Source organism: Cryptosporangium sp. NPDC051539 (genome assembly GCF_044454545.1).
Lineage (GTDB): Bacteria > Actinomycetota > Actinomycetes > Mycobacteriales > Cryptosporangiaceae > Cryptosporangium.
This window is the reverse complement of record NZ_JBITDV010000025.1, coordinates 1-40496: the sequence shown is the minus strand read 5'-3', so window position 1 is coordinate 40496 and position 40496 is coordinate 1. Positions and strand designations below refer to the sequence as shown.

The 40496-nt window shown below is 71.0% G+C and carries 36 protein-coding genes and 2 pseudogenes; 20 read left to right on the top strand and 18 right to left on the bottom strand.

Features of this window, described 5'->3' with window-relative positions:
• Positions 1-214: pseudogene (locus ACIBZJ_RS42540) on the top strand (hypothetical protein); the annotation flags it as partial.
• 103 nt (positions 215-317) lie between these two features.
• Here ACIBZJ_RS42540 and ACIBZJ_RS42535 read toward each other — a convergent pair.
• Positions 318-1154 carry an alpha/beta hydrolase gene (locus tag ACIBZJ_RS42535; protein WP_395939308.1) on the bottom strand — a complete coding sequence of 279 codons (837 nt, stop codon included), beginning with the start codon at positions 1152-1154 and terminating at the stop codon, positions 318-320.
• A gap of 69 nt (positions 1155-1223) precedes the next feature.
• Between ACIBZJ_RS42535 and ACIBZJ_RS42530 the strand changes: the two genes are divergently transcribed.
• Both ACIBZJ_RS42530 and ACIBZJ_RS42525 read left to right on the top strand, forming a co-directional pair.
• Positions 1224-1550 (top strand): winged helix-turn-helix transcriptional regulator, encoded by a 327-nt coding sequence (locus ACIBZJ_RS42530; RefSeq protein ID WP_395939307.1) that lies wholly within the window; start codon positions 1224-1226, stop codon positions 1548-1550.
• Entirely contained in the window at positions 1547-2713 is a 1167-nt protein-coding gene (locus ACIBZJ_RS42525; protein WP_395939306.1) for an alpha/beta hydrolase family protein, read from the top strand. Before ACIBZJ_RS42530 ends, ACIBZJ_RS42525 begins: the two co-directional genes overlap by 4 nt.
• A gap of 29 nt (positions 2714-2742) precedes the next feature.
• On the opposite strand, the gene ACIBZJ_RS42520 is transcribed toward ACIBZJ_RS42525, so the two are convergent.
• Positions 2743-3201, bottom strand: a complete 459-nt coding sequence (locus tag ACIBZJ_RS42520) for a MarR family winged helix-turn-helix transcriptional regulator (RefSeq protein WP_395939320.1) — start codon at positions 3199-3201, stop codon at positions 2743-2745.
• Between the two features lie 59 nt (positions 3202-3260).
• On the opposite strand from ACIBZJ_RS42520, the gene ACIBZJ_RS42515 reads away from it, so the two are divergent.
• Both ACIBZJ_RS42515 and ACIBZJ_RS42510 read left to right on the top strand, forming a co-directional pair.
• The gene (locus tag ACIBZJ_RS42515; protein WP_395939305.1) at positions 3261-4289 is read left to right on the top strand and encodes an LLM class flavin-dependent oxidoreductase; all 1029 of its coding nucleotides are present in this window, start codon (positions 3261-3263) and stop codon (positions 4287-4289) included.
• On the top strand, positions 4286-4960 hold the full coding sequence (locus ACIBZJ_RS42510) for an NADPH-dependent F420 reductase (RefSeq protein ID WP_395939304.1): 675 nt from the start codon (positions 4286-4288) through the stop codon (positions 4958-4960). Before ACIBZJ_RS42515 ends, ACIBZJ_RS42510 begins: the two co-directional genes overlap by 4 nt.
• Here ACIBZJ_RS42510 and ACIBZJ_RS42505 read toward each other — a convergent pair.
• Positions 4946-5362, bottom strand: coding sequence for a glutaredoxin domain-containing protein (locus ACIBZJ_RS42505; protein WP_395939303.1), 417 nt, complete (start codon positions 5360-5362; stop codon positions 4946-4948). The genes ACIBZJ_RS42510 and ACIBZJ_RS42505 overlap by 15 nt on opposite strands.
• Positions 5363-5366: 4 nt before the next feature.
• A complete protein-coding gene (locus ACIBZJ_RS42500; RefSeq protein WP_395939302.1) occupies positions 5367-5507 on the bottom strand; it encodes a hypothetical protein in 141 nt (46 codons plus the stop codon).
• Positions 5508-5667: 160 nt separating this feature from the next.
• Here ACIBZJ_RS42500 and ACIBZJ_RS42495 point away from each other — a divergent pair, with 160 nt between their 5' ends.
• The 5 genes from ACIBZJ_RS42495 (at position 5668) to ACIBZJ_RS42475 (ending at position 10126) form a co-directional block, all read left to right on the top strand.
• Positions 5668-6234: a hypothetical protein gene (locus ACIBZJ_RS42495; RefSeq protein ID WP_395939301.1), complete on the top strand. Its 567-nt coding sequence runs from the start codon at positions 5668-5670 to the stop codon at positions 6232-6234.
• A 67-nt stretch (positions 6235-6301) separates the two neighbouring features.
• Positions 6302-7147, top strand: a complete 846-nt coding sequence (locus ACIBZJ_RS42490) for a helix-turn-helix transcriptional regulator (RefSeq protein WP_395939319.1) — start codon at positions 6302-6304, stop codon at positions 7145-7147.
• 166 nt (positions 7148-7313) lie between these two features.
• Positions 7314-7613: a hypothetical protein gene (locus tag ACIBZJ_RS42485; protein WP_395939300.1), complete on the top strand. Its 300-nt coding sequence runs from the start codon at positions 7314-7316 to the stop codon at positions 7611-7613.
• A 450-nt stretch (positions 7614-8063) separates the two neighbouring features.
• Positions 8064-9329: a sensor histidine kinase gene (locus tag ACIBZJ_RS42480; RefSeq protein ID WP_395939299.1), complete on the top strand. Its 1266-nt coding sequence runs from the start codon at positions 8064-8066 to the stop codon at positions 9327-9329.
• Complete coding sequence (locus ACIBZJ_RS42475) at positions 9326-10126, top strand: response regulator (RefSeq protein WP_395939298.1); 801 nt, start codon at positions 9326-9328, stop codon at positions 10124-10126. The genes ACIBZJ_RS42480 and ACIBZJ_RS42475 overlap by 4 nt, the downstream gene beginning before the upstream one ends.
• Here ACIBZJ_RS42475 and ACIBZJ_RS42470 read toward each other — a convergent pair.
• Complete coding sequence (locus ACIBZJ_RS42470; protein ID WP_395939297.1) at positions 10123-10461, bottom strand: transcriptional regulator; 339 nt, start codon at positions 10459-10461, stop codon at positions 10123-10125. The two genes, ACIBZJ_RS42475 and ACIBZJ_RS42470, sit on opposite strands and share 4 nt — an antisense overlap.
• Positions 10454-11038 carry a hypothetical protein gene (locus ACIBZJ_RS42465; RefSeq protein ID WP_395939296.1) on the bottom strand — a complete coding sequence of 195 codons (585 nt, stop codon included), beginning with the start codon at positions 11036-11038 and terminating at the stop codon, positions 10454-10456. The genes ACIBZJ_RS42470 and ACIBZJ_RS42465 overlap by 8 nt, the downstream gene beginning before the upstream one ends.
• Positions 11039-11110: 72 nt before the next feature.
• Between ACIBZJ_RS42465 and ACIBZJ_RS42460 the strand changes: the two genes are divergently transcribed.
• Positions 11111-12559 (top strand): cryptochrome/photolyase family protein, encoded by a 1449-nt coding sequence (locus ACIBZJ_RS42460; protein ID WP_395939295.1) that lies wholly within the window; start codon positions 11111-11113, stop codon positions 12557-12559.
• Here ACIBZJ_RS42460 and ACIBZJ_RS42455 read toward each other — a convergent pair.
• Together ACIBZJ_RS42455 and ACIBZJ_RS42450 are read right to left on the bottom strand one after the other, a co-directional pair.
• A complete protein-coding gene (locus ACIBZJ_RS42455; protein WP_395939294.1) occupies positions 12509-13990 on the bottom strand; it encodes a diguanylate cyclase domain-containing protein in 1482 nt (493 codons plus the stop codon). The two genes, ACIBZJ_RS42460 and ACIBZJ_RS42455, sit on opposite strands and share 51 nt — an antisense overlap.
• Before the next feature lie 59 nt (positions 13991-14049).
• Positions 14050-14715, bottom strand: a complete 666-nt coding sequence (locus ACIBZJ_RS42450) for a FadR/GntR family transcriptional regulator (protein ID WP_395939293.1) — start codon at positions 14713-14715, stop codon at positions 14050-14052.
• 77 nt (positions 14716-14792) lie between these two features.
• On the opposite strand from ACIBZJ_RS42450, the gene ACIBZJ_RS42445 reads away from it, so the two are divergent.
• Both ACIBZJ_RS42445 and ACIBZJ_RS42440 read left to right on the top strand, forming a co-directional pair.
• Positions 14793-16187, top strand: coding sequence for a sialate:H+ symport family MFS transporter (locus ACIBZJ_RS42445; protein WP_395939292.1), 1395 nt, complete (start codon positions 14793-14795; stop codon positions 16185-16187).
• Complete coding sequence (locus ACIBZJ_RS42440; protein WP_395939291.1) at positions 16184-17095, top strand: dihydrodipicolinate synthase family protein; 912 nt, start codon at positions 16184-16186, stop codon at positions 17093-17095. The genes ACIBZJ_RS42445 and ACIBZJ_RS42440 overlap by 4 nt, the downstream gene beginning before the upstream one ends.
• Here ACIBZJ_RS42440 and ACIBZJ_RS42435 read toward each other — a convergent pair.
• Positions 17092-18516 (bottom strand): MFS transporter, encoded by a 1425-nt coding sequence (locus ACIBZJ_RS42435; RefSeq protein WP_395939290.1) that lies wholly within the window; start codon positions 18514-18516, stop codon positions 17092-17094. The two genes, ACIBZJ_RS42440 and ACIBZJ_RS42435, sit on opposite strands and share 4 nt — an antisense overlap.
• 86 nt (positions 18517-18602) lie before the next feature.
• On the opposite strand from ACIBZJ_RS42435, the gene ACIBZJ_RS42430 reads away from it, so the two are divergent.
• Positions 18603-19286, top strand: coding sequence for a TetR/AcrR family transcriptional regulator C-terminal domain-containing protein (locus ACIBZJ_RS42430; protein ID WP_395939289.1), 684 nt, complete (start codon positions 18603-18605; stop codon positions 19284-19286).
• A gap of 54 nt (positions 19287-19340) precedes the next feature.
• On the opposite strand, the pseudogene ACIBZJ_RS42425 reads toward ACIBZJ_RS42430, so the two are convergent.
• Positions 19341-19664 (bottom strand): annotated as a pseudogene (locus ACIBZJ_RS42425) (transcriptional regulator); the annotation flags it as partial.
• Positions 19665-19814: 150 nt separating this feature from the next.
• Here ACIBZJ_RS42425 and ACIBZJ_RS42420 point away from each other — a divergent pair.
• The gene (locus ACIBZJ_RS42420; protein ID WP_395939288.1) at positions 19815-20837 is read left to right on the top strand and encodes a zinc-dependent alcohol dehydrogenase family protein; all 1023 of its coding nucleotides are present in this window, start codon (positions 19815-19817) and stop codon (positions 20835-20837) included.
• Here ACIBZJ_RS42420 and ACIBZJ_RS42415 read toward each other — a convergent pair.
• Positions 20826-22592, bottom strand: a complete 1767-nt coding sequence (locus ACIBZJ_RS42415) for a sensor histidine kinase (RefSeq protein ID WP_395939287.1) — start codon at positions 22590-22592, stop codon at positions 20826-20828. The two genes, ACIBZJ_RS42420 and ACIBZJ_RS42415, sit on opposite strands and share 12 nt — an antisense overlap.
• A 58-nt stretch (positions 22593-22650) precedes the next feature.
• A complete protein-coding gene (locus ACIBZJ_RS42410; RefSeq protein ID WP_395939286.1) occupies positions 22651-24096 on the bottom strand; it encodes an MDR family MFS transporter in 1446 nt (481 codons plus the stop codon).
• A gap of 81 nt (positions 24097-24177) precedes the next feature.
• Here ACIBZJ_RS42410 and ACIBZJ_RS42405 point away from each other — a divergent pair, with 81 nt between their 5' ends.
• A complete protein-coding gene (locus tag ACIBZJ_RS42405) occupies positions 24178-24759 on the top strand; it encodes a TetR family transcriptional regulator (protein ID WP_395939285.1) in 582 nt (193 codons plus the stop codon).
• A gap of 71 nt (positions 24760-24830) precedes the next feature.
• Here ACIBZJ_RS42405 and ACIBZJ_RS42400 read toward each other — a convergent pair whose 3' ends face one another.
• Entirely contained in the window at positions 24831-26042 is a 1212-nt protein-coding gene (locus ACIBZJ_RS42400) for a serine hydrolase domain-containing protein (RefSeq protein ID WP_395939284.1), read from the bottom strand.
• Between the two features lie 214 nt (positions 26043-26256).
• Here ACIBZJ_RS42400 and ACIBZJ_RS42395 point away from each other — a divergent pair, with 214 nt between their 5' ends.
• Complete coding sequence (locus ACIBZJ_RS42395; RefSeq protein WP_395939283.1) at positions 26257-29037, top strand: ATP-binding protein; 2781 nt, start codon at positions 26257-26259, stop codon at positions 29035-29037.
• Between the two features lie 11 nt (positions 29038-29048).
• On the opposite strand, the gene ACIBZJ_RS42390 is transcribed toward ACIBZJ_RS42395, so the two are convergent.
• The 5 genes from ACIBZJ_RS42390 to ACIBZJ_RS42370 form a co-directional block, all read right to left on the bottom strand.
• Complete coding sequence (locus ACIBZJ_RS42390) at positions 29049-30719, bottom strand: MOSC domain-containing protein (RefSeq protein WP_395939282.1); 1671 nt, start codon at positions 30717-30719, stop codon at positions 29049-29051.
• Positions 30713-31468 carry an SDR family NAD(P)-dependent oxidoreductase gene (locus ACIBZJ_RS42385; RefSeq protein ID WP_395939281.1) on the bottom strand — a complete coding sequence of 252 codons (756 nt, stop codon included), beginning with the start codon at positions 31466-31468 and terminating at the stop codon, positions 30713-30715. Before ACIBZJ_RS42385 ends, ACIBZJ_RS42390 begins: the two co-directional genes overlap by 7 nt.
• A 95-nt stretch (positions 31469-31563) precedes the next feature.
• Positions 31564-34329 carry an AAA family ATPase gene (locus ACIBZJ_RS42380; protein ID WP_395939280.1) on the bottom strand — a complete coding sequence of 922 codons (2766 nt, stop codon included), beginning with the start codon at positions 34327-34329 and terminating at the stop codon, positions 31564-31566.
• A gap of 201 nt (positions 34330-34530) precedes the next feature.
• A complete protein-coding gene (locus tag ACIBZJ_RS42375) occupies positions 34531-35304 on the bottom strand; it encodes a dienelactone hydrolase family protein (RefSeq protein WP_395939279.1) in 774 nt (257 codons plus the stop codon).
• Positions 35305-35417: 113 nt separating this feature from the next.
• Positions 35418-36344, bottom strand: coding sequence for a universal stress protein (locus ACIBZJ_RS42370; RefSeq protein ID WP_395939278.1), 927 nt, complete (start codon positions 36342-36344; stop codon positions 35418-35420).
• Between the two features lie 137 nt (positions 36345-36481).
• Between ACIBZJ_RS42370 and ACIBZJ_RS42365 the strand changes: the two genes are divergently transcribed.
• The 3 genes from ACIBZJ_RS42365 to ACIBZJ_RS42355 all read left to right on the top strand — a co-directional run bounded on the left by ACIBZJ_RS42365 (position 36482) and on the right by ACIBZJ_RS42355 (position 40399).
• Positions 36482-37375 (top strand): SMP-30/gluconolactonase/LRE family protein, encoded by an 894-nt coding sequence (locus ACIBZJ_RS42365; protein WP_395939277.1) that lies wholly within the window; start codon positions 36482-36484, stop codon positions 37373-37375.
• 166 nt (positions 37376-37541) lie between these two features.
• Positions 37542-37874 (top strand): hypothetical protein, encoded by a 333-nt coding sequence (locus tag ACIBZJ_RS42360; RefSeq protein WP_395939276.1) that lies wholly within the window; start codon positions 37542-37544, stop codon positions 37872-37874.
• A 17-nt stretch (positions 37875-37891) separates the two neighbouring features.
• Positions 37892-40399, top strand: a complete 2508-nt coding sequence (locus ACIBZJ_RS42355; protein WP_395939275.1) for a tetratricopeptide repeat protein — start codon at positions 37892-37894, stop codon at positions 40397-40399.
• Positions 40400-40496: the final 97 nt, after the last annotated feature.

Here is a 40496-nt window from a genome sequence, read left to right as displayed (position 1 = left end):
CGCCCGGGAGGGGCTGACCGCCCGACAAGGGCTGACCGCCCGGGAGGGGCTGACCGCCCGACAAGGGCTGACCGCCCGGGAGGGGCTGACCGCCCGACAAGGGCTGACCGCCCGGGAGGGGCTGACCGCCCGGAAGGGGCTGACCGCCCGGGGGGTTCGTGGGGCGGGCGTCGGGAGGCGAATAGCCGTCGTACCGGCGAGGTGGGTCGCCTGAATAGGGCGCGGTCATGCTGTCCTTCCCCGTGTCGACCGCGGACCTTCACGACACCGGACACCGGGCCGCGCCCCCCCGCCGCGCGTCCCAGCAGCATAAACACCTATCCGAGGTGCCCGTGCAGGAACTCCGCCGCCGCGTCGGCCGCCTGTGTGACGTACGGCTCGGCGTCGTACAGGTCGATGTGCTGCGTCGCCTCGAGCCACCGGATCTCCTTCGGCCCCGGCGCCAGCCGAAACGCCTCCGCCGCCAAGTCCGGCGAGCAATAGGCATCCTCGCGACCGTGTACGACGAGCAACGGAACCCCGTGCAGCAGCGACGCGGCGGCCAGCGCGTCCAACGTCAGCAAGGAATGAAGGGAACCGTAGGTGACCTGGTTCTCCCACCGCGCGGCGGCCGACCGCGCGGTGCCGTAGTAGGCGAACGGCTCGGCACCGCCCATCGCGGCCTCGCCGCCGTCGGGTGCGACGGCGGGAAGCGTCTCGTCGTACCGGTCCACGAACGACCGCAACGCGCCGCGGTACCCCGAGGGATCGGAGGCCGCGAACCGTGCCGGGCTGTTGTACCCACCGGCGATTCCGACGACGGCCCGGATCCGGGGATCACCCGCGGCCGCGCGCAGCGCGTACCCACCTCCGAGACACACTCCGACCACCGCCACCCGGTCGGTGTCGAGAAAGTCCACCGCGGCCCGCAGGTCGGCGAGCTTTCCCTGGCTGTCTTCGTGCCCGCGCCGCCCCTCGCTCTCGCCGAACCCGCGGTGGTCGAACGCGAGCGTGGTGATCCCGCGTTCGTGCAGCATCGTCGCGTACCGGCCGGCGACCTGCTCTTTCACGCCGGTGAACGGCCCGGTCAGCACGACCGTCGGTGCCCCGGCCGGGCGGAGCGACCCGACCAGCGTGAGGCCGTCGGCGGAGAACGTCACCCGTTTCTCGTTCATGCCGCAACGCTAAGTTGGGAGGGTCCGGCCGGACAGAAGGCACTTCGAGGTGCCCATCGGAGGGTGTGGATGTCGCTCGTGATCCCGGACGTGCTCGAGGAGAGCTGCACCACCCGGCAGGCGCTGGAGCGGCTCGCGTCCAAATGGCGGGTACTGGTGATCTACGCGCTGCTGGCCGGTCCGCAGCGGCACGCGGAACTGCGCCGCCGGGTCGCCGGCATCACCCAGAAGGTGCTCACCTCGACGCTGCGCGAGATGGAGCACGACGGCCTGGTGGAGCGGCGGGTCCTGAAGGAAACGGCGCCGCAGCACGTCGAGTACGCGCTTACCCCGCTGGGCAAAACGCTCCAGGAGCCCCTGGCCGCGATCTGCGCCTGGGCCACCGACCACGGGTGAGACGGCCCTGGTCGGCCGCGATCGCCACCGTGCTCCTGCTGACGCTCGGCGGCGCGGCGCCGTCGGCGGTCACGCTCCACACCGGAACCGACGCGAACGGCGCCTTCTACACGATGGCCGTCCCGAGGAACTGGAACGGTGCGCTCGTCGTGTTCGCCCACGGCGGCCCCGATCTGGCCACGTACCGTCCGGAGCCCTCAGCAGTCGTGCTCGACCAGGGTTACGCCTGGGCCGCGTCCTCGTACCGGCGCGGTGGGTACGGCGTCCGGATGGCCGCGGCCGACACCGAGAACGTGCGCAGGCTGTTCGTCGCCCGCTACGGCCGACCGGCCCGGACGTACCTGCACGGCGAGTCCTACGGCGGGAACGTCGCCGCGAAGGCGGCCGAGCTCTACCCCCGCTCGTGGGACGGCGTGCTGCTCACGAACGGGCTGCTGGCCGGCGGGTCGCGCGGGTACGACGCCCGCGTCGACCTGCGGATCGTCTACCGGTACTACTGCCACGACAAACCGCTGGACGAGTGCACCGGCCGCGACCGGGACGACATACTGGCCGTCACCCGGATCCCGGAGCGGGCACTCGACGTGCACTGGCAGTACGCGACGACCCTGCTGCCCGACATCGTCGACAACCGGCTCGGCGGCCGGAACCCGTTCAGCAACCGGGGTGTGCGCTACACCGGGTCGCACGACGACGAGGCGCTGAACGCCGGGGTGGAGCGATTCGACGCCGACCCGACCGCCCGCCGGGATCTCTCCTACGACAGCGACCTCACCGGCCTGGTGTCCGCGCCGGTCCTGACCCTGCACGCGATCGGTGACCCGCAGGTGTTCGTGGAGAACGAGGCCGCGTACCGGGCGACGTTCCGGGGCGGTGACCTCGTCCAGACGTTCACGACCGAGACCGAGCACGGCGGGCTGAGCGGCGCCGAGTACGTCACGGCGCTCGCGGCGCTGGACGCCTGGGTGCGCACCGGCCGGAAGCCGTCACCGCGGTCGATCGCGGAGTCCTGCCCCTCCGGGTGTTTCTTCGACCCCGGGTTCCGTCCGGCGGCGTACGGCACGAGAGTCCGGCCCCGGCCCGGCGGCACGTCCTGGCCCGCGATGACCGACGCCCAGGAGCGGACGTGGAGCCGGATCGTCGGCGTCGGCATCGGCTTGTGAGCGCCGTGGCCGGCGGCGGCCGTGGCGGCTCAACGCGTGAGGTGCTCCCGGAGGGTGGCGGCGAGGTCGCCCGCCGCGGCCAGCTGCTCCGGGGTCAGCGCGTCGACGAACAGCTCGCGGACCGCGGTCAGGTGCGGCACGGTGGCACCGCGGAACGCCTCCGACCCGCGCGGTTCGAGGACGATCTCGGCGCCGCGGCTGTCGGCCACGTACTGCTCACGCCGGATCAGCCCTCGACGCTCCATCCGGCCGAGGTGGTGCGAGAGGCGCGAGCGCTCCCACTCGATCCGGGCCGCGAGCTCGGAGGACCGGAGCCGGTTCCCCTCGGCTTCGCTCAACGCCAGCAGCACGGTGTAGTCGCCGGTCGAGAGCCCGGTGTCGTTCTGCAGGCGGGCGCCGAGCACCGTACGCAGCACTTCGGTGGTCTCGAGAAAATCGCGCCAGACCGCGAGCTCCTCGCGCGTCGGCAGCCGCCGGGCCCTGGGAATATCGGCCTCCTCCAGTTGATTGACGTGTCAATGATATCGCGTAATCGGAGGGCAGTGCGATGACCGACCTGGTCATGGGTCTCGACACGTTCGGCGACGTACCCGTGGACGACGCGGGCGTGCCGCTCAGCCACGCGCAGGCGATCCGGCAGGTCGTCGACGAGGCCGTGCTCGCCGACGAACTGGGCGTCGACGTGATCGCGCTCGGCGAGCACCACCGCCCGGAGTACTCGATTTCCACGCCCGAGACCGTTCTCGCCGGCATCGCCACCCGGACGCAGCGCATCAAGCTCGCCTCCGGCGTGACCGTGCTCAGCTCCGACGACCCGGTGCGGGTGTTCCAGCGCTTCGCGACCGTCGACGCGCTGTCCGACGGCCGCGCGCAGGTGATCCTGGGCCGCGGTTCGTTCACCGAGTCGTTCCCGCTGTTCGGCTACGACCTGAGCGACTACGACGTGCTGTTCGAGGAGAAACTCGACCTGTTCGCCGCGCTGCTGGACGAGAAGCCGGTCACGTGGAACGGCACGACCAGGGCCCCGCTCGACGACGCCGACGTGTTCCCGAAGACCGAGAACGGCCTCGACACCTGGGTCGGCGTCGGCGGCTCGCCGCAGTCGGTCGTGCGCACCGCCCGGTACGGGCTGCCGCTCATGCTCGCGATCATCGGCGGCCCCGCCGGACGCTTCGGGCCGTACATCGACCTCTACCGCCGGGCCGCCGAGCAGCTGGGCACGACCCCGCACCCGGTCGGGATGCACTCCCCGGGTTTCGTCGCCGACACCGACGAGGAGGCCAAGGAGCTGTTCTACCCGGCTTACAAGGTCCAGCGCGACCGGATCGGCGCTCTGCGCGGCTGGCCGCCCCTGCAGCGCGCCGAGTTCGACGCCGAGGTGACCGGTGGCTCGATGTACGTCGGGGCACCGGAGACCGTGGCCCGCCGGATCGCCGACGCGGTGAAGACGCTCGGCGTGGGCCGCTTCGACATGATCTACACCGCCGGTGCGCAGCCGGTCAGCGCCCGGACGCGGGCCGTCGAGCTGTTCGGTGCGAAAGTGATGCCGATGGTGCGTGAGATGGTCGCGGAATGACGACGCTGGGGATCCTCGGAGCCGGCAAGGTCGGCACGGTCCTGGCGCGGCTCGCGGTCGCCGCCGGGTACGAGGTGCAGATCGCCGGCTCCGGCGACCCGTCGAAGATCGCGCTGATCGTGGAGGTGCTGGCGCCGGGGGCCCGCGCGGTGACGGCCACCGAAGCGGCCGCTCAAGAGGTGGTCGTCCTCGCGCTCCCGCTCGGTAAGTACCGCTCGATCCCGGTGGACGCACTGCGCGGCAAGCTCGTGATCGACGCGATGAACTACTGGTGGGAGATCGACGGCGTCCGCGACGACCTCACCGACCCGCGGACGACGTCCAGCGAGATCGTGCAGGCGTTCCTGCCCGGATCCCGGGTCGTGAAGGCGTTCAACCACATGGGCTACCACGACCTGGAGGCCGAGGCCCGTCCCGCGGGGGAACCGCACCGCAAAGCGATCGCGATCGCCGGGGACGGAGACCTCGACGAGGCCGGAAAACTCGTCGACGCGCTCGGCTTCGACCCGGTCGTGGCCGGGCCACTGGCCGAGGGCGTCCGGCTGCAGCCCGGCTCCGAACTGTTCGGCGCCAACGCCGACGCGGCCGAGGTCCGCGCGATGCTCGATCGCTTCCCGACGTCCGACCTGGGCCGCCAGGTGGCGCAGGCCCGGAGCTCAGGCGGCGCGTAACCAGTCGCGGACCTCGGCCACCGGCGGGTTCACGTGGGCCCCGGCAGCGGTCACGACGGTCGGCACGGTTTCGTTGCCGCCGGCGACCGCGCGCACCGCGGCCGCCCCGGCCGGGTCGCTCCAGATGTTGACCCAGTTCGCCCGCCGCCCGGTCAACCCCAGGCGCACCCGCATCCGCAGACAGAACGGACACCCCGGACGCCAGTAGACGATCGGCCGGCCGTCGCCGCGCGCCTCGGCGTCGCTCACCGACCGGACGAGCAGCGGCGACGACACCGCCGCGCAGCCGAGGAACCAGACCAGGAAGAGCACCCCGGCGAGCCCCGAACCGGCCGCGAACAGCACGGCGGCACCGACGACGCCACCGCCGGCGACCATCAACGCCAGCTTCCAGTTACGCATGAGCTCAGGATGCCGGAATCCGGCCCGGCCGGAGGCGGGTCGTCGCCTGATCGCCGGGGCGGGCCTCGACGACGGGTTCGACGTCCGTCAGGCGCTCCGGTACCGGCGCGACCTGCCGTCCGAGCTGGTCGACGCGATGCTGCACCACCCGACGGTGAACGTCCGGATGGCGCTGGCCGAGAACCGGCGCCGCGGTCAGCGTCGCGCCGCCCCGGCCACCGTCCGAGCCGGAAGACCTCTGGCTGCGCGGGCACCGCCTCGGCTACCCGCTGCTCGGCCCGATCTCCGCCCGCACGATCGACTGGGTGCTGGCCCGGGGAACGACCCGCGACCACAGCGCGATGGCACACAGCCCGAGCCTGCCGCCCGAGGTGGTGACCCGGTTGCTCGCGCACCCGGCACCCGAGGTCAGGCAGGCGGTGGCCCGGCGCACCGACCTGACCCCGGCGCAGCTCGCCGCACTCGCCGACGACCCCGATCTGGGCGTCCGCGTGCTGCTCGCGCTGCGTCAACCGGCGCCGCCACCGCGGGTGCTCCTCCGGAGCTACCTCGAGTACTCCGGCGCCGGCCGCGCGGCGCTGCCGCACAAGCCCGGCTTCCCGACCGAGGGCCTCGCGGTCTACGCCGCGGACCCGCACCCGCCGTTGCGCCTGCTCGCCGCCTTCGATCCGGACGCCGGACCCGAACTGCTCGCCCGTCTCAGCCGCGACGGTCATCCGGACGTCCGGGTGGCCGCCGCCCGCAGCGCCGGCTTACCGCCGGAGCGGCTCGTCGAGCTCACCGCGGACGACGGCGAACGGGTCGCCGCCACGGCCGCGGCGAACCCGGAGTTTCCGGTCGCCGCGATGCGCGGGCACTACGCGCTCGGCTGACGGCGTCCCCACTTCGTAGGACTGCCGGGGCCACGACAACCGTGGGGGCGTGGCACACACTGACCAGGTGGAACCCTGGGAGTTCGGCCGGATGGTGCGGAAATGGCGGGACCGCGTCGCGCCCTCGGCGGTCGGCCTGGCTGCCGGTGGGCGGCGGCGGGCGTCCGGGCTGCGCCGGGAGGAGCTGGCCGGGCTCGCCGGCATCTCGGCCGACTACCTGACCCGCCTCGAGCAGGGCCGGGCCACGTCCCCGTCGGCGCAAGTCGTCGAGGCGCTCGCCCGGGCACTGCGGATCTCGGACGCCGAGCGTGACCTGATGTACGAGCTGGCCGGGCACGCCGCTCCCGGGCCCGACGTCGTGCCGACGCGGATCCCGCCGAGCGTCCAGCGGCTGCTCGACCGGCTGGCGCACACGCCGGTGGTCGTCTACGACGCGACCTGGACCGTGCTGGTCGCGAACGCCCCTTACGAAGCGCTGATGGGCGAGGTGTCGGGCCTGCGCGGGATCGAGCGCAACGCGGTCTGGCGGCACCTGGTCGGCGGCGGCAACCGCACGGTCCACACCGCCGACGAGTACGCCGAGTTCCGGGCCGGTCTGGTCGCCGACCTGCGCCGGACCGCGTCCCGGTATCCGGCCGACCGCTCTCTGAAACGCCTGGTCGGCGAGCTCCGGACGCTGAGCCCGCAGTTCGCCGAACTCTGGGAAGGCGACGCGCCGGTGTCGTCCCGCGAACCGTCGCGCCACAAGAGCGTCGAGCACCCGGCGGTCGGCCGGATCACGCTCGACTGCGACACGCTGGTCGTCGCACTCGACGACCTGCGGATCATGGTCTACACCGCCGAGCCCGGTAGCGAGGACGCCGACCGCCTGGACCTGGCGATCGTCCTCGGCACCCAGGCGCTCGTGGAGTGACGTCCGGCCGCGCGTGGCGCACCGTGACCAACGATGGATCTTTACTCGTAAACTCCACCAAAAGGATGAACTGGATATCCGATCGTCCAGTGACTCCAACGTGGCTTTTGTTCTGTTTCATGGTTTTCATCCCGCCCGGCCACAACGCATCACCCAGGAGAACGCCATGACGCCCCGCATCACGCGCCACGCACTGGTACTCGCGGCCTCCGTGGCCGCCGTGCTGGCCTGCCCCAGCCCGGCCCACGCGGACACCTGGCCGACGTCCGACGCTCCCCCGGCGCTCGTCGCCGCAGACCCGGTTTACGGCTGGTCGATCGACACACCCATCGACCACCTGCTGCCCGGCCAGGCGAATGCCGGCGCCGGCTTCATCTCGGACATTCAGGGCTACGTCCCGGTACAGACGTTCGGAATCGACTTCACCCGCCCGATCTGGCCCCCGCGTCCGCCAGTGCATCCGTAGCCGCGAGCCCGGCGACATCACCTTCCGGCCCTGAGGCCGCATCCGACCCCGGTAGGACCTTCGAGCCCGGCGTCCCCTTTCCGGTGGACCCCTCGCTCCCGCGCAGGCGGGACGCCGCAAATCCCTTAAAAGCCTTGAATATGAAGAAAGCAGGAATCGGACGGCTGGCTCTCACGAAGGAACAGACATGACTACCCACTCGACTCGCACGTCGATTGCGCAGTGGCTGATCGGATCGGCCGCACTCACGATCGCTCTCGCCGTGGCCACCCCGGCGCATGCGGCCGGTACCGAACCGACGACCTCCGCGATCGACGGTCCACTCACCTACCGCCAAACCACGGGCTCGATCACGGTACTGAACTCCGCTGCCACGCCCTTCCGTCCCGTCTGCTGCCTGATCGGCGATTTCAACGCTCCCCGGAGGCCGGCGTACCCCGGGGAGTCGGTATGACCGTGTCCACGGTCTCGCGGAACACGTTCGCCGCGCTGCGACGCTGGTGCACACTCCGGTCCGACCCTCTGCTCACGGCCGCCTGGCTGGTCGTGGATCTCGCGGTCTTCTCGCCCTCCGATCTCCGTAACCCCGACTACACGACGGCCGGAACCATTCTCGTGCTCGTCCTCTGGCTTCTCGGAGGCGTTCCGCTGCTGTATCGACGACGGGCGCCGATCGTCGTCTTCGGGGTCGTTTGGCTCCACGCTCTCGTCGTGCACGCGATCGTCACCTCCGTGGCTTCGGCGTTCGACTACCTGCCGACGATCACCGTGCTCCTCGCGCTCTACACACTCGCCTCCCGCCGTCATCCCGCCCTCGGCGTCCTGGCGCTGTGCCTCTCGTGTGTTCCCCTGGTGTGGGAGGCGCATCTCGCCTACCGGGAGATCGGCCCGGAACGGACGGCGTCCGACCTGACCAACGCGGTCAGCCTCTACGTCGTGATCGGCGTCGGCTTCTGGGTGGTCGGCCAGTGGAGATACTCGATGCACGCCCGGATGAGGGCGCTGGAGACCCGGCGGGAGTCCGAGGCGCGGGAAGCGGCGATGGGCGAGCGGTTGCGGATCGCCCGCGAGCTGCACGACATCGTCGCCCACTCGGTCACCGTTATCGTCCTGCAAGCGGCCGCCGCCGGCCGGATGGTGAGCCACGAGCCCGACCGCGCCGCGGCCGCTCTCCGAGACATCGAGGACCTCGGCGTGCAGACCATGGACGAGCTGCGCCGCATGCTCAGCGTCGTCGGGCCGGCCGACCGGCAGGAGGAGCTCTCGTCACCGGGCCTCGATCAGCTCGACGCCCTCCTCGCCCGCGTCCGCAGCACCGGCGTGCACGCCTTCCTCACCGTCGACGGCACGCCGTCTCCGGCCGACCCGAGCGTCGATCTCACCGCGTACCGAATCGTCCAGGAGGCGCTCACCAACGTCACCAAGCACTGCGGGCCGGGCGCACACGCGACGGTGAGCATCCGGTGGGCCGACCACCTCGACATCGACGTCACCGACGACGGCGGCGGAACACCTCCGTCCTACGAGCGCGGCATCTCCACCGGCAACGGCCTCACCGGCCTGCGCGAACGAGTCAAGTACATCGGCGGCCGGCTCGATGCCGGACCGCTGCCGACCGGCTTCCGCGTGAGCGCCCGTCTACCGCTGCGCACCCGTACTCCGTTGAGCACGGAGACAGCCAACGAACTAGTGGAAATGGCGGCTTCGTCCCGATGACCCAAGCCCAGGAGCAGTCCCGGTCCTCACCAGCGGACGGATCGTCCGTCCGAGTACTGATCGCCGACGACAAGACGATGTCGCGCACCAGCATTCGCCTGCTGCTGTCGACCGAGCCCGGCATCGAGATCGTCGCCGAGGCCCGCGACGGGGCGCAGGCCGTCGAGCAGGCGCGGAGCCTCCGCCCGGACGTCGTGCTGATGGACGTCCGGATGCCGGGGATGGACGGCATCGAGGCCACCAAGCAGATCACCAGCGACGAGTTCTCCGGCCCGGACCAGCCGATCAAGGTGCTGATCCTGACCACCTACCACGTGGACGACGCCGTGTACGCGGCACTGCGCGGAGGGGCGTCCGGTTTCCTGCTCCGGGACTCGGCTCCGGTGCAACTGGGCCAGGCGATCCACACCGTCGCCGGTGGCGACGCCTGGCTCGATCCGGCCGTGGCCCGCGGGCTGATCAGCGAGTTCGCCGCGCGTCCGGAGCCGCGGCTGCCCGCTCCGGCGGAGATGCAGGAGCTGACCTCGCGCGAACTCGACGTCCTCGTGCTCGCGGCGCACGGTCTGTCGAACTCCGACATCGCCGCCCACCTGTTCATCGGCGAGGCCACGGTCAAGACGCATCTGGGACGCGTCCTCATGAAACTCGGCCTGCGGGACCGGTCGCAGGCGATCGCGGCCGCGTACCAGACCGGTCTGGTGAAACCGGGGTCCTGCCTTCCCCCGCCGGGAACCGGCTACCTGGCGGGCGAGGACCAGCCCGCTCCCCGGCGCCGGCGATTCCGCCTGCACCGCTAGGAACGCGGGTTCTTGTCGTTGAACCGGGCCAGCAGCGACGCGAGCAGGCGCATCTCGGCGGCCAGGGCCTGTTCGCCGGCCGGGGTGATCGAGGCCCAGGTGCGGGGACGGCGTCCCTCGTAACCCTTCTCGAGCTCGATCAGCCCCTGCTCGGCCAGGATGTCGAGGTGCCGCCCGAGGTTGCCGTCGGTGAGCCCGAGCGTGCGGCGCAGGTACGGGAAGTCGGCCCGCCCGGCCTCGTCCAGCACGGTCAGCAACGCCAGCCGGGTCTTCTGGTGGACGACGTCGTCCAGGCCGAGTGCCGGGTGCGGACCCTCGGCGTCCGCATCAGGCATGGACGGCGCGGGGCGCACGGCGGGTCCGGACGACCGCGGCGCCGACCAGGGCCAGCCCGGCGAGCGGCCCCAGGCCGATCGCGGCCCAGACGGCGGCGTCGCCGACCGCCGCGGCGACGAGCACCAGCAGGAGCTGGACGGCGCCGAGGAACGCGAGCCACTTCGCGACCTTCTTCAGCGTCGTGTTGCGCTGACGCACCCCGACCGCGGCGAGGATCGCGGCCGGCCACACCAGCGGCGCCCAGATGCCGGCGAAGAACGCCGGGATGAACAGGAGCGCGAGCAGCGGCAGGCTCACCAGGTACCCGATCGCGATCGGCCGGTACGACCGCGGGCCCTCGCCGACGCCCGTCCGCTCGGCCACCCGATGAGCGTGCCGCCACAGCACGAACAACCCGACGGCACCCGCCACCGGCCAGTACACCAGCGCGAGGCTGTGCCGCACCGGCGCACCGGCCGCACCCGCCAGCAACACGAGCCCGAAGTGCACCAGCACCAGCACTCCGAAGACCATCAGCGGCGCGGTGACCGTCCGCCGGTCCGACCGCACGCGCTCCCGCAGCTCTTCCAGGTCCATTTCTCTCCTCCTCGTAGAGAACTCTACAGTACAGAGTGAATGCAACGGCGTCAGCGGGGTAAGCGAACGGTGATGAAACCCCGCTGGCTGTTCGCCGATCAACTGGGCCCGCACTTCCTCGACTCACCCGACCAGCCCGTGCTGCTCGTCGAGTCCAAGGCGGTGTTCCGGCGCCGGGCGTTCCACCGGCAGAAGGCGCACCTCGTGCTCTCCGCGCTGCGGCACCGCGCCACCGACGCGAACACCCGGCTGGTCCGCACCGAGACCTACGCCGAGGCCCTGACCGAGCCGGTCAGCGTCTGCCACCCGACTTCACGCGCCGCGCGGGCCCTCGTCCAACGGCTCCCGGACGTCGAGATGCTGCCGCCGCGCGGCTTCGTGACCGCGCCCCACGACTTCGTGAGCTGGGCCGAGGGCCGCAACCACCTCCGGCTGGAGGACTTCTATCGGTTCGCGCGAGCGAATCACGACGTGCTGATGGACGGCGGCGAGCCGACCGGTGGCCGGTGGAACTACGACGCCGACAACCGCGAGCCACCGCCGCGCCGGATGGACGTCCCGGAGCCGCCCGCCATCGCCGAGGACGACATCGACGCGGAGGTCCGCGCCGACCTCGACCGGTGGGAGCGCGACGACGGCATCGAGTTCGTCGGCAACGACGGCCCGCGCCGGTTCCCGGCGACCCGCCGCGAGGCGCTCGCGCGGCTGCGGCACTTCGTGCAGCACCGGCTGCCCGCGTTCGGCCCCTACGAGGACGCGATGCTGGCGGGCGATCCGTGGATGGCGCACAGCATGCTCAGCCCGGCCATCAACCTCGGCCTGCTGGATCCGCTCGAGGTGATCCACCGGGCCGAACAGGCCTACCGCGACGGCTCGGCGCCCCTGAACAGCACCGAGGGGTTCATCCGGCAGATCCTCGGCTGGCGCGATTTCGTCTGGCACCTGTACTGGTACTTCGAGCCGGAGTACCGGGCGGCCAACGAGCTGCGCGCCCGGCGTGAGCTGCCGAAATGGTTCGCCGAACTGGACGCGGACGCGGTCGGGGCCCGCTGCCTCTCCGACGTGCTGAAGGGTGTCCGCGACCACGGCTGGGTGCACCACATCCCCCGCCTGATGGTGCTCGGCAACTACGCGATGCAGCGCGGCTGGCGGCCGGCCGCGGTCGCGGACTGGTTCCACCGTTGCTTCGTCGACGGGTACGAGTGGGTGATGACCGCGAACGTGGTCGGGATGAGCCAGTTCGCCGACGGCGGCCGGATGAGCACGAAGCCGTACGCGGCGGGCGGCGCCTACGTCAACCGGATGAGCGACTACTGCAAACCCTGCCGTTACGACCCGAAAGTGCGGACCGGCGACAACGCGTGCCCGTACACGGCCGGGTACTGGAGTTTTCTGGCCCGCCACGAAGACGCGTTGAGAGCCAACCACCGCATGCGCCGGCCCCTGCAGGGCCTGCACCGCCTGGACGACCTAGCGGTGCTGGTCGAGCAGGAAGCCGCCCGGGGCTCCCGTGCGCCCTAGGACCCTGGCCCCCTTGTGCCGGTACATGTCGGCATCCGCCGCGGCCAGCAGGCGGTCGGCCTCCGGCGTTTCGAAGTCACCGGCCGCGGCCACCCCGACGCTCGCCCCGACGAACAGTTCCTCGTCGTTCCAGATCACCGGTTCGGCGCCGAGGCTGCGCAGCCGCTCGGCCAGCGCGTCGGTCTCGGCAAACGTCTCGAGGCTTTCGGCGACCACGACGAACTCGTCACCACCCAGGCGGGCGGCGACGTCACCGCTGCGCAGCGTCTGGCCGAGTCGCCGGGCGACCTCGATCAGCACGGCGTCGCCGGCCGCGTGCCCGTACCGGTCGTTGATCTGTTTGAACCCGTTGAGGTCCAGGTAGAAGAGCACCGGGCCGTAGCTGTTCCGGCGGCTGTCGATGGCCAGGTCCAGCACCGTGTGCAGCGCCTGCCGGTTCGCCAGACCGGTCAGCAGGTCGTGGTGGGCCTGGTGCGCGAGCGCGGCTCGCGCCGCCTCCTGCTCCCGCACCAGCAGGACGAACCGGAACAGGATCAGCGACGTCAGCACCACGATCGACACGACCAGCGACCCCCGGCTGACCGCGGAGCTGAACCGGTTGAACCCGGCGAAGAGCGGCATCGTGGCCAGCGCGATCCCCAGCAGAACGGCCCGGGCCGGGTGCAGCCGCTGGTCGCGCACCGGGCCCGGTTCGGCGATCCGGACCGCGTCGGAGTGCAGGATCGCCCCGACGAACAGGCTGTTCGCCACCAGCAGCACGCCGTCCAGGCGGTCGGCCTGCACGGTGCGGCTCAGGTTGTCGAAGACCGCGGGCAGCATCGAGATCGTGACGTCGCCGAGCAGCGTGAGCGCCAGCGCTCCGACCAGGTAGGCCGCCGGGCCCCGCTTCGAACCGGGCGCGAGCACCAGGATCATCACGACCGCGAACAGCACGACGTCACCCAGTGGGTAGATCGCCCCGAACACGACTCCGAGCGACATCCGCCGGTTCTCGGCCGCGGGCAGGATCAGGAACTGCCAGCACAACCACGCCATCACGATGCCCATCGCCAGCGCGTCGATCAGGCTCTCGCGCAGGCGGCCCGGCGTGCGCAACCGCACCAGCCAGACCAGCCCGATCGTGAGCAGCGGATAGCCACTGACCCAGAGCACGTCGGACGGGCTCACGTCGCCGAACGGCCCGACGATCCGGGTGAGCACGTCGGCGAGCAGGTCCCCGGCCAGCCAGACCGAGAGCGCACCGACGATCAGCCCGTAGCCGGAACGCGCGGGCCCGACGATCGCGCGCAGCCGGATCCACCCCAGCACGACCAGCGTGCCGAAGCCGATCAGGTAGGAGACGTGGGCGAACGTACTGCCCGGCTCGAAGGCAGCGGGCAGGCCGCACGCAGCCGCCCATGCCGGCGCGAGCCAGGCCGGCACACGTCTCATACGGTGCTCATCGGCCCTCGGCCGTTCTTGCGGAGGATTCTGCCTGTCGGCGTCGTCGGCTAGGCCCGGCGGCCGAGGCGGTCGCGGACCTCGTCGAAGTGGCGCCGCACGGCCTCCTCGACCGCGTCGGAGTCGCCGGTGAGCACCGCGTCGACGATCCGCTCGTGACGTTCGGCCAGCGCCGACGCGTCTTCCGACCGCACCCCGATCGAGGGCTCAGCGGTGGCGTAGGCGCGCCAGAACACGCCGATCAAGTCCTTGGCCAGGTTGTTGCCCGCCGCCTCGCAGAGGATCTCGTGGAACCGGCAGTCGGCGTCGGCGGAGTCGTGGGCGCCGGCAGCCATCGTCGCGACGCACGCCCGCAGAGCGTCCACGGTCACGGTGGCCACGCCGGACGAGGCCAGCCGCCGGGTCAGCCCCGCCTCCAGCACCTCCCGCAGGTCGAGCAGGTCGGCCAGCGTGTCGGTGGAACGCGCACGGAACGTCAGCCAGGGCAGCAGCGCCTCCGCGCTGGCCGGTGCGACGAACGTGCCGTACCCGTGCCGTACCTCGACGATGCCCTGCGCCTGCAGAGCCTTGATCGCTTCGCGCAGCGGGCCGCGGCTCGTCTGCAACTCCGCGGTCAGGCGCGCCTCGGTCGGCAGCGGCGCGCCCGGGGCGAGGTCCTGATCAGTGATCAGCTCCACGATCGCGTCGGCCAGCTCAGCGCTGCGGGAAGGGCGCACCTCTTGCCTCCGAAAGGTGTTCGGCCTATGGTCCGTCACTGTAGTACGTAGGACGTCCTACAATCCGGGAGACGGCGATGTCACCGACGAAGCTCAGCGAGTTGGCCCCCGCGCAACGGCGAGCGTTCCTGGCCGCCTGGTTCGGCTACCTGCTCGACGGGTTCGACTTCATCCTCATCACGCTCGTGCTCACCGAGATCAGCCAGGAATTCGACCTCAGCCTTCCGGTGGCGGCCACGCTGGTCAGCGCCGCGTTCGTCTCCCGCTGGTTCGGCGGGCTGGCCCTCGGCGCGCTCGGTGACCGGTTCGGCCGCAAGCCCGCGATGATCACGTCGATCCTGCTGTTCGCGGCCGGCAGCCTGCTCTGCGGACTGTCGTGGGGCTACTGGTCGCTGTTCGCGTTCCGCGCGATCGTCGGCCTGGGCATGGCCGGCGAGTACGGGTCCAGCACGACGTTCGTGATGGAGTCGTGGCCCCGGGCGCTGCGCAACCGCGCGACCGGGTTCCTGCTCTCGGCCTATCCGCTGGGCGGGATCCTGGCCGCCCGCGCCTACGCGCTGATCGTGCCGCACACGTCGTGGCGCTGGCTCTTCGTCCTCGGCGCCGTTCCCGCGCTGTTCGCGCTGTACCTGCGGCGCAGCCTGCCCGAGGCGCACGAGTGGGAGCAGAACCGGCCCACCGGGAAGAGCAGCGCCGCGGTGCTGCTCGGCGGCAGCCGGACCCCGCTCACGCTGAGCGTCAGCGTGCTGATCGGCGTCTCTCTGGTGCTGCTGTTCAGCGGGCACGCCGGCCCGTTCTATCCGCTGCTGATCCTCGTCGTCATCGCCGGGTTCGTCACGTTCGCGGTGCAACTGTCGGGCCGGCTGTGGCCGATGGCCGTCGGCCTGATGGCCGTCGTCTTCTGCGCGTTCCTGGCCTCCTGGCCGATCCAGTCGCTGCTGCCGACCTACCTCAAGACCGAGCTGCATTACGACGCCGGACAGGTCGCCAACGCACTGACCTGGGCCGGGCTCGGTTACGCGGTCGGGTCCTGCGTCGCGGGCCTGCTCGGCGACCGGTTCGGCACCCGCACCACGTACTCGATCGGGCTGCTGATCGCCGCCGTGCTGGTCTTCCCCGCGTTCGCGCTGGGGAGCGGTCAGATCGTGCTCGTCTGGATCCTGCTGTTCGCGCTGCAGGCCACCGGCCAGGGCTCGTCCGGGCTGCTGCCGAAGTTCATCGGCGACCACTATCCGGTCCGCATCCGCGCCGCCGGCCTCGGTTTCACGTACAACGTCGGCGCGCTCGGTGGCGCGGTCGCTCCGCTGGCCGGCGCGCGGATCGCCGATTCGCTCGGCCTCGGCCACGCGATGGCGCTGCTCGCCTGCGTGCTCGCGGTGGTCACCGCGCTGCTCGTCGCGTTCGACGTTCCCCGGCGGCTGGCTCGTCCGCAGGACGAGGACGCACCCGTTCTGGAAAGGGAAGCCGTATGACGCTCTCCGGTGTCATCCCTCCGGTCTGCACGCCCCGCGGTGCCGACGGCGCGCTGGACCGCGCGTCCCTGTCCCGGCTCTGTCACCACTTGGTGAACGAAGGGGTGAGCGGCCTGTTCGTCGGCGGTTCCTCCGGAGAAACCGCTCTGTTGGACGCGTCGACGCGCCTGGCCGCCCTCGATGTCGCCGTCGAGGCGGCGGCCGGGCGGGTGCCGGTGCTGTACGGAGTGATCGAGACCGGCACGGCCCGCGTGCTCGAGGCCGCGCGTCCGGCGGCCGCGCACGGGGCGGCGGCGATCGTCGCGACCGTCCCGTTCTACGTGGCACCGCACCCGGCCGAGGTGTTGGCGCACTTCGAGGTGCTGGCGGGCGGTGAGCTGCCGGTCGTCGCCTACGACATCCCGTCGGCGACCCACGTGCGGCTGGAGCCGTCGGTCTCGATCGCGATCGCCCGGGAGGGTTACGCGGTCGGGCTGAAGGACTCCAGCGGCGATCTGGCCGGTATGCGCACGGTGGTCGAGGCCGTTCGCGGCCTGCCGTTCGCGGTGCTCACCGGCTCGGAGGTGCTGGCCGACGTCGCACTGGAACTGGGCGCCGACGGAATCGTGCCCGGCCTGGGCAACGTCGACCCGGCCGGGTACGTGCGGCTGTACGAGGCCGCGCGAGCCGGCGACCGGGCCGCCGCCACCGCCGAGCAGGCCCGGCTGACCCGCCTGTTCGGCATCGTCGACGTCGCCGACCGCACCCGCGTCGGGTTCACCGCGGGTGCGCTCGGCGCGTTCAAGGAAGCGCTCGTCTACCGGGGCTGGATCGACTCCCCGTCGACGTGGCCCCCGCTCGCGCCGCTGGACGACGTCGAGAAGAAGGCCGTTCATGCTCTGCTGGAGCAGTACCTCGGCCGGTCTTAGGCCGCGACGGCCTCGGCCAGCTGCTCGGCGTCCGGCACCAGCTGCGGTGAGGTCAGCGCGATCACCAGGTTGACGCCGGCGAAGACGGCCGCCACCAGCAGCCCGCGGTGGAAGCCCTCGACCAGTGCGTTCACCGGATCGCCGCCGCCCGCCACCAGGTCGGTGACCCGGGAGGTGGAGATCGTGGTGATGATCGCCAGACCCAGCGCGCCGCCGACCTGGTAGCCGGCCGTCACCACTCCGGAGGCCGCGCCCGCGTCGTCGTGCTGCACGTCCGCGACGGCGTTGATCTGCGCCGGAATGCTGACGCCCATGATGCCGACGCCGAAGAGCAGGAAACCGGGCAGCAGGTCGGTGGCGTAGTTGCCGCTCGCGCCGGCGTGGGTGAGCAGCCACAACCCGATCACGCTGAGCACCGCGCCGCCGAGCATCACCGGCCGGGTGCCGATCCGGGCCACGAGCTGGGAGGCGCCGACCGCGGCCACGATCGCGGCCACGCCCATCGGGAGGAACTGGAGGCCGGTGTCGAGCGCCGACAGGCCGCGGACCTGCTGCAGGAAGATCGCGCTGAGGAAGAACATGGCCAGGAACGCGGCCCCGTTCAACGCGAGCACCGCGGTGGCCGTGCTCATGCCGCGGGAGCGGAACAGCCGCATCGGCACCAGCGGAGCCTGGCTCCTGCGCTCGACCAGGATGAACGCCGCCAGCAGGACCACCGCGGCGACGAGCGAACCGACGACCTCGCCCGAGCTCCAGCCGAGCGGCTCGGCCCGGATCACGCCGAAGATCAGCGCCAGCACGCCGCCCGTGGCCAGCACCGCACCGGCGGCGTCGAACGTCCGCGGGCCCTCGGTCTCGACCCTGCTCTCGCGGATGATCCGCGGCGTGACGACGATCAGCGCGACCGCGATCGGCACGTTGACGAAGAAGACCCACTCCCAGCCGGCGCTGTCGACGAGGACGCCGCCCGCGATGACGCCGAGGGTTCCGCCGAGCCCGGCCAGGCCGCCCCAGATCCCGAGCGCGATGTTGCGCTCGCGGCCGTGGGCGAACGTGACCGTGAGAATGGACAGTGCCGCCGGCGAGAGCAGCGCGCCGCCCAGGCCCTGCACGGCCCGCACCGCGATCAGCACCTCCTGCGACTGCGCGAGCCCGCCGCCGAGCGAGGCGGCCGCGAAGAGCGCCAGGCCGACGACGAAGAGGCGCCGGCGCCCGAGCAGGTCGGCGGCCCGGCCGCCGAGGAGCAGGAATCCGCCGAACACCAGCGTGTAGGCGCTGATCACCCACTGCAGGTTGTCGGGGGTGAACTGCAGGTCCTTCTGGATGTCGGGGAGCGCGACGTTCACGATCGTCACGTCCAGAACCACCATGAATTGAGCTAGGGCGAGCACCGCAAGGGTGGCCCAGGGGCTGCGTCGCATCGTTTCGCCTGTCGTCGTGTACGCAGTACATGTACGTCGTATAGGAACGGTGACAGGCAAACATGTACGTCGTATAGTTGTCAACCATGGCGCGGCGGCGGAGTGACACAGCAGTCAAGGAGCGGCTGAGCCGCGAGCGGATCGTCGAGTGCGCGATCGCCCTGGCCGACGCGGAGGGGCTCGAGGCCGTGACCATCCGCCGGCTGGCCCAGGACCAGGGCGTGACACCGATGGCCCTGTACTGGCACTTCAAAGACAAAGAACTGCTGCTCGACGGTGTCGCCGAGAAGTTGCTGGCCGACGTGGTGCTACCTGCCCGCACCCCGGACGAGCCGTGGTACCTCGAGTTGCGCGGCGTGCTGTCGGCGCTGCTCGTGGTGCTCGACGCGCACCCGGCCGTGGCCGAACTGGTCGAGATCCGGGTGCTGCTCTCCGAGCGCGGCATGGAGATCGCCGAGCACGCGCTCGGCCTGCTGCGCGACGCCGGTTTCAGCGCCGAGCAGGCGGCTCAGCTGGCCGGTCACGCGCTGCACTCGATCATCTCGATGGTGACGCGCAAGCCCGGCCTGATGGTGGGTGAGGAGCCCGCGCTGCGGGAGGAGCGTCTGCGCCTGAAGAAGTCCGCGTTCGCCGCGCTGTCGCCGGAGCGCTTCCCGAACGTGGTGGCGTCCGCAGACGCCTTCACCGTCTGCGGTGACGAGCCGGCGTACTTCGCACTCGGCCTCGACCTGTTCATCGAGGGAGTCCGCGGAATCCAGCCGCGAACCTGACCCTCGGCCCGCGGCTTCGCAGGAGCGGCACCGGCCGTGCCGAGGCCCGGCGGCTCAGCGCGGGGATTCGAGGGATTCCGCTGAGGTCGGGGTCGCGGCCCAGGACGCGAGCAGAGTGAGGGCGTGCGCGGTCGGCGAGTTCGGCTCGGCCGCGTAAATGGTCATCTTGAGCCCCGGCTCGGCCACCAGGTCCATCGTCTCGTAGGCGAGCTCCAGGTCCCCCACGACCTGGTGCCGGAAGTGTTTCACCCCGGTGCCGTGGAGCCGGACGTCGTGCGAACCCCAGCGGCGGCGGAAGTCGTCGCTGCGGGTGGACAGCTCGCCGACCAGGTCGTGCAGAGCCTTGTAGTGCGGGTCGATACCGGCCGCCGTCCGCAGGTGCACCTCGGCTCTATTGTTCACCCTTCCGACCGTACGACGCCCGGCGCCGGCCTGGGATGGATGTACTGCTGGTACACGTTTCGTCAGTGCCTTTCGCAGGAATTCGTCGCGAGGTTGTCTGAACTCGTCCACTGCGAAAGGAATGTCATGCGTGGTGCAGTTCTGCATGCTCCCGGCGACGTCCGGGTCGAGGACCGGGCCGACCCGCGGATCGAGGCGCCGACCGACGCGATCATCCGGGTGTCGGCAGCCTGTGTCTGCGGCTCCGACCTCTGGCCGTACCGCGGTATCCAGACGATGGACGGCCCGGCGCCGATGGGCCACGAGTACGTCGGGATCGTCGAGGAGGTCGGGAGCGAGGTCACCGGCGTGCGGCCGGGCCAGTTCGTCGTCGGCTCGTTCTGGGCCTCGGACAACACCTGCGAGATCTGCCTGTCCGGGTACCAGAGCGGCTGCGTGCACCGGGTGGGGATGGGCTCGCTCGGTTCGCAGGCCGAGTACCTGCGGGTGCCGCTGGCCGACGGCACGCTGGTCGCGACGCCCGAAGTGCCCCCGGCCGAGCTGATCCCGAGCTACCTGGCCGCCTCCGACGTGCTGGGCACCGGCTGGTTCGCCGCTGTCGCGGCCGAGGCCGGTCCGGGCAAGACCGTCGCGGTCGTCGGCGACGGTGCGGTGGGCCTGCTGGGCGTGCTGGCCGCGAAGCAGCTCGGCGCCGAGCGGATCATCGCGGTGAGCAGGCACGAGTCGCGGCAGAAGCTGGCGCTCGACTTCGGGGCCACCGATCTCGTCACCTCGCGGGGTGAGGAGGGAGTCGCGCGCGTCAAAGAACTGACCGGCGGCCTCGGCGCGCACTCGGTGATCGAGGCGGTCGGCACGCAGGAGTCGATGACGCAGGCCATCCGCTCCGCACGGGCCGGCGGACACGTCGGGTTCGTGGGCGTGACCCACGACGTCAGCCTGTCGGGCCTGGAGATGTTCTGGTCGCTGGTGCACCTGCACGGCGGTCCGGCACCGGTGCGCCGGTTCCTGCCCGAGCTGATGGAGCTGATCGGCAACCGGACGATCGATCCCGGCCGCGTCTTCGACCTGGAGCTCCCGCTGGAGCAGGCCGCCGAGGGCTACCGCGCCATGGACGAACGCCGAGCCGTCAAAGCCCTCCTACACCCCTGAGGGAGCGGACCGGACCGAGGGCAGGCGGAGGTGCAGGCGGGTGCCGGCACCGGGCACGCTCTCCAGGGTGGTCCGGCCGTGCAGGGCCCGGATGCGGGCGTCGATGCCGGCCAGCCCGCCGCCCGGCACCAGCCTGGCTCCGCCCGGCCCGTCGTCGGTGACCGTGCCGTGCAGCCACCCGTTCACGACCTTTATCTCGACGCTCACCCGCGCGCCCGGGGCGTATTTGGCCACGTTGGTCAGGCCTTCGCACAGCGCGAAGTACGTCGTCGCCTCGACCGCGGGCGGGGTGCGTCCCGCGTCCACGACGAACCGGACGGACAGGCGGAGCCGATCGGCGACCTCGGCCAACGCCGGACCCAGACCATCGGTGCGCAGCACCGCCGGACGCAACCCCAGGGCCAGTGACTCCAGGTCGCCGATCGTGGCGATCACCTCGTCGCGGCAGGACGCGGCGGCCGATCCCGACGGGTCGGGCAATCCGGCGTCGGCCAGCCGGCCGAGGTGGTCGGCCAGCGCCGCGAGGCGCTGCTGGGCACCGGCCCGCAGGTCGTTGGCCAGTCGCAGACGTTCGGCGGTCTCCCGCTCCCCCACCCGCGCCTGGGCCGCGAGGACCTGTTCCAGCTGAGCGGTGGCGACTGCCTGCAACTGTGCGGTCAGGAGAGCCTGGCTGCCGGCGCGGAGCACCGCGTCCACCATTCCCGGACGCCGTCGCAGACCGTCGTCGAGCTCGACCAGCGCCAGCGGCTGATGCTCGTCGGTGCGGGCCTCGGCCCACCAGCGGCCGGAGCCGGTCTTCTCGCGGAACGCCCGGCCACTGCGGTCGACGTAGTTCTGCTCGGCGGGCACCCAGAACAGCAGCCGCAGCCGCGGGTCGTGGAGCGCCGCGGCCAGCGCGTCCCGGACGGTTCCGATGGAGGTCGTCGACGACGTCATCCGCACCACCCGGTGCGGCGCGTCGACCTCGCGCCAGCGCTCCCGCAACGCGCCGGAGAGCAGGGTCAGCGGCACCGCGGTCGCGACACCGGTGAGGACGACGTAGAACGACAGGAGCGCGTCGAGCTCGGTCCAGGCGTCGGAGTGGGCGGTGAGGACCGCGGCGATGACGCCGAAGACGCCGGTGACCAGCAGCACCGGTAACGCGGACGGCCGGTCGAGGGCCGACAGCCGCCGGGCCCGCCGGACCAGGAGCGCGATGTACCAGGCGGCCAGGATCACCTGGCCACCGATCACGATCTGGATCACCCGGTCGAAGACCCAGCGCTCGGTCGTGAGGTGCGGCCAGAACACGTCCGGGGCCAGGCCGTTCCACTCCGGAGGGGACACCAGTGCGACGACGAACTGGCCGCCGAGCAGGACGGTCAGGCTGAACGCCACCCAGCCGCGTTCGGCGCGGCCGGTCAGCCGGCCGCCGGGGAACGACAGCACCGCGTAGCCGGCCAGGACGTAGAACATTCCCTGGGCGTAGAACGAGATCTGCGGCCACGGACCGCTGTTCCAGGACACCGTCCAGGCCAGCGAGCCGCAGACGGCCCCGGCCGGAAGGAGGTAGCCGACCCGGCGGCGGCTGTCGCCGGCGTCGAGGAGCAGACCGCCCGCCGCAGCGAAGCCGACGCTGCCCGCGCACGTGAGCACGGCCGCCGGGATGTGGTGGTGCCAGTACGGCGCACCGCAGAGAAACGTGAGCAGGCCGGCCGCGAACCCGATCAGCGCCGCATGCCCGGCCTGGCCGGGGACCTTCGCGACGGGTCTCACGACGGCATGTTACGTATCCGCGGGCCGCTCCGCCGCCCCCCGTCCGGTGGGCAGACGGTCAGTGGACCGGGCCGTCGACCGCCGCGGTGCGGCGCACCAGGAGGGCCGCGACCACCGCGACCAGCGACACGACGCCGCCGGCGATGAACGCGTCGCTCACCCCGTCGGCCGTGGCGGCCTTTTCGGTCGCGCCGGCGGCGAACTCGGACGCGGTCGTCCGGGACAGCACCGTGATGAACAGCGCGGTACCGGCCGCACCGGCGAGCTGCTGCAGAGTGCTGAGCACGGCGCTGCCGTGGCCGTAGAGACCGGACGGCAGGCTGCCGAGCGCGGACGTCATCAGGGGCGTGACCATCAGCGCGAGCGCGGACATCAGCATCACGTGCAGCAGCACCACGACCGCGAGGGCGGTCGTCGGTCCGACCGTGGCCAGCAGCCAGAGCGCACTGCTGAGCACGACCGCACCCGGGATCACCAGCGGACGTGGCCCGAACCGGTCGAAGAGCCGCCCGACCAGCGGAGACAGCGCGCCCATGGCGATGCCGCCCGGAAGCACCAGCAACCCCGCGGCGAGCGTGCTGACGTCACGGACGGTCTGCAGGTAGATCGGCATCAGGATCAGCCCGCCGAACAGCGCGACGAACCCGGCCAGCGTCACGAACGTCGAGACCGTGAAGTCACGGCGGCCGAAGACCCGCAGGTCGAGCAGTGGGTCGCCGGTCACGGTGAACTGACGCCGGGCGAACAGGACGAGCGCGATCACGCCGACGAGAACCGGGATCCAGGGCGCGACCGGCGTGTGACCGGAGGCGTCGCCGAGGCTCGACAGACCGTAGATCAGGCCGCCGAACCCGACCGCGGAGAGCAGCAGCGACAGCACGTCCAGGCGGGCCGGCCGCGGGGTGGTGACGTTGCGGACCTTCAACGCGCCGAGCACCAGGCTGAACAGCGCGATCGGCAGCACGACGAGGAACAGCCAGCGCCAGCTCAGCCGGGACAGCACCACGCCCGACACGGTCGGGCCGACCGCGGGCGCGACCGAGATGACGATCGAGATGACGCCCATGACCCGGCCGCGCATGTGCTCGGGAACCAGGTTCATCACGGTGGTGATCAGCAGCGGCAGCATCACGCCGGTGCCCATGGCCTGGATCACGCGGCCGGTGAGCAGCAGCGGGAAGCCGGGCGCGAGCGCGGCGACGAGCGTGCCGGTGCTGAACAGCACCATCGCGGCGATGTAGATCTGCCGGACGCTGAACCGCTCCATGATGAAGCCGGTCGCCGGGATGACCACCGACATCGTGAGCAGGAAGCCGGTCGTGACCCACTGGGCGGTGGATGCGGAAATGTCGAGGTCGGTCATGAGGTGCGGGAGGGCCAGGCTCATGACGGTCTCGTTGAAGATGACGACGAACGTCGAGACGAGCAGTAACGCGATGAGGGTGCGGTCTTCCCGGCGCAGTTGCGGTCGTCGGCTGATCTCGGGGGCGGCTGCGATAGCCAAGAAGGACTCCTCGGGGACCTGGTGCTGGGAGCCAGCTTAGTGGCAGTCACTGCCATGTCGGCGGTGACTAGCATCGGGGGCGTGACTGACATCACCGGTCTTCGTGAGCGTCGCCGGCTGGCCACCGCGGCGGAGATCGAGGCGGCCGCGTTCGCGTTGTTCGAGCGGCAGGGGTCGGAGCACACCACGGTCGACGACATCGCCGCGGCCGCTGGGGTGTCACCCCGGACGTTCTTCCGCTACTTCCCGACGAAGGAAGACGCCGTGCTGGGCGTCAAGAGGTCGTTCTTCGACGCGGTGAGCGATTTCCTGCCGTCGGGCGATCTGACGTTCGGAGGCCTGGCCGGCGCGACCGCCTCGGCCCTCGGGGCGTTCAGCGCCGGTGAGCACGCACCGCTGCGGTTGATGATGCGGGTCCGGTGCCTGTGCAAGGCCGACGGAAACCTGCGCTCGGCCTCGCTGGTGCTCGACGCCGAGCAGTGCCGGTCGAGGCAGCAGGGCGCGGGGTCGGTCCGCGCGCGGCTGGTGGTGGAGACCGTCAGCGTCGTGCTCAACGCGGCCCTGGACGAGTGGGCGACCCGGCGGGTGGCCGGAGAAGACGCCGACGTGGCGGACGTGTTCCGCAGCACGTGCGCGCTCCAGCGAGGGCTACTGCGCGGGTAGGCCGACTCGGCGCGGCCGCGCCGGACGAGACCAGCGTCTCCCGGTGGGGAGACGCTGGTCTCGGATTGCTACTAACCGCGCAGGCTCGCGAGTACCTCGGCCGGCACCGGCCGGCCCAGCATCTGGCAGGTGGTCACGACGTCGGCACCGAACACGGTGGCCTCGTAGTACCGCTTCACCCCCGCGTTCTCGGTCGGGTCGTTGGGCTCGCCGGTGGCGTCGGAGACCGCCGTGCGCCGGCCGTCCTCGGTCGCCACCGCGGTGCTGTGGTGGCCCATCGTGTCGCCGCCGTGGCCCCACACCGTGCCGCACGCCGAGTCGGTCCGGAACAGGCCGAGGCCGTAGCCGCCCTTGATCGGGTAGTCGGCGGGCAGCGGAACCGTCGTCTTCATCTGCTCGAGCTGTGCCGGCGAGAACAGCTTGCCCTGCAGCAGCGAGGAGAAGAACCTGGACAGATCGTCCGTCGTGGTGACGATCGCACCGGCCGGACCGGCCCAGCTCCCGATCGGCCACCCGGAGATGTCGGTGTACCGCGGCGTGCCGCTCGCGTACTCGATCGCGTAGCCGTGCGCCGTTTTCCCGGTCTTCGGGTCGGCGTAGTACGTGTGCGCCAGCCCGAGCGGCTCGGTGATGCGCTCCCGCACCAGGACCGGCATCGTCTTCCCGGTCTGCTTCTGCAGGATCATCCCGAGCAGCGTGTAGTTCGTGTTCGAGTACTGCCAGCCCTTTCCGGGCGCGAAGTACGGCTGGTGCCCGAACGCGATCTTCAGCAGTTCGGCGTCGGTGTAGACGTGCTGCGGATCCTTGGCCATGTCGGTGAAGAAGGCCGGGTCACCGGTGTAGCTGAACAGGCCGCTGGTGTGGTTCAGCAGCATCCGGACGGTGATGTTCCGGCCGTTCGGCACGACCCCGGGAAGGTACTTCTCGACCGGCGCATCCAGCCGGAGCCGGCCCCGGTCGACCTGCTGCAGTGCGAGCGTGGCGGTGAACGTCTTGGTGTTGCTGCCGGCCTCGAACTGGTCGTGCGTGGTGAGGCGACGGCCGGTCGACTTGTCCGCCACCCCCTCGGCCAGGGTGTAGACCTGACGTCCGTTGTCGATCCGGACGACGTACCCCGGCGGCCCGGCCTTCCGGACGTGCTGGGCGGCCTCCCGCTGCAGGGCGTCGTTCACCTTCGGCGGGTCGGCGACGGCCACGTTGCTCATTCCGACGCCCGTCAGCGCGGCAGCCGCGGCGAGGACCAGTGCCGCCGTACGGAAGGGGATCTTGGTCGTTTTCGTCATGCTTCGATCCTGTCGAGAACGGGCGGCGGGGTCATTGCCGCCCACTACTCGACCGGCCGTCGCGCCAGCGGTACCGCGGAGGTAGCGCCTACTGCACCTCCGGCGGACCGGTGCCGATGGCAGCGGAAGTGAGTATCGTACGGAGAACGGGCGTTCCGTCGCACGAGCGCTCAACAGGCCCGGTCAGTGCCACATTGGACAACCGTAGGGCGGCATGGCTCGCCAGATCCGAGGACCGGAGCCGAGGCTCTTCGGCCGTGCACGCGAATGCCAGGCCCTCGACCGCCTGTTGACCACCGCATCCGCCGGCACGAGCCAGGTCCTGGTGTTGCGCGGCGACCCCGGCGTCGGCAAGAGCGCGCTGTTGCACTACCTCTCCGGCCAGGCCGGCGACTGGCACGTCGCGACGGCAGTGGGCACCGAGTCCGAGATGGAGCTCGCCTACAGCGGCCTGCACCAGCTCTGCGGGCCGATGCTCAACCACCTCCAGGCCTTGCCCGGCCCGCAGCGCACGGCCCTGGCGACGGTCTTCGGGCTCAGCGCCGGCCCGCCACCCGACCGGTTCCTGGTCGGGCTGGCCACGCTGACGCTGCTGGCCGAGGTGGCCGAGGAGCGGCCGCTGATCTGCCTCGTCGACGACACGCAGTGGCTCGACGAAGCGTCGACGGAAATCCTCGCCTTCGTGGCCCGGAGGCTGCTCGCGGAGCGGATCGCGATCGTGTGCGGCGCGCGCCGGGGCACCGGCGATCGGGTTCTGCCCGGCATGCCGGAGCTGGCCGTGCGGGGGCTGGACGACGCCGCCTCCCGGGCGCTGCTGCTGAGCAACGTCCGCGGTCCCGTGGATGCCGCCCTGTCCAACCGGATCGTCGCGGAGAGCCAGGGGAATCCCCTCGCGCTCATCGAGCTCCCCCAGGCCTGGAAGAACGATGATCTGGCCGGCGGCTTCGGGTTACCGGACAGCCGGCCGATCAGCCACAAACTCGAAGAGGGCTACGCCCGGCGGTTCTCCTCTCTTCCCGCCGACACGCAACTGCTCGTCCTCATCGCCGCGGCCGAGCCCACCGGCAACACCGCGCTGCTGTATCGCGCGACCGCCGCGCTCGGCCTCGACATCTCGGCGCTCGCCCCGGCGATCGACGCCGGGCTGGTGGCGCTCGGTGCCCGGGTCCAGTTCACGCATCCCCTCGCACGCTCGGCGGTCTACCGCTCGGCCGCGCCCGCCGACCGGCTCCGCGTGCACGGCGCACTGGCCGCCGTGACGGACGCCGACACCGATCCGGATCGCCGCGCCTGGCACCGCGCCGGCGCGGTACCGGGACCGGACGAGGACGTCGCGACCGAGCTCGAAGACTCGGCCGAGCGCGCCCGGGGCCGTGGGGGGCTCGCCGCCGTCGCCGCGCTCCTCCAGCGGGCGGTGGCACTGAGCAGCGACCCGGCCCGGCGCGCGGAACGCGCCCTCGCCGCGGCGAGGGCCAGTGCGAACGTCGGCCGGTTCGACGCGGCGCGCCGTCTCGTGGCCAGCGCGGAGATCGGGCCGCTGGCCGAGTACCAGCACGCGGAGGTCGACATCCTCCGAGCCCAGATCTCCCTCTTCGAAACCAGGAGCGCCGACGCTTTCGCGTCACTGCTCAAGGCCGCGAAACGACTCGAGCCGGTGGACGCCGGTCTCGCCAGGGACACCTACCTCGATGCCTGGGCGGCCGCGTACATCGCCGGCCACGGCTCCGCTGCCGACGACCGCCTCACCGTGTCCCGCGCGGCACTGGACGCGCCCCGGCCGGACGGGCCCGCCCGTCCGGTGGATCTCCTGCTGGACAGCCTCGCCACGGTGATCATCGAGGGGCCCCGGGCCGCTGCTCCGCAGCTTCACCGGGCGGTGGCCACGTTCATCGACGAGGCCTGCCCGCCCGAGACGATCGTCCGCTGGAACTGGCTGGCCGTCCTGGCGGCGTGGACGATCTGGGACGACGAGAGTGTCTACGCCCTGTGCACGCGGGCGTTGACGGTCGCCCGTGGGCGGGGCGCGCTGGCACGGCTCGAATTCGAACTCGGCGTCTACGGTCAAGCCGCGGTGCGGTGCGGCGACTTCGCCGACGTCTCGCAGGCGATCGTGGAGATGGACGCGATCAGCGACCACACCAGCACCGTCGTCGCGTCGTACCTCCCGATGAGGCTGGCCGCCGCCCGCGGGCAGGAGGCCGAAGCCAGGGCGTTGATCCAGGCGGTCGTGAAGGACGCCGCGGCCGCCGGTCAGAGAGCCGTGCTGGAGCGCAGCGACTTCTCCCGCCTCGTGCTGTGCAACAGCCTCGGTCAGTACGAGGACGCGCTGGCCGCCGCACGCGAGAGCACTGGCGACGAACCCGAGATGTTCGGGTCCGCGTGGATCGCGGTGGAGTTGCTCGAAGCCGCGACCCGGGCCGGACGGACGGCCGTGGCCGAGTACGCCCTGCAGCGAGTACTCGGAGCCACCGCTCATCTGACCCACGACGGGGCCCGGGGTATCGCGGCCCGGTCCCGGGCCCTGAGGGCAACGGGCGAGCAGGCCGACGCCCTGTATCGAGACGCGATCGAGCACCTCGGCCGCAGCCTGTTGCGTCCCGAGCTCGCGCGCGCCCACCTGCTCTACGGCGAGTGGCTGCGCCGGGAGCACCGCCGGGTCGACGCGCGGGAACACCTGCGCGCAGCCCACGAACAGTTCACCGCGATCGGGATGGAATCCTTCGCCGAGCGCGCCCGACTGGAGCTGTCGGCGACCGGTGAGACCGTGCGCAAGCGGACCGGCGACCTGCGCAGCCATCTGACGCCGCAAGAGCTGCAGATCGCGCGGCTGGCACGCGACGGTCTCTCCAATCCGGAGATCGGCGCCCGGCTCTACCTCAGTCCCCGCACCGTGGAGTGGCACCTGCGCAAGGTGTTCGGAATCCTCGGCATCACCTCGCGCCGTCAGCTTCGTGCGCGCCCGTCGTTGCTGGACACCAGGCTCCTCGAGGCCTAGGGCCGTCGGCTTCAGAGGTCGAGCACGACGTCGTCACGGGGGTGGCTGCAGCACAGCAGGACGTCCTCGGGGCCGGGCCGTTCGAGCGGCTCGGGCTCGTAGGTCACCTGACCGCCGAGCAGCGGGGTGACGCAGTTGTGGCAGACACCGGTGCGGCAGGACCAACGCGTCGGCACGTCGCAGGCCTCGGCGAGCGTCAGCAGCGATGCCCGGTCGGCCGACCACCGCACGGTCAGGCCGGCGCGGGCGAACGTGACCTGCGGTCCGGTACCGGGCGGACCGGCCGGTGGGTGGGGGCGAACCGCGGCGGCAGTGCTGGTCACGCCCGGGTTGAACGCTTCCCGGGCCCCGAAGCGCTCGGTGTGCAGCCGCGCGGGGTCGAATCCCAGCCCGACGAGCGCGCTGCTCATGTCGTCCATGAAGGCTTGTGGACCGCAGAGGTAGGCACTGGCGGAAGCCGGCAGGCCGAGGCCCGCCAGCGTGGCCGCGGACAGCCGTCCGCCGTGCCCGGCAGTGAGGAACAGCTGCTGGTGGGCGTTCGGGAGCGTCTTCAGCAGTTGGCCGGCCTCCTCGCCGAACGCGAGCTGAGCGGCGTCGTGGGCGGTGTGCACCCACCACACCGCGCGTCCGGAGTGCTCGGCGGCGAGCTGGTGCAGCATGGCCAGTACCGGGGTGGCGCCGACGCCCGCCGAGAGCAGCAGCACGGGTTCGTCGCCCGGAGCCAGGACGAACTCGCCGCGGGGCGCGGCCGTCTCGACCTCCGCGCCGACCCGCAGCGCGGTGTGCAGGAAGGTGCTGACCCGGCCGTCGCGTTTCACGCTGATGCGGTAGGTGGCGTCGCCCGGCTCGGAGGAGAGCGAGTAGCTGCGGACGGCGCCGTCGACGCGGAGCGTCACGTACTGGCCGGGCCGGGCCGGCGGCAGCGGGGAGCCGTCCGGAGAGGCCAGCCGGACCGAGCGAATCGTCGAGCTCTCCCGGGTGAGGTCCGTGACCCGCAGGGCCCGGAAACCGGTCCAGGCCGACGTCGCGGCAGCGCCCCCGTCGAGCAGGTCCCGGAACGAGCCCTGCCAGCCCGGGCTCAGCGCCGGGACGTCGACGGCGTCCTCGAGCCGACCCCGGTCGCGGCCGGGCAGGTAGAGCAGTGCGTCGATCTCGGCGACGGTCATCTCGTGCGGCCCGCGGCGGGTCCGGACGATCCGGTCGCCGGCGCCCACCGCACCTTCGGCGAGGACCCGTAGATAGAAGCCGGGCCGGTGATGGGAGACCAGCAGCGCGGGCAGGTTCGGGGTGCCGAGCCGCAGACCCAGCCGGTAGCAGGTCACGCGGGGCTGGGTCACCTCGAACTCGGCGTCGCCGATCCGGTACCGGTCGCCGATGCACACCTCGTCGTCGGCCAGCCCGGTGACGGTGAAGTTCTCGCCGAAGTGGCCGTAGCCGATGTCCGGTCGGTCCAGCACCGTGCGCCAGTACTCGATCGACTCCAACTGGTAGACCAGCACGGCCCGGTTCTCGCCGCCGTGACCCCCGAGGTCTCCCTGGCCGTCGCCGTCGATGTTCAGCCGCCGGGCCATCCGTGGCCCGGTCACCGGCGTTTTCCAGATACCGGTCCGGACGGTTTTGTCGTGCCACGCGACGTCCTTGGGCATCCCGACGTTCAGCGACAGGAGGGTGGGGGTCACCATGTCTGCTCCCCCGCGCGGACCAGCATCTCGTTCACGGCCACCCGCCGCTCGCGGGTGACGATGTAGCCGATCGCGTCCGCGATGTCTTCGGCGCGTAGTGGCTCGATGGCGGCCGGCCGATGCCCGACCGCGTCGTCGACGTGGTCGGCCGGTTCCGCGGCGACCGCGCCGGGTGCGACGACGCTGACCCGTACGCCTTCGACCAGGAGCTCCTGACGCAGCGCCTCGGTGAAGCCGTTCAGGCCGAACTTCGTCAGCGCGTAGACGCTCCCGCCCGGACGTGCGACCCGTCCGGCGGTCGAGCTGACGTTCACCAGGTCGGTGACGTGGCGCGGGGACGTCGCGGCTCCGTCGATCAGGTAGGGAACCGCAGCGTACGTCGTGTGCAGGAGCGCTGACACGTTGAGCGCCACCATCCGGTCCCATTCCTCGATCGTGGTGTGCAGGGCGGTGTCGAGCCGCATCACTGCGGCGTTGTTGACCAGGATGTCCAGGCGACCGAGGAGGTCGACGGTGTCCCCCACGAGTTGCCGCGCCCGTCCCGGCTCGGTGAGATCGCACTCGATCGCGAGAGCGCCCCCGCCCGACGCCAGGATGTCGTCGGCCAGCCGATCGAGGCGGTCGCGGCGGCGCGCCACCAACGCCACGGTGGCCCCGAGCGCGCCCAGGTGACGCGCGGTGGCGGCACCGATACCGCTGCTCGCTCCGGTCACGAGTGCGACGGCTCCGGTCAGTGCCTGCTCTGCCACGACTTCCTCCGACGCTAGCGCTCACTGCCGACGTCGTGACGTTCGCGGTTCGGTACCCGTGCTCGCGCCAGGGAGTCTCCCTGGTCTGCCCGCGACTACGTGGCGGTGTCGTCGGCGCTTTCGGTTCGCAGGGCGTCGCGCAGCTCGCGACGCGACCCTACCGACAGCTTCCGGAAGACCTTGCGGAGGTGCCATTCCACGGTTCGCGGGCTCAGAAAGAGCCGCTCGCCGACCTCGGGGTTGGAGTAACCGTCTCTCACCAGCAACGCGATCTGCCGCTCCTGAGGAGTCAGTTCGTCTGCGGCCGAGGACCGGGTCGTCCGCGCCCGTACCTTCTTACCGGCGGCCAGCAGCTCGCGTCGGGCGCGTTCGGCGAACGCCTCCATGCCGATCTCGACGAAGCAGTCGTGCGCCGTGCCCAGCTGAACGCGCGCGTCGGCCCGGCGGCCCTCCCGGCGCAGCCATTCGCCGTAGACGAGGTGAGCCCGGGCGAGTTCGGGGCGCAGTTGTGTCCGGCCCAGCCGTTCGACCGCCTCGAGGTAGAGCGCGTCGGTGTCCGGTGCCTCGCTCAGCATCGCCCGCGACCGGGCGAGGATCCCGAGCGCCCAGTCCGTGCCACAGGGCTGCGTCGCTTCGGTCAATCGTCGGAGGGCGTCGCGGGCCAGGTCGTCCTCACCGAGACGGGCCGCCGCCTCGACGAGCTCGGGCAGCACCCAGACCGAGACCCACAGCTCGGGGATCCCGAGACACACCTGCGCCGCGCGCGCCGCGCGGTCGTAGCGGCCCAGACCGTTGTTGAGGATGGCAGCCGCCCAGTTGGCGCAGGTGACGCCCATCAACTGACCGCCCGCACCCGCCTGCTCGAGGGTCTCGTCGATCAGGAGTGACGCCTCGGCCTCCCGACCCCGCTGAGCAGCCAGGAAGAGCTTGGCGTTCGGTGCGTGCGGGCTGCCGGTCGCGGCGGCGACCAGGTCGGCCTCGGCGGCGATCGCGGCGGCCTCGGTGAAGTCGCCGATCCAGGTGGTGGAGATCCCCAGGGAGATCAGGCAGAGCGGCAGCTCGGTCAAGGCGCCGGCGTCGCGGATCACCTCCACCGACCGGAGGTACAGCCGGTGCATGAGCTCGTCGTCCCACACGGCCGCGCTGATACCGGAGACCACCCAGCCCCACCGCAGGACGTCCTCCGCCGGATAGTCCGCGAGCCCGGCGGCGACCCGCAGCAGAGTCGGGATGGCCGCCGCCCGCCCCTCGGTGACGAGTAAGGCGTACCCGTCGAGCGCCAGGTCGAGATTGCGGCCCGGCACGGTCGGAGGCAGCCGCGTCACCGCCCGGGAGATCGCGAGCAAGCTCTCGCCGGCCGCTGCAACCAGTGCCGCCATGCCCCAGGCCAGGAAGTAGGTCTCCCGAGCGAGAACCGCGTCGAACGGCTCGAGCTGTTGCGCCGCGCTGAGCAAAATGTCGGGGCCCTCATCGTTGAGCCCGGACGCGAACGCGATCTGACCTCGCAGGAGGCGGACGCGGGCGCGCTGGAAGTCGGTCCGGGCGCTCTCTTCCGCCAGGTCGGCGAATCTCCGCGCGCCGTCCAGGTCACCGGCTCGCAGGCTGGCGACCGCGGCCGCCCGCGCGCGGTCGGCACGCCGGGAGGCGTCGCCGGTGAGCGCGACGGAGCGCTGGAGGAACGCCGCGGCGGCGGCGAGTCCGCCGCGCGCCTGGGCCCGGTCGGCGGATCCTTCGAGTTCGACGGCCACCGCTTCGTCGGGTGCAGCTGCGGCCGAGGCCAGGTGCCAGGCGCGGCGATCCGGATCGGCCTGCGCGTCGGTGGCTTCCGCCAGCGCCAGGTGCGCCGCGCGCCGATCCTTCGCCTCCGCGGCTCCGTACACCGCCGAACGCACCAGCGGGTGCCGGAAGACGACGTATTCGCCGATCGACAGCAGCCCGTCGGTGCCGCCCGCGAGGGCTTCGGCGGGGGTGACGCCGAGCCGCCGGGCCGCACGCCACACCAGGGCCGGATCTCCAACCGGCTCAGCGGCCGCGACCAGCAGAAGAAGTCTGGTCGCCGCGGGCAACCGCTCGATCCGGGCCAGGAAGCTGCCCTCGATCCGGCCGGGCAGCGGATCGGAGCGCAGCAAGCCGAACCCACCCGCCATCTGGGTGACGGTCAGCCCGCGCGGCAGTTCGAGCATCGCCAGCGGGTTGCCCTTGGTCTCCGCGACGATCCGATCGCGGATCTGCTGGTCGAGCCGGGAATGAGTGACGGAGTCGAGCAGCGCGTGGGCGTCGGCATCGCGGAGCCCGGTGACCTCGAGCGTGGGCAGGCCGGCCAGTTCGGCCCCGGGCTGCCGGACGCCGATGAGCAGGACGATCGACTCGGCCAGCAGCCGCCGGGAGACGAAACCCAGGATCTGGGCGGAAGCCCGGTCGAGCCACTGGGCATCGTCGACGACGCACAGCAACGGCTGTTCCTCGGAAGCACCAGAGAGGAGGTTCAGTACCGCTAGGCCGACCAGGAACCGGTCTGGCGCGGCACCCTCCCGGAGGCCGAACACCCTCTCGAGCGCCGCACGCTGCGGGCCGGGCAGCCGGTTGCGCCGATCGAGCAGCGGCGCGCAGAGCTGATGCAACGCCGCGAACGCCAGCTCCATCCCGGACTCGACGCCGGCGGCGCGCATCACCCGGGTGCCGGTCGCCGCGGCCACCGCGTACTCCAGCAGCGCGGATTTCCCGACGCCGGCGTCACCTCGGAGGATCAGCACCCGGCTCTCGCCCGCGCGTGTCGCGGCCAGCGTCTCGTCGATCAGGGTGCGCTCGGCGCCCCGGCCCACCAACGTCGTGCGGGCACGCCTGCCGTCGCCTCGTCCCACGAGGTACCGCCTTCTGCTCAAGCGGTGCGATGAGCGGTCGACGTCGGCCGCGCCACGAGGCTATTACCGCCGGAGCGGGTTGGGAACGCGCTCACCCACCCGCTCGCAAGTTGGCACAGATCGGGCCGGACCGGTCGGTCCCGACGCGCGCGAACAGGGGGCCGGAGCCACTACGCCGGCCGGGAGGCGAGTCGGGACCGGTCAGACGGCGAGGACGTCAGCCAGGAAGGCACGGATGTCGGCATGCGACCGGGCGTCGGCCGTCGCGTGGTAGGACACCCCGGTTCCCGCCCCCGGTGCGGCGCCCTCGTGGGTGAAGCCGTGCTCGGCGCCCCCGTACACGTTCAGCTGCCAGTCGGCTCCGGCTCGCTCCATCTCGGTGGCGAACCGCTTCACCTGCGCCACCGGCACGTGGGGATCCAGCGCCCCGTGACAGACCAAGACGCGGGCACTGATCGAGCCGGGCCCGGCCGGGGCCGGGGTGGCCGGGGCCGGGGCGGCCAGGGTGCCGTGCACGCTGACCGCACCGGCCAGCGCCGCTCCGCTGCGGGCGAGGGTCAGTGCGGCCAGGCCACCGAAACAGAACCCGATCGTGGCGTGGACGCCGGCCGGCCCGGATGCGCCGGCGAGCACGGCCAGCGCGGATCGACCGCGCTCGGCCAGCAGCTCGGGGTCGTCACGTAAGGCGGTGAGCTGGGCCATGATCCGTTGCCGGTCGCCGGCCACACCGTCGCCGTACAGGTCCGCGGCGAACACCACGTAGCCCAGATCCGCGTACCGGCGGCCCTGTCTCCGAGCGTGCGCGTCGAGGCCCGCGCCGCCGTGCAAAAGCAGAATTCCCGGACGGGACCCCGGTTCACCCGGGGGCCGAAACAGCAGGCCGGTGCAAGAAATATCGCCCACCCGATAGGGCAGAGGCTGCGCATTCGCCGCGGTTGGTTTCACGCGGAAGAATCTAGTACTCAGAAAGCGCATTATATCAGCATCAGCTTTTTGATAAAACGGTTGATCGGTTGGACTTCTATTGTCTGTTCAGACCCTCGCCGCGGTGGGCCGGCCACCGTCATCCGGTCCCGGCACGGTGGTGGTCATGACGTCTCGGGCGCGCCCGGCTCCTCCTCCCCTCCGGAACGGCATGCACGCCGGACGACCAGCACGGGACAGTCCGCCTGGTGGACGAGCCGGCGGCTGACCGAACCGAGCCGCATCCCGGCGAAGCCGCCGCGGCCGTGCGAACCGACGACGATCAGCTGCGCCATCGTGCTCAGCGTCAGCAGTGCGGGGGCCGGGCCGTCGCGCACGATCTGCGAGTCGATCGAGACGCCGGGGTACTTGTCCGCCCACCCGCTGAGCGTCGACTCGAGCCGGTTGCGCGCCTCCGTCCGCAGCGTGTCGAAGCTCGCCCAGACGCCGGCCATCGTGCGCGCCGTCGCCTCGAGGGTCACGTCGCTCCAGGCGTGGACCGCGACGAGCGGCGCGTGCCGCACGGCCGCCTCCTCGAACGCGGCGGCCAGCGTGGCGTCCTCGTGGTCGGTACCCGCGACGCCGACGACGACGGGAGCGGTCCCGCCGGACCGCTGGTGACCGCGGACCACCACGACCGGGCAGGCCGCATGCGCGGCAACCGCTGCGGACACCGAGCCCAGCAGCACGGTGGCGACCGGATTCAGGCCGCGGCAGCCGACGACGAGCCGCTCGCTGTGACGCGCGCCGTCCAGGAGCGCGCGAATCGGCGGCAGCGCGACGACGGATGCCGTCACGTCCACGTCGGGCGCCGCCAGGCGAACGCGGTCGAGGGCGGCGGCCAAGTCACGCCGGGCCTCGTTCTCGATCGCGCCGCGCGGATCCGGCAGCGGGTACGGCGTGTAGGCGGGCACCGGCACCGGCACTTCGAGCCCGTGCAGCAACCGAAGGCACACCCCGCGGTCGCGGACGTACTCGACCGCCCAGTCCACCGCCGCCAGGGCGGATTCCGATCCGTCGACGCCGACGGTCACGACGCGCTTCTCGCTCATCTCCGGCCTCCTCGGCTCTCGTCCTCAGCGTGCGACGACGCCGCGCCGGACGGCAGAGGCAAAGGTCCTGCCGCGCCCGGGTCCGCTGCTCACCCGAACCGGTCGACATCGAGCCGGATGTGAGCTTCGATCACCTGATGACGGCGGAAGCGGAGCTGGTCGCGCCGGGGGCTCACCTGGAGCGGGTCTGGACCGGCGGGAGCTGGGGCGAGGGACCCGTGTGGCTCCCGCAGACCCAGAGCCTGCGGTGGAGCGAAATTCCCGGCAACAGGATCTACGAGTACGACTCGCTGTCCGGGCGCACCCGCGTCCACCGGCAGAACGTCGAATTCACCAACGGACGGACGCTCGACCTGGCCGGACGGGTCGTGCAATGCTCGCACGGGCGCCGCTGCGTCGAGGTCGAGATCGACGGCGAACCGGCCACGCTCGTCGACCACTGGCGCGAACATCGGCTGAACTCACCGAACGACGTCGTCGTGGCCTCCGACGCGGCGATCTGGTTCACCGACCCGCCCTACGGCATCACCGAGCCCGACGAAGGCCATCCGGGCTCAATGGAGTACGGCGGTTGCTGGGTCTTCCGCTACCAGCCCGAATCCGCCACCCTCGAGCCCGCGATCACCGACCTGCAGCGCCCCAACGGGCTGGCGTTCTCCCCGGACGAGAGCCTGCTCTACGTGTCCGACACGGTGGACACCGCACGCGGCCTGATCCGGGTGTACGACGTGTCCCACACGACGGCGAGCAACGGACGCGATTTCGCCACCGTCCTACCGGGCTGCTCCGACGGCTTCCGCGTCGACGTGGCCGGCCGGATCTGGACGTCGAGCCTGGACTCGGTGCAGGTGCTCTCGCCCCAGGGCCGGCTCGTGGCACGGATTCCCGTGCCGGAGAAGGTCTCCAACCTGTGCTTCGGCGGCCCGGACGGCACCGACCTGTACGTCACCGCGTCCACCAGCCTCTACCGAATCCGTACGCTGACCACCGACGCCACCTGGGCCCGGACGGCCGCCGGAAAGACCTCCTGAGGACCAGGGGATACCAGAACCGGGGTACCGGCCCGCGCATTCAGCGAACGTGGTCTGCTAATGCGGCCTCCCCACGGAAATCGAACGACGAATCCAGGTCCTGCCCGCACGAAGTGCCGGGCCGTACGAGGTCACGGTGGGCACCGACCCGCGATACGATGCCCGCGTGGGGAAGGTCTTGAGCGGGGTGGGGTTATTCCTTGCCGCAGCCTGCCTAGTCGGGTTGGCCTTCGTACTCGCCCGCCAGGGCGCTGAGGCCGCCAGCTACTGGGCTGCGCTGGGCGGATTTGTCGCAGCGATCGTCGGCATCGGTATTTCGGTACGGGCGACACGTGCAACTGCCGATCCGTCGCGTACCGGCCCTGATTCATTCCGAGTACAGCAACGCGGTACCGCATCGCAGGGCGGCATGACCGTCCAGGCCGGGCGGGATGCGCACATCGTCACGCGAAACCCGCCGGACGAACCGGAAAACGACACCACCACGCCTCACCGATAACACCTAACCCAGGTGAAATGAAAGACCCCAAGCAGTTCAGAAGCGGCTGCGGCCCGACGGCGACTGCAGCCTTCCTGACGATCACGATCGTGCTCGTCGTCGGGATCACGGGGTTCGGCTACTTCGTCGACCTCCTCCCCCACTGGCACTGGATGTCCGGCTTCAAATGGCTATTCGTGCTAGTGGCCGCTTTGCTCTGCTGGGCAGTCCTCGTTGCTGTCGTCCCGGTCCGCTACCTCGGCCTGCCCGAACCCGCCGATCCGTTCGAGCTGCCCGAAGTGGGGGGAGAACGAGGTCTCTGGCTCGAGGAGGAAAGACCGTCGCCGACCGGTGAGGGTTCTGCGCCCCGCTCGGCCAAGGTGGACCAGAACGCGGTGGCGTGGAGCAGCGGGACGGTCCTTCAATCCGGCCGCGATGTCCACCAAAACATCTTCAACATTTACGAAGCGCCTTCGAGCAAACCACTGTCTCGCCGCACTCGCCGGGTGAAAACGACCAACCTTCCCCCTCGCAACCCCTCGTTCTCCGGTCGTGAAGAGTGTCTGGAGAAGTTGACCAGCACAATTTCCGACGGGCCGGTCACGGTGCTCGCGGTGGGTGGGCTCGGGGGAATAGGAAAGACCCAGATAGCCCTGGAGTTCGCCCATCGGGGGGCGGACAGCGGGCGCTACCCGATCACCTGGCTGGTCCGCGCCGACTCGAAGGTGACCATCGCCAAGGACATCGCCGCGTTGGCTCCGACGTTTTCGGTCAAGCGGTCGAAGGACATCCAGAGGACGATCAGCGGGGTGCTGGACGCATTACGGAGCCGGGCTGATTGGTTGATCATCTTCGACAACGCTCCCAGCGCGGACTTCATCCGGCTATGGCTTCCCGGAGGAGCCGGGCACACGTTGATCACCAGCCGTGATCACGCCGGCTGGCAAGACCTGGCCAGAACCATAGATCTCGCCGGATTCACCAAGGTCGAGTCGATGTCCTACGTCGTCAACTGCCTCTTCGGATCCGACGCTGCCGACGAGGACGAGCTCACGGCCGTCCGCGAGCTCGTCGAGGCGCTCGACAACCTGCCGCTGGCTCTGGCTCAGGCCGTCTCGTACGCCAAAGGGTGCAAGCTCTCGGTCCGAGGCTACTTGGACCTCTACCGGGATCGAGCGGAGGCCGGGCGGCTGTTGGCACAAAAGATCGGCGGCTACCCCGAAAGCGTCGCTACGACCTGGCTGATCCACTTCCGCGATCTCGCCCGGGACAACCCGGCCGCCATGGAGCTCTTGCAGCTCTGTTCCTTTCTTGCTCCGGACGAGATCGATCTGCTCGTGATCCTGTTCAATCCGGAGCTCCTCCAGGGTGAGCTCACCGGCAGACTAGCCGAAACCGCGCGCTCGCGAATGGACGTGCAGAACTGCGTGGCCGCCCTGCTGCGAACCGGCTTGATCACACGGATCGATGATGCACGAATTCGGATACATCGCCTCGTTGCGGAGGTCACCCGCCTCCAGCTGGACGAAAGCAGCCCGGCCGACAAGGGTACTGCGGCCGACTGGACGCTTCACGTACTGCAAATCTTGAGAGCCGTGATGCCGGACAACCCCTGGGAATATCGCAATTGGCCGGTGGTGGTGAACCTGATCCCGCACATAGAGTCAGCGGTTGACCGGGCAATCCTTCTGAACGTGGCCGACGACAATGCCGGTATCGCGCTCACCCAGCTCGGTACGTACTTGTGGCGTCGGGGCAGCTACTCCGCGGCGTGCGACCTGCTGGAACGCGCGGTCGCCATCAAGGACAACTTCTTCGACGAAGAGAATTCCTCGGTGGCCACATCGCTGAACGGCCTCGGAGTAGCCCAGCTGGAGGCTGGATTCGTCCAGAAATCGAAGCAGAGTTTCGGACGCGCGTTAGGAATCCTCGAAGTCACGCAGGGCCCCCGAAGCGTCGAGTACGCGAGGATTTTGTCGAACCTGGGCCACGTGCAGCAAAAGTTGTACGCAAACGGGAATGAAGCGACCAAGAGTTACCTCCAGTCGAATCTCATCCTGGAGGAACGCCTCGGAAAAGACCATCCTTTCATGGCCAGCAACGTCGTAGGAATCGCACGGATCAAGATCAACGAACGAGCGTACGCCGAAGCAGCGAAGGAGTTGAGCCGTGCGCTCCACATCTATGTCGAAGCTTATGGTCCCGACCACCTGGATGTCGCGAGAACGCGCACCGAGCTAGCCGTGGCACTCCAACTCGTCGGCGATCTGAGAGCCGCAGTCGAATGCCACACCCTTGCGCTGCGCGTCTACGAGGTTTCGTTGGGGTCGGACCACCCGTTCGTGGCCACGACTCTGCTCAACCTCGGCAATCTCGAACAGGCCAGAGGCAACAACAAGGCCGCCCGCCCGCACATCGAGCGCGCGATCGCGATTCAGGGAAGGCTTCCCCTCGAGCACCGGTCGGACATCGACCGGGCTCGCCGACTTCTCGCCGAAAAACGGCGGACGCGACGGTGGCGCCGGCACCTCGGCCGAGCCGGCTAGCCCCAATACCGGTAACTTAGGTCTAATTCGGTCGTTGGTCAGGTCGTGCCACGTGCGGGTCAGGTAAAGGTCGTCGGTGAGCGGTTGTCGGATCGGG

Excerpts from the sequence above, each read along its gene's own strand:
- ACIBZJ_RS42390 (WP_395939282.1), bottom strand. The coding sequence starts at position 30,719 with ATGGTGACCCCCACCCTCCTGTCGCTGAACGTCGGGATGCCCAAGGAC.
- ACIBZJ_RS42515 (WP_395939305.1), top strand. The coding sequence starts at position 3,261 with ATGACCGACCTGGTCATGGGTCTCGACACGTTCGGCGACGTACCCGTG.
- ACIBZJ_RS42365 (WP_395939277.1), top strand. The coding sequence starts at position 36,482 with ATGACGGCGGAAGCGGAGCTGGTCGCGCCGGGGGCTCACCTGGAGCGG.
- ACIBZJ_RS42475 (WP_395939298.1), top strand. The coding sequence starts at position 9,326 with ATGACCCAAGCCCAGGAGCAGTCCCGGTCCTCACCAGCGGACGGATCG.
- ACIBZJ_RS42355 (WP_395939275.1), top strand. The coding sequence starts at position 37,892 with ATGAAAGACCCCAAGCAGTTCAGAAGCGGCTGCGGCCCGACGGCGACT.
- ACIBZJ_RS42535 (WP_395939308.1), bottom strand. The coding sequence starts at position 1,154 with ATGAACGAGAAACGGGTGACGTTCTCCGCCGACGGCCTCACGCTGGTC.
- ACIBZJ_RS42480 (WP_395939299.1), top strand. The coding sequence starts at position 8,064 with ATGACCGTGTCCACGGTCTCGCGGAACACGTTCGCCGCGCTGCGACGC.
- ACIBZJ_RS42420 (WP_395939288.1), top strand. The coding sequence starts at position 19,815 with ATGCGTGGTGCAGTTCTGCATGCTCCCGGCGACGTCCGGGTCGAGGAC.
- ACIBZJ_RS42530 (WP_395939307.1), top strand. The coding sequence starts at position 1,224 with ATGTCGCTCGTGATCCCGGACGTGCTCGAGGAGAGCTGCACCACCCGG.
- ACIBZJ_RS42435 (WP_395939290.1), bottom strand. The coding sequence starts at position 18,516 with ATGCGACGCAGCCCCTGGGCCACCCTTGCGGTGCTCGCCCTAGCTCAA.
- ACIBZJ_RS42485 (WP_395939300.1), top strand. The coding sequence starts at position 7,314 with ATGACGCCCCGCATCACGCGCCACGCACTGGTACTCGCGGCCTCCGTG.
- ACIBZJ_RS42460 (WP_395939295.1), top strand. The coding sequence starts at position 11,111 with ATGAAACCCCGCTGGCTGTTCGCCGATCAACTGGGCCCGCACTTCCTC.
- ACIBZJ_RS42455 (WP_395939294.1), bottom strand. The coding sequence starts at position 13,990 with ATGAGACGTGTGCCGGCCTGGCTCGCGCCGGCATGGGCGGCTGCGTGC.
- ACIBZJ_RS42445 (WP_395939292.1), top strand. The coding sequence starts at position 14,793 with ATGTCACCGACGAAGCTCAGCGAGTTGGCCCCCGCGCAACGGCGAGCG.
- ACIBZJ_RS42440 (WP_395939291.1), top strand. The coding sequence starts at position 16,184 with ATGACGCTCTCCGGTGTCATCCCTCCGGTCTGCACGCCCCGCGGTGCC.
- ACIBZJ_RS42465 (WP_395939296.1), bottom strand. The coding sequence starts at position 11,038 with ATGGACCTGGAAGAGCTGCGGGAGCGCGTGCGGTCGGACCGGCGGACG.
- ACIBZJ_RS42395 (WP_395939283.1), top strand. The coding sequence starts at position 26,257 with ATGGCTCGCCAGATCCGAGGACCGGAGCCGAGGCTCTTCGGCCGTGCA.
- ACIBZJ_RS42370 (WP_395939278.1), bottom strand. The coding sequence starts at position 36,344 with ATGAGCGAGAAGCGCGTCGTGACCGTCGGCGTCGACGGATCGGAATCC.
- ACIBZJ_RS42470 (WP_395939297.1), bottom strand. The coding sequence starts at position 10,461 with ATGCCTGATGCGGACGCCGAGGGTCCGCACCCGGCACTCGGCCTGGAC.
- ACIBZJ_RS42510 (WP_395939304.1), top strand. The coding sequence starts at position 4,286 with ATGACGACGCTGGGGATCCTCGGAGCCGGCAAGGTCGGCACGGTCCTG.
- ACIBZJ_RS42375 (WP_395939279.1), bottom strand. The coding sequence starts at position 35,304 with ATGCGCTTTCTGAGTACTAGATTCTTCCGCGTGAAACCAACCGCGGCG.
- ACIBZJ_RS42505 (WP_395939303.1), bottom strand. The coding sequence starts at position 5,362 with ATGCGTAACTGGAAGCTGGCGTTGATGGTCGCCGGCGGTGGCGTCGTC.
- ACIBZJ_RS42400 (WP_395939284.1), bottom strand. The coding sequence starts at position 26,042 with ATGACGAAAACGACCAAGATCCCCTTCCGTACGGCGGCACTGGTCCTC.
- ACIBZJ_RS42430 (WP_395939289.1), top strand. The coding sequence starts at position 18,603 with ATGGCGCGGCGGCGGAGTGACACAGCAGTCAAGGAGCGGCTGAGCCGC.